This is a genomic window from Ramlibacter sp. 2FC, assembly GCF_005503345.1.
In the GTDB taxonomy this organism is placed as follows: Bacteria; Pseudomonadota; Gammaproteobacteria; order Burkholderiales; family Burkholderiaceae_C; genus SCMQ01.
In genome coordinates, this window is sequence record NZ_SCMM01000007.1 from 54,767 (window position 1) to 109,553 (window position 54,787).

Sequence of the window (54,787 nt, forward strand, 5' to 3'; positions counted from 1 at the left end):
CGCATGACTTCGCGCACGGAGCCGCCGATGGCGGCGATCAGCGCCAGCAGTTCGGTGCGGCTGGGCGGGGTCTTCAGGTACTCGACGACGCGCGGCTCGGCGCCGCTGTTGCCAATCAGCGCCAGCGTGTTGCGCGAGGTGCCGCATTGGGGGTTGTGGTAGATGGTGATGTCGCTCATGGAAGAGGTTTCGCGTAGGGTTCAGGCCTCGGGCGCCAGCCGGCGTGCCAGGGCGACGCCGGCCCAGGCGCCCAGGCTTTGCGCGAGCACGAAGCCCGGGGCGCTGGCCGGCGCGATGCCGGCGAAGCTGTCGCTGAACATGCGGCCGAACACGGCGGCTGGGTTGGCAAAGCTGGTGCTCGCGGTGAACCAGTAGGCCGCGCCTATGGTGCAGGCGACCAGGGCGCTGGCCCGGGCCTGCACGCCGGCCGCGCCGCTGCGCACGATCACGAACAGCAGGCTGGCCGTGGCCACGGCTTCGGCCAGCCAGGGGCCCCAGCCAAACGGGGCGCCGGCGCGCTGACGCGTGCTGATCTGCAGCAGGGGCAGCTCGAACATGGCGTTGGCCAGCCAGGCGCCGAGCAGGGCGCCGGCCAGCTGGGCGGCGACGAAGACCGCCACGGCGCGCCAGCGCGCGCGGCCCGGGGCCTGGCCGGGCGGTCCCAGCAGCAGCGTGACCAGGGGGTTGAAATGCGCGCCGCTGACCGGGCCCAGGGTCTCGATCAGCACATAGAGCGCGAACACCGTGGCCAGGGTGTTGGCCAGCAGGGCCAGGCCTGCGTTGCCGCCGGACAGGCGCTCGGCCATGATGCCGGAGCCGATCACGGCGCACAGCAGCGCGGCCGTGCCCAGGAACTCGGCCAGTGCCTGGCGGCCCAGGGTGCTTGCGCGGGGGACGGCGACGCCGATGGGAGAGGGCGCGGCGCTGCTCATGCGCTCTGGGCCAGAAGGCGTGCGCTGTCCTGCAGCCGCGACGCCTGCAGCTTCTCGGCCGGCAGGTTGACCAGCAGCTCCAGCCGTCTGCGCATGGCGTGCAGGGTCTGGCGGAAGGCTTCGAGCTTCACCGCGTCGGGAGCCTCGCCGGCCGAGGGGTCGGGGTAGCCCCAGTGCGCGGTCGCGGGGTGGCCGGGCCAGTAAGGACAGGCCTCGCCGGCGGCGCTGTCGCAGACCGTGATGACCAAGTCCATGGGCGGCGCATCGGGACCGGCGAACTCGTCCCAGCTCTTGCTGCGCAGGCCTTCGGTGGGAATGCCCGCGCCTTGCAGCACCTGCAGGCCCAGGGGATTGGGCTGCTGGTTGGCGCGCGGGCTGCTGCCGGCGGAATAGGCCTTGAAGCGGCCCTGGCCGAGGTGGTTGAGCAGGGCCTCGGCCAGGATGCTGCGGGCCGAGTTGTGGGTGCAAAGGAACAGCACCTGGAGGGGGCGGGTGGTCTTGTTGGTCATGGGGCGTTCAGCAGCAGGAGGCACCGGAGGCGGTGGAGGCGGTGGAGGGGGCGCAGCAGGCCGGCGCGGCTGCCGCAGCGGTCTTGGCCTGGGGCGTGCAACAGGCCGTGCCCTTGCCCTGGCCGAACACCGGAATGCTGCCCAGCGTCTGGAACTGTTCCCAGGCCAGGCCTTGAGGATCGGTCAGCCAGTGCTTGTCGCTGCGCGCATAGCAGCAGTCGGTCTCGCCTTCGTCGAGCAGGGCCAGGTCGGCCTGGCGCGCCTGGGCTTTCAGCGCGGCCAGGTCCTCGGGGCTGTCGACCTGGATGCCCAGGTGGTCCAGGCCAGGCGCGGCGCCCCGGGTCGAGATCGCGAAGTTGACCGGCGGATCGTCCAGCATCCACTTGGCATAGTCGGCCTCGGTGCGGGCCGGTGGCTGGTGGAACAGCGCCGAATAGAAGCGGATATTGGCGTCCAGGTCGGCGACATGCAGGTGGACATGAAAGCGTTTCATGGCGATCTCCAGGCAGTGAAAGAGGGCTTCAGCAACTGCGGCAGGCGGCTTCGGCGGGCCCGATCTCGCAGGCGCCGCCGGCGCAGCAGTGCTGGGTGAGGTAGGCCAGCAGGCCGTTCATGCGCGCGAAGCTGGCACGGTAGACCAGGTAGCGGCCGCGCGGCTCGCTGCTGACCAGGCCCGCGTGCGCGAGCTCCTTGAGGTGGAACGACAGGGCACTGGGCGCCACGCCCAGCTGCTCGGCCATGGCGCCGGGCGTCAGGCCGGCCGGGCCCGCCACCACCAGGGCGCGGAAGGCGCGCAGCCGCTGGGGCTGGGCCAGCGCGGCCAGCGCCTGCACGGTCTGCGGCTCGTCGAGTGCTGTCATTTCCATTTTTCAATGATAGTTGAAATATTGAATTCATGCCGGCGACCGCTGCAGCAGGGCCGCCTTGTCACGAACCCGTCATGCCTCGGACATTTCCGCGTCACGCGGCTTGCGCAACATCGCCCTGTTCATACCCGGGAGAGACAGCGCCATGAGCAAGGATTTCAGCCGGATGGAGGATTCCAACCGCTCCATCAACCCCAGCATCCACGAAGTGTCGGACCCCGCGCGCCGCCTGTTCGTCAAGGGCGGCATGGCGGCCGCCGTGGGCGGGCTGTTCGCCGGCCTCGCCGGCTGCGCCACGCCGGCCGAAGGCGGCAAGTCGCTGCTGGGCTTCAAGGGCGTGCCGGTGTCCACGGCCGACAGCATCGTGGTGCCCGAGGGCTATGTGGCCCAGGTGATCGCGCCCTGGGGCGACCCGGTCGGCCTGTCGGGCGACCTGCCCAAATTCAAGCCCGATGCCAGCAACACGGCCGCCGAGCAGGAGGCCCAGCTCGGCATGCATCACGACGGCATCCATTATTTCCCCCAGGATGGTTCGAAGAACGGTCTGCTGGTGATGAACCACGAGTACGTGGACGACGGCCTGCTGCATCCGGACGGCATGAAGACCTGGAGCGCGGCCAAGGTGCGCAAGGCCCAGGCCGCGCACGGCGTCTCGGTGCTGGAGGTCGAGCAGCAGGATGGCCAGTGGCGCGTCGTGCTGCCCTCGCCCTGGGCGCGCCGCATCACGGCCAGCACGCCCATGGCGGTGAGCGGCCCGGCGGCCGGCCATGCGCTGATGAAGACCGCGGCCGATACCAGCGGCCGGCGCGTGCTGGGCACGCTGAACAACTGCGGCAGCGGCATCACGCCCTGGGGCACCTACCTGACCTGCGAGGAAAACTTCATTTTCTACTTCAAGGGCCCGGAGCAACCGAGCGCCCATGAGGCGCGCTGGGGTCTGCGCAAGGGCGATCCGACGGGCTACCGCTGGCACGAACACGACGAGCGCTTCGACGCCGGCAAGCACCCGAACGAGCCGCACCGCTTCGGCTGGGTGGTCGAGATCGATCCGCTCAACCCGAGCTCCACGCCGGTCAAGCGCACGGCCCTGGGCCGCGCCGCGCACGAGGGCGCGACCGTGGCCGTGACCCGCGACGGCCGGGCGGTGGTGTATTCGGGCGAGGACGCGCGCTTCGAGTACATCTACAAGTTCGTCAGCCGCGACCGGATCCAGCCCGGCGGCGCACGCGCCAATGCCGAGCTGCTGGACCATGGCACGCTCTACGTGGCCCGTTTCGACGCCAACGGCCAGGGCCAGTGGCTGCCGCTGCTGCACGGCCAGGGGCCGCTGACGGCGGCCAAGGGCTTCGCCGACCAGGGCGAGGTGCTGATCAAGGCGCGCCAGGCCAGCGACCTGCTGGGCGCGACCAAGATGGACCGCCCGGAATGGATCGCGGTCGACCAAAAGCGCGGCGAGGTCTACTGCACGCTGACCAACAACAGCAACCGCGGCGGCGAGCGCCAGCCCGGCACGGACGCGCCCAACCCGCGCGCCAACAACACCATGGGCCACATCATCAAGTGGCGCGAGTCCGGCGACTTCCATGGCGAGCGCTTCGTCTGGAACCACTTCGTGCTGGCCGGCGACCCGGCGAACGCGCGGCCCGAAGCCAAGGGCAACGTGCGCGGAGACGCCTTCGCCTGCCCGGACGGCCTGTGGATGGACGCGCGCGGCGTGCTGTGGGTGCAGACCGACATGTCGACCTCGGCCATGGGCAAGGGCGACCTGGCCGGCCTGGGCAACAACGTCATGCTGGCCGCCGACCCGACCACGGGCGAGATCCGCCGCTTCCTGAGCGGCCCGCGCGGCAGCGAGATCACCGGCGTGACCACCACGCCCGACGGCCGGACCATGTTCGTCAACATCCAGCACCCGGGCGAAAGCCCGAGCGAGCGCAGCGACCCTGCCAACACCAAGGCCGTCAGCAGCTGGCCCGACGGCCCGGCAGGCGGTCGCCCGCGCTCGGCCACCGTGGTCGTACGGCGCAAGGACGGCGGCGTCGTCGGCGCCTGAGGCCGGTCCGCCCCATCCGGACGATCTTCCCCACCGAACACCCAGGAGCATGCGATGAAAGAACTGCCCAACCCGACCTTCGCCCTCTCGCCCGTGGCCTTGCCCAGGGGGTCACTTCATCCAGGCGGCCAAGGGTCTGGCCTGGGGCAGCCTGCGAAAAATGAGCGGGGTGGCATCGAAGTTTCGTGGGCGCGGCACCAGGACGAAGTCCGCCAGGCGCAGCGCCTGAGGTACGCGGTCTTCGCCGGCGAGATGGGCGCGCGCCTGGACAGCGCGGTGCCGGGCCACGACGTGGACCTGTTCGACGACTACTGCGAGCACCTGCTGGTGCGCGACGAGCTCACGCGCGAGGTGGTCGGCACCTACCGCGTGCTCACGCCTGCCCAGGCGCGCCGCATCGGCAGCACCTACAGCGACACCGAGTTCGACCTCACGCGGCTGCGTGCCCTGCGCTCGCGCATGGTCGAGCTGGGCCGCAGCTGCGTGCACCCCGAGCACCGCCACGGCGGCGTGATCCTCGCGCTGTGGGGCGCACTGGCCGAATTCATGGTGCGCAACCAGCTCGACACCATGATAGGCTGCGCCAGCATCCCCATGCTGCACAACGGCGTGGTCAGCGGCGACGCGGCGGCCAGCATCTGGCAGCAGCTCAAGCAGACGCATCTGGCGCCGATCGAGTACCACGTGCTGCCGCGCCTGCCGCTGCCCATAGAGCGGCTGGACGGCACGCTGGACATCGAGCCCCCGGCGCTGATCAAGGGCTACCTGCGCCTGGGCGCGCGGGTGCTGGGCGCCCCGGCCTGGGACCCGGACTTCAACAGCGCCGACCTGCCCATGCTGATGCGCATCGCCGACCTGCCGCCGCGCTACCGCAAGCATTTCCTGGGCGCCGCATGATGGCGGGATGGGCGCCCGGCGGCGCATTCGGCCCCGTGCGGTTCGAGGCGCTGGGGCCGCTGGTTCCGGGCTTGGCCCGGGACGACACGCCCGAGGCGCACGATCCGGAGGAGGAGGGCGGCGGCACGAGGCTGCGCGCCATCTTCATCTCGGACCTGCACCTGGGCACGCCGGGCTGCCAGGCCGAAGCCCTGCTGGACTTCCTGAAGACCCACCCGAGCGACACGCTGTACCTGGTCGGCGACATCGTCGACGGCTGGCAGCTGCGCCGCAAGTGGTACTGGCCGCAGTCGCACAACGACGTGGTGCAGAAGCTGCTGCGCCGCGCGCGCAAGGGCTGCCGCGTGGTCTTCGTGCCCGGCAACCACGACGAGTTTGCGCGCGGCTTCATCGGCCATTCCTTCGGCGGCATCGAAGTGGTGGAGGAGGCCGTGCACACCACGGCCCAGGGCCGGCGCCTGTGGGTCGTGCACGGCGACTACTTCGACGGCGTGATCCAGTGCGCCAAGTGGCTGGCCTACCTGGGCGACAACCTCTACGAGCTCACGCTCAAGCTGAACCGGCACCTCAACACCCTGCGCGCCCGCCTGGGCCTGCCCTACTGGTCGCTCTCGGCCTACCTCAAGCACAAGGTCAAGAAGGCCCTGAACTACGTGACGGACTTCGAGGTCGCCGTGGCCGCCGAGGCGCGGCGGCGCGGCCACCATGGCGTGGTCTGCGGCCACATCCACCGCGCCGAGATGCGCGAGATCCAGGGCACGCTCTACTGCAACGACGGCGACTGGGTGGAAAGCCGCAGCGCCCTGGTCGAGCACCACGACGGCCGGCTCGAACTGCTGCACTGGTCGGCGCGGCCGCGCCAGCGCGCCGTGCGAGAAGAAAAGATGGAGCACGCATGAAGCTGGCCCTGGTCACCGACGCCTGGCTGCCCCAGGTCAACGGCGTGGTCACCACGCTGCTGGAGCTGGTGCGCGAGCTCGAGCAGTCGGGCCACGAGGTCGAGGTCATTCATCCGGGCCAGTTCCGCACGCGGCCCTGCCCCGGCTACGCGGGCATCGACCTGGCCGTGCGGCCTGCGCGCGAGCTGGCCCGCCGGCTCGACGCATTCCGGCCCGATGCCATCCACCTGGCCACCGAAGGCCCGCTGGGCTGGGCCGGGCGCGGCTACTGCCTCAAGCGCGGTCTCGCGTTCACCACGGCCTTCCACACCAAGTTCCCGGAGTTCCTGAACGCCAGGCTGGGCCTGCCGGTGTCCTGGGGCTACGCGCTGTTCAGGCATTTTCACCGGCCTTCGGCCGGCGTGATGGTGCCCACCGAGGGTGTGCTGCACATGCTGGCGCAGCGCGGCTTCGACCGCCTGCGTGCCTGGACGCATGGCGTCGATACCCAGCTGTTCGCCCACGCGCCCGAGCCCCGCCCGCATCCGCCCCTGGGCGAGCTGGAGCGGCCGGTGTCGCTGTTCGTGGGCCGCCTGTCGCACGAGAAGCGCGTCGAGGAGTTCCTGGAGCTTGACCTGCCGGGCACCAAGCTGGTCTGCGGCGTGGGGCCGCTGGAGGCCAGGCTCAAGGCCCGCTACCCCGAAGTCCGCTGGCTGGGCGTGCTGGCACGCGAGGAGCTGGCCCGGGTCTACGCCGCGGCCGACGTGTTCGTCTTCCCCAGCCGCGCCGAGACTTTCGGCCTGGTCATGCTCGAAGCCATGGCCTGCGGCACGCCGGTGGCGGCCTACCCGGTCAACGGCCCGCTCGAGGTGCTGGGCGGGGCCGGGGAGCAGGCGCGCGGCGGCGTGCTGGACGAGGACCTGCGCCGGGCCTTCGATGCGGCCCTGACCCGCTCGCGCCACGAGGCCCGTGAGCGCGCGCTCGAGTTCAGCTGGCAGCACGCGGCGCAGCGCTTTGCCGACCATCTGGTGCCGGCGCGGCAGCCCACCGGCGTCAACCCCGAAAGATGACAAAACTGTCACATCACTGTCATTGCGGCCATAAATAATCCGTCATGATTTCGTCATGGACAAGGCTGAGCGATGACTTCGACCCCACCTGAGCTGCCGGGGCTGACACGCACGGGTGTGCAACTGCTGGACCGGGACCAGAGCATCCTGGCCTTCAATGAGCGCGTGCTGGACTGGGCGCGCCGGCCCGAGGTCCCGCTGCTGGAGCGGCTGCGTTTCCTGTGCATCGTCTCGTCCAACCTGGACGAGTTCTGCGAGGTGCGCGCCGCGCCGCACCTGAGCGCCTTCCAGAACGGCGAGCACAAGGGTCTCTATACCGTGGAGAGCTTCGAGGCCATCACGGTCGCGGTGCGCGACTTGGTGGCGCGGCAGTACGCGCTCTACAACGAGCAGCTGCTGCCCGCCTTCGAGCGCGAGGGCATGCGCATCGTGCCGCACGGCGAGCGCGACCCCCTGCAGCGCCGCTGGGTGCGGGCCCATTTCGAGCGCGAGGTGCGTCCCCTGCTGGTGCCGGTCGCGCTGGACCCGGCCCATCCCTTCCCGCAGGTGGCCAACAAGTCGCTCAACTTCATCGTGCGCCTGGGCGGCAAGGATGCCTTCGGGCGCGCCAACGACATCGCCATCGTCAAGGTGCCGCGCGTGCTGCCGCGCCTGATCCGCATGCCCGAGCGGGTCTCGGGCGGCCAGGCGCTGTTCGTCTCGCTGTCCAGCATGATCCGCGCCCACCTGGACGAGCTGTTCCCGGGGCGCGTGGTCGACCAGTTTTCCCAGTTCCGCGTCACGCGGCATTCCGACCTCTGGGTCGACGAGGACGACGTGGCCAACCTGCGCACTGCGCTGCGCCAGGGCCTGCAGCAGCGCCATTATGGCCAGGCCGTGCGTCTAGAGGTCTCGGCGGGTTGCTCCGAGTACCTGTCGAACTTCCTGCTCGAGCAGTTCAAGCTGCCGGCCCAGGCGCTGTTCAGGGTGCCGGGGCCGGTGAACCTGGTGCGGCTGACCCAGCTGATCGACCTGGTCGACGCGCCGCAGCTGCTGTTCGCGCCCTACAAGGCCAGCTACCCCGTCGCATTGCCGCCGGGCGCTTCGGTGTTCGCGCGCCTGAGCGAAGGCGACGTGCTGATCCACCAGCCCTTCGAGAGCTTCGATGGCGTGCTGGCTTTCCTGCGCGAGGCGGTGCTGGACCCGGACGTGCTGGCGATCAAGCAGACCATCTACCGCACCGGCAACGACTCCGAGATGCTGGCGCTGCTGCGCGAGGCCGTGAGCTGCGGCAAGGAAGTCACGGCGGTGGTGGAGCTCAAGGCGCGCTTCGACGAGGAGGCCAACATCAACTGGGCCGAGATGCTCGAGTCGATCGGCGCCCAGGTGGTCTATGGCGTGGTGGGGCTCAAGACCCATGCCAAGATGCTGCTGGTCACGCGGCGCGAGGGCCGGCGCCTCAGGCGCTACGGCCACCTGTCGACGGGCAACTACAACCCGCGCACGGCCAGGCTCTACACCGACCTGAGCTACCTCACGGCCGACCCGGAGCTGACGGCCGACATGGACCAGCTGTTCGTGCACCTGGCCAGCCAGAGCCGGCTGCCGCGCATGCACAAGCTGCTGCTGGCGCCTTTCCAGTTGCACCGGCAGACGATAGAGCGCATAGCGGCGCTGGGCCAGGCCGCGGCGCAGGGTCGGTCCACGCGCATCGTGGCCAAGATGAACGCGCTGACCGACCAGGCGCTGATCGAGGCGCTGATCCAGGCCGGCCAACAGGGCACGCGCATCGACCTGATCGTGCGCGGCGCCTGCATGCTGCCCGCCGGCCTGCCGGGCCTGACCGACAACGTCCGCGTGCGCTCGGTGATCGGCCGTTTCCTCGAGCACTCGCGCGTGTTCTACTTCCGCTGCGACGAAGAGGAAAGCCTGTACCTCTCGAGCGCCGACTGGATGAACCGCAACATGCTGCGCCGCATCGAGCTGGCCTGGCCGGTCACCGACCCGCAGCTGCGCCAGCGCATCATCGACGAATGCCTGGTGGCCTACCTGCACGACGGCTGCGACGCCTGGGACCTGAGCCCGGACGGCCTGTACCGGCGAGTCGCGCAGGCCGGCGGCCACGGCGCGCAGAACGCGCTGATGGCGCGCTACGGGGCGCGCCAGCGCCCACAGGAGTAAGCCCCATGGACCTGATCCTCTGGCGCCATGCCGAGGCCAACGACGCCGGCATGGTCGGCGACGACCTGGCGCGCAGCCTGACGCCGCGCGGCGAAAAGCAGGCCGCGCGCATGGCCGCCTGGCTGGACCGCCAGCTGCCCGAGGGCGTGCGGGTGCTGGCCAGCCCGGCACGCCGCACCGAACAGACGGCGATGGCGCTGGACCGCAGGTACAAGCTGCGCGCCGAACTGGCACCGGGCGCCGCTGCGGACGATGTGCTCGCGGCAGTGGGCTGGCCCGACGGCAAGTCGGCGGTGCTGGTGGTGGGCCACCAGCCCACGCTGGGCCAGGTGGTCGCTCGCCTGCTGGGGCTGCCGTCGGAACTGTGTTCGGTGCGCAAAGGCGCGGTCTGGTGGCTGCGCAGCCGCGAGCGCGACGGCCAGTTGCAGACCGTGCTGCTCACGGTGCAGTCGCCCGAGCTGCTCTGATCACTGCGGGCCGGCTGCGCGCTGCCCGCAACTCAGCCCTGCTTGGGGCGGCCGGTCTTGATGGCCGGCACGTTCGTCAGCGCGGCTGAGAAGGCGGCTGCGTCCATGGCGGCCAGGGCCTTGATGCCGGCGCGCAGCAACTCGCTCTTCTTGGCCGGCTGGCCGCTCTTGGCCGCTCGCTGCTTGAGCTCGTCCAGCACCACGTACTCGGCCTTGGGGATGGTGAAGCTGTCGCGCACCAGTTTCGGCTTCTTCTGCTTGGCGGCGGCCGGGGGCGTGACGGCCTTCACGACCTTGGGCGTCCTGACCGCCTTGGCGACGGCGGCCGCGAGCTTGGCGGGGCTGGCCTTGCGCGGCTTGGCCGGGGCTTTGACGGTCTTCTTGGCGGCCGCCCTGGCCGGGGCGGCGGTTTCGGTGTTGACGACCACGGGGGCTTTCTGGGCATCGGTCATGGCTATTCCTTCTTGTAAACGGTATATACAGTTTATACCGTTTATTGATGCGCTTCCAGGCCGTCACATGCCTTGCAGCTGCAGGCTCCAGGGCGTCTTTTGCCAGGCGACCACTTCCTCGCGCAGCAGGTGCGCCGACTGGGGCCAGCTCGCGCTCCACTTGCCGCGGCATTCGAGCCGGAAGCGGCGCGCGGGTCCCGCATCGCAGCCCAGGCGCAGGCCCTGGAGGTCGGGGTCGCGCCGCGCGTGGCACAGGATCACGGCCAGGCGCAGCGCCAGCAGCTGGCACACGAACAGCGCGTCCTCGAAGTCCGCATCGAGCTTGCGCAGCTTGCCGCGGTGGCCCAGCACCAGCTGGCTGAGGCGGTGCAGTTCGGCCTGGTCGAAGCCCGGCGCGTCGCTGTTGTCCAGGATGTAGGCGCCGTGCTTGTGGTAGTCGCTGTGCGAGATCTGGGTGCCGATCTCGTGCAGCCGCGCGGCCCAGGCCAGCTTGCGTTCGATGCGCTCGCGGTCCTCACCGGGCATCTCGGGCAAGGTCTGGCGGAACAGCTGCACCGCCGTGGCGCCCACGCGCTGGGCCTGCGCCGGGTCGACCTGAAAGCGGGTCACCAGGCGCTGCACGGTGGCCGAGCGCACATCCGTCTGCTCCAGCTCGCGGTCGAGCAGGTCGTACAGCACGCCGTGGCGCAGGGCGCCTTCGGCGGGGTGCATCTCGTCGATGTCCAGCAGGTCGAACACGGCCCGCAGCACGGCCAGGCCGCCGCCGATCACCGGCCGCCGGTCGTCCTTGAGGTTGTCCAGGCGCAGCTGGTCGGCGCGCTGGGCCTTGACCAGCTTGTCCTTGAGCCAGTTCAGGCCATCGCGGCTCACGCTGCCGGCCGGCCAGCCGGCGCCGGCCAGCAGGTCGCCGACGGCGCCGATGGTGCCGGAGGCGCCGTAGGCCGCGTCCCAGCGGCCGCGCGGGTAGGCGTCCAGGGCTTCGTCGAGCACCGCCTTGGCCGCGATCTCGGCCATCTGGAAGGCGCGCGAGCTGAACACGCCGTCGGGGAAGTACTTCATCGACCAGGCCACGCTGCCGACGCGGTAGGACTCGGTGATCCGGGCTTCGGTGCCCTGGCCCAGGATCAGCTCGGTGGAGCGGCCACCGATGTCCACCACCAGGCGGCGCTCGTCCGACTGCGGCAGCAGGTGGGCCACGCCCTGGTAGATCAGGCGAGCCTCTTCCCGGCCCGAGATCACGTCGATCGGGAAGCCCAGGATCTGCTGGGCGCGCTCCAGGAACACCTCGCGGTTGCGCGCTTCGCGCAGCGTCTGGGTCGCCACGGCGCGCACCTGTTCGCGGGAGAAGCCGGCCAGGCGCTCGCCGAAGCGCGCCAGGCAGTCCCAGCCACGCTGCATGGCCTCGGGGGAGAGGTTGCGCTCGCCGTCCAGGCCGTTGCCCTGGCGCACGGTTTCCTTGAGGTATTCGGTGCGGTGGATGTGTCCGTGGTCGAGCCGACCGATTTCGAGGCGAAAGCTGTTGGAGCCGAGGTCCACGGCGGCGAGGCGTATACCGTTCTGCATGGGAGATGGGGTGCTATGGCCGGCAGCATAGCACTCGGGTCCGATGCGCATGGGCAGGTTTTTCGCTTCAGCCGACCACACGGCCGTCGGTGGTCAGCATGCTCTGCGTCACGTAGCCGCTGCCACGGCCCTGGGCGTCGAAGCTGATGCGAAAGCCGCCCAGGTCCAGCGGGGCGCGACGCGAGAAGGTCGCCAGCGCGCTCTGGCGCGTCAGCGGCCCCTCGACGCTGCGCAGCACCTCGAAGGTGTAGCGCGCGGCGATGAAGCCGGCCAGGCTCAGCGGCGAGGGCGGTTCGTCGAACAGGCGCGCCAGCGTCTCGCGGTAGGCGCGCACCACCGGCAGGCTGGCGCTGACCAGCGGCACGGGCTGGGTGGCGATCACCGGTGTCTGGCGGGCCGCCCCCAGCTGCTGCAGGGTTTGCAGGTTGACGTCGGCCAGGGCCACCACGTAGCGCTGGCGCAGCTGCTTCTCCAGCCCCTGGGTGAACTGCACCAGCTCGGGCGTGCCGCCGATGTAGAGCAGAATGGCGGGGGTGCCGGGCGTCAGGCGCTGGCCCAGCGCGCGCGGGTCGGCGCCGCCGTAGCTGTGCAGCTTGAGCTTGAGCGCCGACGCCGTGCGCTCGACGTCCTCGCGGTACAGCGACTGTTCCTGGGCCGAGGCGTAGATGGCGCCCACCTCGGCCACGCCCATCGAGGACAGCGATTTGAGCGCATGGGCGATCTGCTCCTGGCGCGGCGCGAAGATGGGGAAGGTGTGCCGGTCCGCCGTGGCGCCGGCGTTCTGCAGCCAGGGCGCGGCGTGTGCGATGTCCAGCGGCTCCTGGCGCAGCAGGGCTGACAGCTGGCTCGCGGCGGCGGCGCCGGCGGTGCCGGTCAGGGCCAGGCAGGCCGGGTTCTCGCGCACGGTTTGCAGGGCCGCGCGCAGCCCGGCCGGGCTGCCGTCGGTTTCCAGGGTCTGGTGCTGCACCGGCCGCCCGCGCAGCCCACCGCGGGCGTTGATGTCCTGCCAGGCGGCGCGCGAGCCGATCAGGAGGTCCTTGGAGACGTCCTGCTGGGCGGCCGAGGTGTCGACGATCTGGGTCACCAGGGCCCCGCCCTGGCGCGTGCCGGCGGCGCTGCGGTGGGCTTGGGACCGGGCCAGGGGGGCGGCGGCCAGGCCGGCGGCCGACAACAGCGCGTGGCGGCGCGAAATACGGGGGGAGGGCATGGTGGTCGGAGGTTGGGCGCGGCAGGTGCAGGGGCGGCTGCCCTTGCCCGCCGCCGTTCGGAACAGCGCACGAAGCATATGGACAAAAGATGTCGAAAATATGACGATCGCAGCCTCGGACGGGCGCAGGACGGCGGACGAGCGCCTTTGTTTCTCGATCATGACTGTCACATGCATGTCATAAAACGGACCTAAAGTGCGCCCATCTTTTCACCAACCTCAAAGGTTCATTCCATGAAGATGACTCGCACCATCGCCTTCGGCACCCTCGCGGGCGCCGCCTTGTCGTTCTCGGCCCTGTCGTTCGCGCAGGACGTGACCGGCGCCGGTGCCAGCTTCCCGGCGCCGCTGTATGCCAAGTGGGCTTCCGAGTACCACAAGGCCACGGGCGTCAAGATCAACTACCAGTCCGTGGGTTCGGGCGCCGGCATCAAGCAGATCGATGCCAAGACGGTGGACTTTGGCGCTTCCGACGCGCCCCTGAAAGACGACGAGCTGGCCAAGAAGGGCCTGGTGCAGTTCCCCACCGTGATCGGCGGCGTGGTGCCCGTGGTCAACATCAAGGGCATCAACCCCGGCCAGCTCAAGCTGAGCGGCCAGGTGCTGGGCGACATCTACCTGGGCAAGATCACCAAGTGGACCGACCCGGCCATCAAGGCCCTGAACCCCAGCCTGGCCCTGCCGGACGCCGACATCGCCCCGGTGCGCCGCGCCGACGGCTCGGGCACCAGCTTCATCTTCACCAACTACCTGAGCAAGGTGAACGCCGAGTGGAAGGCCAAGGTCGGTGAGGGCACGGCCGTGAACTGGCCCGCCGGCGCGGGCGGCAAGGGCAACGAGGGCGTGGCCGCTTTTGTGGGCCGCCTGCCGAACTCCATCGGCTACCTGGAGTACGCCTATGTCAAGCAGAACAAGATGACCTACGCCCAGGTGCAGAACGCCGCCGGCAACTTCGTCTCGCCCGACGACAGCGCCTTCAAGGCCGCTGCCGCCGGCGCCGACTGGGCCAAGAGCTTCTACCAGATCCTGACCAACCAGCCCGGCAAGGACGCCTGGCCCATCACCGGTGCCACCTTCATCCTGATGCACAAGGTCCAGGACAAGCCCGCCCAAGCCGCCGCGACGCTCAAGTTCTTCGACTGGGCCTACAAGAACGGCGACAAGATGGCCGACGACCTCGACTACGTGCCGATGCCGGCCGTGGTGAAGACCCAGATCGAGAAGTCCTGGGCCGAGATCAAGGACGCCTCGAGCAAGAACGTGGCCTTCAAGTGATGCCGGTTCGAGTCTGATTCAGCGGGGTTCATGTCGTGTCCTCTACACTTCCGGCCAACAAGCTTGCTTTAGAAGACCTCCCGGTTCAGGGGAGGGGACGCGCCATGACCCAAGTCTCGCCCGCCCGTTCGCCGCGAACGGGCCCTTTGATCGACCGCCTCTTTGCCTGGCTGGCCAAGGGTGCGGCCGTACTGACCCTGCTGCTGCTGGTGGCCATCATCGCCTCGCTGGTGGTGGGCGCCTGGCCGGCCATCGCCAAATACGGCCTGAGCTTTCTCACGCGCAGCGTCTGGGATCCGGTCCAGGAGGACTTCGGCGGTCTGGTCATGATCTACGGCACGCTGGCGACCTCGTTCATCGCCTTGCTGATCGCGGTGCCGGTCAGCTTCGGCATCGCCCTGTTCCTGACCGAGCTCTCGCCCGCCTGGCTGAAGCGGCCTCTGGGCACCGCGATCGAGCTGCTGGCGGCCGTGCCGTCCATCGTCTACGGCATGTGGGGCCTGCTGGTGTTCGGCCCCATCCTGGCCACCTACGTGCAGCAGCCGCTGCAGGCCCTGTTCGGCAAGCTGCCCTACCTCGGCGCCCTGGTTTCCGGCCCGCCTGTCGGCATCGGCATCCTGTCGGCCGGCATCATCCTGGCCATCATGGTCATCCCCTTCATTTCCGCCGTGATGCGCGACGTTTTCGAGGTCACGCCGGCCCTGCTCAAGGAATCGGCCTACGGCCTGGGCGCGACCACCTGGGAGGTGGTGTCCACGGTGGTGCTGCCCTACACCAAGACCGGCGTGATCGGCGGCATCATGCTGGGCCTGGGCCGCGCGCTGGGCGAAACCATGGCCGTGACCTTCGTGATCGGCAACATGAACCAGCTCGACTCGCTGAGCGTGTTCGAGGCCGCCAACAGCATCACCTCCGCGCTGGCCAACGAATTCGCCGAGGCCGGCGCCGGCCTGCACCAGGCGTCCCTGATCTACCTGGGCCTGGTGCTGTTCTTCATAACCTTTGTCGTGCTCTCGCTGTCCAAGCTGCTGCTGCTGCAGCTGCGCAAGGGCGAAGGATCCAAGTCATGAGCGAGGCCATGCAAGACCCCCGCGTGGCGCGCTATCTGCGCCGCAAACTCGTCAACAAGCTCGCGGTCGCGCTGTCGCTGGCCGCCATGGCCTTTGGCCTGGTCTGGCTGTTCTGGATCCTGTGGGAGAGCATACGCCTGGGCCTGGGCGGCCTGACGGTGGCGACCTTCACCCAGATGACGCCGCCGCCCAACGAGGCCGGTGGCCTCGCCAACGCGATCTACGGCTCCTGTCTGATGGTGCTGCTGGCCACCTGCGTGGGCGCGCCGATCGGCATCATGGCCGGGATCTACCTGGCCGAGTACGACCCCAAGGGCTGGCTGGCCTCGCTGACGCGCTTCGTCAACGACATCCTGCTGTCGGCGCCTTCCATCGTGATCGGCCTGTTCGTCTACGCCGTGGTGGTGTCGCGCTTCAGGAGCTTCTCGGGCTGGGCCGGCGTGGTGGCGCTGGCGCTGATCGTGATCCCGGTGGTCATACGCACCACCGAGAACATGCTGCAGCTGGTGCCGGCCGGCCTGCGCGAGGCGGCATACGCGCTGGGCGCGCCCAAGTGGAAGGTGATTCTCAGCATCACGCTCAAGGCGGCCCGTGCCGGCGTGGTCACCGGCATCCTGCTGGCCGTGGCGCGCATCGCGGGCGAGACCGCGCCGCTGCTGTTCACCGCCCTGAGCAACCAGTTCTGGACCTCCAACCTCGGCGAGCCCATGGCCAGCCTGCCGGTCACGATCTTCAAGTTCGCGATGAGCCCCTACGAGAACTGGCAGTCCCTGGCCTGGGCCGGCGTGTTCCTGATCACCCTGGCCGTGCTGGGCCTGAACATCCTGGCGCGCGTGCTGACCCGCCAGAAGCATTGACCAAGCTTGAAATCCATGGAAACCTCCATCGCATCCGTCGACGCGTCCAAGATCTCGGTCAAGGACCTGAACTTCTACTACGGCAAGTTCCACGCGCTCAAGGGCATCAACCTCGAGATCCCCGAGAACAAGGTGACGGCCTTCATCGGCCCCTCGGGCTGCGGCAAGTCCACGCTGCTGCGCATCTTCAACCGCATGTACGAGCTCTACCCCGAGCAGCGCGCGGAAGGGCAGATACTGCTGGACGGCGAGAACCTGCTGACCAGCAAGAAGGACGTGGCGCTGCTGCGCGCCAAGGTCGGCATGGTGTTCCAGAAGCCGACGCCGTTCCCGATGTCGATCTACGACAACATCGCCTTCGGCGTGAAACTGTTCGAGCGCCTGAGCGCGAGCGACCTGGACGAGCGCGTGGAGTGGGCCCTGCGCAAGGCGGCGCTGTGGAACGAGGTCAAGGACAAGCTGAATCAGAGCGGCTCCAGCCTCTCGGGCGGCCAGCAGCAGCGCCTGTGCATCGCGCGCGGCATCGCCATCAAGCCCGAGGTGCTGCTGCTCGACGAGCCCTGCTCGGCCCTGGACCCGATCTCCACGGCCAAGATCGAGGAGCTCATCGTCGAGCTCAAGAACGACTACACCGTGGTGATCGTGACCCACAACATGCAGCAGGCCGCGCGCTGCAGCGACCACACGGCCTACATGTACCTGGGTGACTTGGTGGAGTTCGGCCCGACCGAGCAGTTGTTCTTCAAGCCCAAGCGCAAGGAGACCGAGGACTACATCACGGGCCGTTTCGGCTGAGGAGCAGCATATGGCAGACAAGCATCTTTCCAGCCAGTTCGACAGCGAACTCAACGGCGTTTCCACCCGGGTCATGGAACTCGGCGGGCTCGTGGAGTCGCAGATCAGCCAGGCCATCTTCGCCCTGTCGCAGTTCAACGCCGAGGTCGCCGACCAAGTCATCGCGACCGAGCCCAAGGTGAACGCGATGGAGGTCCAGATCGACCACGACCTGTCGTCCATCATCGCCCGGCGCCAGCCCACGGCGCGCGACCTGCGCCTGCTGATCGCCATCTCCAAGACCACGGCCAACCTGGAGCGCGTGGGCGACGAGGCGGCCAAGGTGGCGCGCATGGTCAAGGCCATCATCCAGAGCGGCGCCTCCCGCTCGCTGCCGGCCTCCGAGCTGCGCGTCGAGGCCGACCTGGCCTCGGGCCTGCTGCGCAAGGCACTCGATGCCTTTGCGCGCCTGGACGTGCCGGCCGCGGTGGCCATCCTCAAGGAGGACGACCTGATCGACCAGGAGTTCGACGGCTTCGTGCGCAAGCTCATCACCTACATGATGGAAGACCCGCGCACCATCTCCGCCAGCCTGGACCTGCTGTTCCTGGCCAAGGCCATCGAGCGCATCGGCGACCACGCCAAGAACATCGCCGAGTTCATCATCTACATCGTCAAGGGGGCCGACGTGCGTCACGCCTCCATCGAAGAAATCGAGTCTGCGGTCCGATGAGAACCCTGCCGCGAGTCCTGATCGTGGAAGATGAGTCGGGGATTGCCGAGCTCATCGCGGTCAACCTGCGCCACAACGGCTTCCAGCCGATCTGGGCCATGGACAGCACCACGGCGCAGCGCGAGCTCGACGCCGTGCTGCCCGACGTGATCCTGCTTGACTGGATGCTGCCCGGCGAGAGCGGCCTGGCGCTGGCCAGGAAGTGGCGCAGCGACCCCCGGACCAAGACCGTCCCCATCCTGATGCTGACCGCGCGCGGCGACGAGGCCGACCGCGTGGCCGGACTGGACGCGGGTGCGGACGACTACATCATCAAGCCGTTCTCGACCAAGGAGATGCTGGCGCGCATCCGCGCCGTGCTGCGGCGGCGCACGCCCGAGCAGGTGGGCGGGCCGGTCGAGATCGGCGAGCTGCGGCTCGACGCCTCGACCCACCGCGCGTCCTTCCAGGGCCAGCCGCTCAAGATGGGGCCGACCGAGTTCAAGCTGCTGCACTACCTGATGACGCATGCCGAGCGCGTGCACAGCCGCGGCCAGCTGCTGGACAAGGTCTGGGGCGACCATGTCTTCATCGAGGAACGCACGGTGGACGTGCACGTCAAGCGCCTGCGCGAGGCGCTCGGCGCGGCCGGCTGCATGATCGAGACGGTGCGCGGCGCGGGTTACCGCCTGACGGCCCAGCCCCTGGTGACCCCTGGCGCGGCGGCCTCGGCGCGCGCCTGAGGCCGGCTCCGCCACGCCAGGCCTTCGCTCGGGCCACCGCCGCGCCATGCTGACCCGCTTCCTGGTGTTCGCTCTGCTGCAGCTCGCCGCCGGCGCGCTGGGTGGCTGGCTGGCCGGCTGGCCAGGTGCCCTGGCGGGTGCGGCCGGGGGAGGCCTGGTCTGGTTCGCGCTGGACCTCACGCGCGGCCTGCGCCTGATCGCCTGGCTGCGCCAGGCCGACATGGCCGCCGCGCCCGAGATGCGGGGCCTGTGGGGCGAGGCGGCCGACCGCATGCGGCGTCTGCTGCGCGGTCATGACCAGCGGGTCAAGGAAAGCCAGCACCGGCTGCAGGAATTCCTGGCCGCCATCCAGGCCTCGCCCAATGGCGTGGTGCTGCTCGACGCCGAGGGCCGTATCGAGTGGTGCAACCAGATTGCGGCCGAGCACCTGGGCTTCGACGCTCAGCGCGACCTGCTGCAGCACATCGGCAACCTGGTGCGCGAGCCGGCCTTCGCGGCCTACTACGCTGGCAGGGATTACCAGCACGATGTCACGATCCAGGGCCGCGCGCACAGCGCGGCAAGGCCGGTCAAGCTCTCGGTGCAACTGCATCCCTATGGCGACGGCCGCAAGCTGCTGCTCACGCGCGACGTGACCGCGCTGGCCCAGGCCGAGGCCATGCGGCGCGACTTCGTCGCCAACGTCTCGCACGAGATCCGCACCCCGCTCACGGTGCTCAGCGGCTTCGTCGAAACCCTGCAGACCCTGCCGCTGGACGAGCCCGAACGCGAGCGCTACCTGCAGCTGATGGCGGCCCAGGCCGCCCGCATGCAGAACCTGGTCAACGACCTGCTGATGCTCTCGCGGCTGGAGGGCAGTCCGCCGCCCGGCGCCGCCGAGTGGTTGCCCGTGGCGCCGCTGACCGCCCAGTGCGAGGAGGAGGCGCGTGGGCTCTCCGCCGTGCTGCTGGCGCCCCAGGCGCCTGCGCAGGTCCTGAGCTTCGACGCGCCGCGCCAGCTGTCCCTGGCGGGCTCGGCGCACGAGTTGCGCAGCGCCGTGTCCAACCTGATCAACAACGCGGTGCGCTACACGCCGGCCGGCGGCCACATCGACGTGGCCTGGCGCCTGCTGCCGGACGGCCGCCTCGAGTTCTCCGTGACCGACACCGGCCCCGGCATCGCGCCCGAGCACCTGGGGCGCCTGAGCGAGCGCTTCTACCGCGTGGACCGCAGCCGCTCGCGCGAGTCCGGCGGCACCGGCCTGGGGCTGGCCATCGCCAAGCATGTGGCGCAGCGCCACGGCGGCGAGCTGCGCATCGAAAGCCAGCTGGGCAAGGGCTCGCGCTTTACGCTGCTGTTTCCGGCCAACCGCGTGCGCGTCGAGGCGCCGGAGCTCATGGTCGCTTCCGCCGGGGCAGGCTGAGCTCGCGCCAGACCATGGCCGAGAAGATCAGCGCCACCAGCGCCAGCGCGACCGTGCTCGCCAGCCAGAACGCGCGCGGCGAGGCCTGCGCCGCCGCCCAGGGGCCCAGGCCCTGGTAGGCCAGGGCATAGCCGCCGGCCAGGCCCAGCCCCCACAGCAGCAGGCTGTAGACCAGCAGGGGCGCCACGGTCACGTTGTAGCAGCGCAGGATGAAGACGCAGACCGCCTGCAGCGCGTCGGCCAGGTGGTAGAGCGCCACCCAGGCCAGCAGGGCCGAGGCCGCCGCCGCCACGGCCGGCTGGTTCGTGTACAGGGCCGCGATCCCCTCGCGCAGCAGCCACAGCGTGCCGGCCGCCAGCAGGGCCAGGGCGCCGGCTGCGCGCAGGCCGGTGCCGGCCGCGCGGCGCGCACGCCGGGGCTGGCCCGCTCCCAGCCAGTAGCTCACGCGCGCACTGCTGGCAATGGCCAGCGACAGCGGCGTCATGTAGAGCAGGGCCCCGAGGTTGGCTGCGATCTGGTGGCTGGCCGAGGCCACGGTGCCCAGCCGTGCGATGAACAGCGCCATCAGGGTGAACGAGGTCACCTCGACCATGATCGCCAGTCCGCCGGGCAGCCCCAGGCGGGCGAAGGCGCGGATCTGCGCCCAGTCCGGCCGCTCCAGGCGCTGCCAGAGGCGGTAGGGGCGGTAGAAGTCCTGGCTGCGCAGCAGCCACAGCGCCAGGCCCAGCATGGCGCAGTTGACCAGCAGCGTGGCCAGGGCACAGCCCACGGCGCCGCGCGGCGCCAGGCCCCAGCCGCCGAAGGCCAGCCAGACCGACAGCGGCAGTTTGAGCCCCAGCGAGGCTATCTGCAGCCAGGTCACCAGCTGTGGCTTGCCCAGGGCCTGGTTCAGCGTGCTGTAGAGGCGAAACAGCAGCGAGGGCGCCAGGGCCAGGGCCAGCACCGCCAGGTACTGCCGCACCTCGGCCTGCAGCGCCTCGGGCACGCGGGTCCAGCGCAGCAGGGGACCGGGGAACAGCAGGGCCGCCATGCCGACCGCGATGGTGATGACGCACAGGTAAAGGGCCTGGCGCACCGAGCGCCCCAGCGCGGCCTGGCGACCGCTGCCGTGCAGCTCGGCCCAGGCCGGCAGCAGGGCCTGCACCACGCCCATCAGGGCCACGTAGACGCTGATGTAGATGGCCGAGCCGACCGACAGCGCGGCCAGCGCCTGCTCCGAGTAGCGGCCGGCCACGATGGTGTCGGTCACGCCGAAGGCCATCACGGCCAGCTGGCCCACCAGCACCGTCCCGGCGTGGCGGGCAATCGTCCTGAGCTCGGACATGGCCGGTCAGCGCGCCGCGATGCGGCGGTACACCAGGATGTCCTCGTTCTTGTCGGTGGGGCGGCGCACCGTGGCGCGCAGCTGCCACTGGTCCGGGTCGACGACGCTGCGCAGTCTGGAGCGGGCGTCGGCGTCGACCAGCAGCCAGGGGCAGCGGGCCTGGCGGCTGCCGGCCGCCTCGAGCTTGAGGCCGGCATGGAACTCGAAGGCCGCCAGCTGGGCCCGGCTCAGGCCCAGGGTTTGCGCGCAGCCGGCCTGGCCGGTCACGCGGCTCACGTTGCGCACCAGCGGCGCGTAGCTGCGCGCATAGTCCAGCAGCGGCAGCCACAGCGTCATCAGCAGCAGCCAGCACAGGGCGGCGCCGCCGGCCGGCAGCACCAGGCTTTTCCAGATCGCGGTGCGGTGGCGCCCGGCGCGCCAGCTCACGAGCCAGCACCAGGCCAGGGTCGCGGCCAGTGCAAAGCCCAGGGCGGTTGCCGAGAACTGGGACTGGAAGCCGGGCGCCAGCTTGGCCACGTTGGCCGCGGGCTGGCGCGGCCAGCCGGTCTGCATGGCGATCCAGACCACCCAGATGATCAGCGCGCCGCCGCTGAAGAACAGCAGCGTGAACCAGTCGATCAGCGCCGCGACGCTGCGCTCCAGGGTCGGCAGGGCGAAGGCGGCCAGGGTGGCCAGGGCCGGCAGCGCCAGCAGCAGCGAGCGGTCGCTGGCGTCGGTCAGCAGCGTGGTGCCGACCGCGACCACAGCGAACCACAAGGGCAGGGCCAGGTGACGGTGGCTGCGCAGCTCGCCGAGCTGGCGGCGCCAGCGCCACAGCGTCCACAGGGCCAGCGGCCAGGCCGGCCAGGTGAACCACAGCAGGAGTCGGCCGGTGCTGCGCCAGTCGGTCTCGCCGGCCTGAGGCAGCGCCAGGCGCCAGCGCCACAGGTCCAGGCCCCAGGCCAGCGCGCCAGTCAGTGCCAGCGCGAGCGCGAACGCCAACAGGCGCCAGGCCCGGGGCTGAGCCGGCGCATCGGCGCCTGGGCGCTCCAGCCCGCACAGCAGCGCGCCGCCGGCGCCGAACACCAGGGCCATGGCCGGCGCGCCCGACAGGGCCAGGCCGAGCAGTCCGGCCAGGCCCGCGAGCAGCGGCAGCAGGGCGCGGTGGGGCAGGGCGGCGAGCGCGTAGAACAGCAGCGCGGTGAAGCACAGCTGGCTCAGCGCGGGCGTGGTTTCGTGCGAGAGCTGGGCCAGGCCCAGGCAGGCGATCAACGCCAGCAGGCCGCCGTCGGCCATGGCGCGCGCGTAGTCGGTGGGCCTGGCCTCGCCGCCGAAGGCGAAGGCCACCGGCTGGGCCCCCGGGTTGCGCGCCAGGTGGTAGACGCCCCACCAGGCGGCCGCCAGCGTCAGCACCAGCATCAGCACGAAAGGCAGGCGGGCCGCGAAGTCGGGGGCGATCCAGCCGGGCGCGACCTGCATGGCCCAGGCGCCGATCCAGTAGGGCAGCAGGGCGTCCACCTCGGGGGGCTGGCCCATCAGCGTCGGGCGCAGCCAGGCCGAGACATCGCTGCCGCCCATGCGCGTCAGCTCGACCATGTAGCCGAAGGCCGCGATGTCGGCTTTCTTCCAGGGCTCGCGGCCGATGAAGCCGGGCAGCACATAGGCCAGGCAGAACAGCAGCAGGGCCAGGCGCGGCAGTCGGCGCACGGCGTGCTGGGCCACGATGGCGGGGCTGGGCTGGTTCACGGGGTCGGGCGAGAACGGGGTGGCGGTCTAAAACAAAAGGGCAGCGCGGTCACCCGGGCTGCCCTGGCGGAAGGTCCGCGTCGACTTACTTGGCGACAGCGGTCTTGCCGAAGCGGTTGCGGAACTTCTCGACGCGGCCGCCCATGTTGTCCACCGACTTCTGGGTGCCGGTGTAGAAGGGGTGGGATTCGCTCGAGGTGTCCAGCTTGAACAGCGGCAGCTCGCGGCCGTCGTCCATCTTGATCATTTCCTTGGTGTTGGCGCAGGAGCGGGTCACGAACTTGAAGCCGTTGGACAGGTCCACGAAGCAGACGTCGCGGTAGTTCGGGTGAATGCCGTCTTTCATGATTTTTCCTTGAGTCAGGTGCAGTCAGGTGCGATAGCCGCGCCGGCCCATCCAGCGTACTTTTCGCGAAACCGCTGATTATGCCACAGGGCCCTCGGCGCCCATCCAAGGCGCGGCCGGCCCTGTGCTTCAGCCGCCGCGGCGCATCATGTCGAAGAACTCGACGTTGCTCTTGGTCGCCTTCATGCTCTTGAGCACCATTTCCATGGCCTCGATCTCGTCCATGTTGTACATGAACTGGCGCAGGATGCGGGTCTTCTGCAGCACCTCGGGAGCCAGCAGCAGCTCTTCGCGGCGCGTGCCGCTGCGATTGAGGTTGATGGCCGGGAACACGCGCTTCTCGTAGAGGCGGCGCTCGAGGTGGATCTCGCAGTTGCCGGTACCCTTGAACTCCTCGAAGATCACCTCGTCCATGCGGCTGCCGGTGTCGACCAGCGCGGTGGCGATGATGGTCAGCGAGCCGCCTTCCTCGACGTTGCGCGCCGCGCCGAAGAAGCGCTTGGGGCGCTGCAGGGCGTTGGCGTCGACGCCGCCGGTCAGCACCTTGCCCGAGGAGGGCACGACGTTGTTGTAGGCGCGGGCCAGGCGCGTGATCGAGTCCAGCAGGATCACCACGTCCTTCTTGAGCTCGACCAGGCGCTTGGCGCGCTCGATCACCATCTCGGCCACATGCACGTGGCGCGCCGCCGGCTCGTCGAAGGTCGAGGCGATCACCTCGCCCTTGACGGTGCGCTGCATCTCGGTCACTTCCTCGGGGCGCTCGTCGACCAGCAGCACCATCAGGTGGACTTCGGGGTAGTTGGCGGTGATGGCGTGCGCGATGTGCTGCATCATCACGGTCTTGCCCGACTTGGGCTGGGCCACGATCAGCGCGCGCTGGCCCCGGCCGATCGGGGCGATGATGTCGATCACGCGGCTGGTGATGTTCTCTTCGCTCTTGATGTCGCGTTCCAGGCGCATCTGTTCCTTGGGGAACAGCGGCGTCAGGTTCTCGAACATGATCTTGTGCTTGTTGTCCTCCGGCGCGCCGCCGTTGACCTTGTCGAGCTTGGTCAGCGCGAAGTAGCGCTCGCCGTCCTTGGGGGTGCGCACCTCGCCCTCGATCATGTCGCCGGTGTGCAGGTTGAAGCGGCGCACCTGGCTGGGGCTGATGTAGATGTCGTCGGTGCTGGCGGTGTAGCTGGTGTCCGGGCTGCGCAGGAAGCCGAAGCCGTCGGGCAGGATCTCGAGCACGCCGTCGGCGAACACCTGCTCGCCGGCACGTGCGCGCTTCTTGATGATGGCGAACATCAGCTCCTGCTTGCGCATGCGGCCGGTGTTCTCGATCTCCAGGGCTTCGGCCTGCTTGAGGACTTCCGACACATGCAGTGCCTTGAGTTCATTTAAATGCATGGGACTACCTGCGCTTGTGCAGCCCTTGGTCCAGGCTGTTGTGATTCTTCAGGGGAGGTTGGGGAGGAGCGGGCGGACTGCCCGGCCTCGAAGTTCTATACCGTGAACTCGAGCCGATTCGACCAGCGAATCAGCGAACTGCGCACATTATGACAGGAAAAACGAAGGGTCCGGGCGCGCTGGGCTGGGCGCCCGGACAAAGCAGGCGACTCAGGCGAGTTGCTGGTCGATGAAGGCGGTCAGCTGGGCCTTGCTCATGGCGCCGACCTTGGTCGCGGCCAGCTGGCCGTTCTTGAACAGCATCAGCGTGGGGATGCCGCGGATGCCGAAGCGCGCGGGGATGTCGCGGTTCTCGTCGACGTTCATCTTGGCGATCTGCAGCTTGCCGTCGTAACCGGTCGCCACCTCGTCGAGGATGGGGGCGATCATCTTGCAGGGGCCGCACCATTCGGCCCAGAAATCCACCACGACAGGCTTGTCGGCCTTGAGCACGTCGGCTTCGAAAGTGGCATCGGTAATGTGTTTGATCAGGTCGCTGGCCATGGCGTGTTCCTCGTGACGTATGAGATGCAGCTAAAGTTGCGGCATTGTGACAGAAACCAAGTCCCTTCGCCTGTCGCGCCCGGGGCGGCGGACGCTATGACAGTCATAGCGAAAAGCCATGTTCCGGCCGCTGTGCCAACCGATGTTCCGAGCTGCGAGGTGGCCGTGGTCGGCGGTGGTCCGGCCGGCCTGATGGCAGCCGAGCAACTCAGCGCGGCGGGCGTGTCCGTGCACCTGTTCGACGCCATGCCCTCGGTCGGCCGCAAGTTCCTGCTGGCCGGCAAGGGCGGCATGAACCTCAGTCATTCGGAAGGCGCCGAGGCCTTCGCCGGGCGCTATGGCGCGCGGCGTGCCGCGATCGCGCCGCTGCTGCAGGACTTCGGCGCGGGCGAACTGCGCGACTGGGCCAAGGGCTTGGGCATAGAGACCTTCGTCGGCAGCTCGGGCCGCGTGTTCCCCGCAGACATGAAGGCCGCGCCGCTGCTGCGCGCCTGGCTGCAGCGCCTGCGCCATCCGGTCGCCGGCGGGCCCGGCGTGCAGTTCCACATGCGCCATCGCTGCACCGGCTGGAACGAGGCCGGCGCGCTGCGCTTCGATGCCCCGCAGGGCCCTGTTGCCGTGCAGGCGCGTGCCACCGTGCTTGCCCTGGGCGGCGGCAGCTGGTCGCGCCTGGGCTCGGACGGCGCCTGGCAGAGCTGGCTGGCCGCGCGCGGCGTGCCGCTGGCGCCGCTCAAGCCGTCCAACTGCGGCTTCGACGTGGCAGGGCGCGAGGGCGAGGGCTGGACCGCGCATTTCCGCGAGCGCTTCGCCGGTCAGCCGTTCAAGTCGGTCGCGATACGCCGTCGCGATGCCCAGGGGCAGGCCTGGCAGCGCAAGGGCGAGTTCGTCGCCACCGCGACCGGGGTCGAAGGCAGCCTGGTCTATGCCTGCTCGGCCGCGCTGCGCGACGCGATCGAGTCGGGTGGCAGCGCAGGTTTCGAGCTCGACCTGCTGCCGGACCGCAGCCCCGAGCAGGTGCTGGCCGAGCTGCGCCACCCGCGCGGCGCGCGCAGCCTGTCCAGCCACCTCAAGAGCCGGCTCGGCCTCGATGGCATCAAGATGGCCATCCTGCACGAACTGCTGCCCAAGGAGGCCCTGGCCCAGCCCGAGGCGCTGGCGGCCGCGATCAAGGGGCTGCCGGTGCGCCTGCGGGCCCCGCGTCCCATCGACGAGGCCATCAGCAGTGCCGGCGGTGTGCCCTTCGAGGCCCTTGACGAGCAACTCATGCTCAAGGCCCTGCCAGGCGTGTTCTGTGCCGGCGAGATGCTGGACTGGGAGGCGCCGACCGGCGGCTACCTGCTGACCGCCTGTTTCGCCAGCGGCGTGCGGGCGGGCCGGGGCGTGCTGCAGCGCCTGCGCTGACGCGGCCTGCGCCAGCGCGCGGGATGACGTCGCGGCGGTCCTGGCCTATGCTTGGCTCAGGGTGCGACAAGCGAGGGATGCCCGATGAAGCTGCTGACCTGGAACATCCAATGGGGGCGCGGGGCCGACGGCCGGGTGGACCTGGACCGCATTGTGGACCATGCCCTGCGGCTGGCCGATGCCGACGTGCTGTGCCTGCAGGAGGTGTCTTCTGCCTACCCCGAGTTGCCGGGCTGCGACGGCAGCAACCAGTTCCGTGGCCTGGCCGACCGGCTGCCCGGCTACACCGCGTTCGACGGCGTGGCGACCGACACGCCACATCCCGGCGGCGGCCGGCGCGCCTTCGGCAACATGATCCTCTCGCGCTACCCGGTGCTGCAGGTGTTTCGCCACCTGCTGCCCTGGCCGGCCGATGCGGGCGTGCCCAGCATGCAGCGCATCGCGCTGGAGGCTACGCTGGACACGCCGGGTGGGGCGGTGCGCGTGACCACGACCCATCTGGAGTACTACTCGCCGAACCAGCGTGCGGCCCAGGTCGAGCGCCTGCGCGAACTGCACCGCGAGGCCGTGGCGCAGGCGGGCTGCCAGCGGCCCGGTGAGCTCCGCGAAGGGGCCTTTGCCTTCGTGCCGCGCGCGGCCGCCTCGGTGCTGGCCGGCGACTTCAACTGCCTGCCGGAATCGCAAGACCGGACGCGGCTGCTGGCGCCGTTCGACGACGCCACGCCCGCCTACCGCGACGCCTGGGAGCTGGTTCATCCCGGGCAGGCGCATGCGCCGACCGTGGGGCTCTACGACAAGCGGCAGTGGCCGGGCGCGCCGTTCACCTTCGACTTCGTCCTCGTCAGCTGCGACCTGGCCGATCGCGTGCGCGAGCTGCGGGTGGACACCGCCAGCGACGCCTCGGACCACCAGCCGATGCTGCTGGTGCTGGACTGAGGTGCTGTCGCCGCTGCCCGATCAGCGCTGCTGACTCAGCAACATGGCGAGCTCGTCGGCGGCCTCGGCCCAGTCGGAATCGTCGGCGATGGCCTCGCCCAGAAAGGCCGCCTGGGCGGCGTTCCAGAACGGCGCCTCGGCCAGTGCGGTACCCCCTTCCAGGCGGTGGCTGGCGAGGAACTCGTCGATGGCGCGAGGCTCGCCGGCCAGGCCCAACTGGCGAAACAGGCCGCTCAGATCGTGCTTGCTGGTATCCATGACTGGACTCCTTCGATGGGGGGAGGGCTGAAGCGATTGGTCCCCAGTTTAGCGGGCTCTGGTGCCCGCGGGAAACCGGTGTCTGCGTGCGAAGATGGGGCCATGAGCGAGGCTGTTCCCCACACTTCGGCTTCGGTACGATTGTTTCTGGCGCTGTGGCCCGACACGCAGGTGCGCCAGGCCCTGGTGCGCAGCCGCGAGGCCTGGGTCTGGCCTGCGGGCGCGGCGCTGGTGCGACCCCATAGCCTGCACCTGACCCTGCATTTCCTCGGCTCAGTCCCGGTGGCGCGACTGCCGCAGCTGCGGGCCGGCCTGGCCGTGGCCTTGCAGCCGTTCAGCCTGGGCCTGGACCGCCCTGCGCTGTGGCCACGCGGCATCGCGGTGCTGCAGGCCGAGCAGCTGCCTGCCGGGCTGCTGGAGCTGCATCAGGCGCTGGGTCAGGCACTGCAGAGGCTCGGACTGCCGACCGAGCAGCGTGCCCTCAGGCCCCATGTCACGCTGGCGCGCCGCGCCGGCCGGGCCCTGCTCCCGGCCGGGTCGCAGCGCATCGACTGGCCGGTGCAGGGCTATGCGCTGGTGGCGTCCATGCCCGACCTGCCAGGACGCTATCGGCTGCTGGAACGCTATGGCTGAGGCCTGGTGGGCCGGGCAGCTGCCTTGAAGTTGTCCAAGGACGGCGGGGACAATGCTGTGGACAATCCGTGTCCCATCCGTGAATGCAGGCGTTAAGTTATTGTTTTTAATGGAAGTTCTTTAGACTGCTGATCTTTTGTGCAGTGGTTAACTCGGCGCGGCTGGCTCACGCGTAGGTCATGCCGGCGCCTTGGTGAAGAGCCGGTTGCGGCGACGCGATCGGCATCTGCGGCAGGTCCAGTCCTTCGTCGGACGCCAACTGGCGCTGGCAGAGGTCGAGTTCCTGTCTGAGCTGTATCACCGTGGCGTCGTCCGAGCCATAGCGGGCCAGCATCTTTTGGTAAAGACGGTCGAGGTTGTTGACGGTGCGCTTCATAGGGTTTCCTCTATTGAAATTACCAAATTTGTAAATTTTACGTTTTCGGCGCGCAAAAACTTGATCGCGGATGAAACTTCGGTGATGGCTTCGGCTGTGTCTGATGGCGCGCGCCTGTACAGAGCAGCAAGCTCGATTGATAGACGATGCCTGTGCGAACGTCAATGGCCGTGCCGCAATAATTTGCGGGCGATCAAGGCGTTGGAAGGGCTGCCGGATTTGGCGAACGCGTAACCTTGGCCGGGGCCAAGTCTTTCGTCCGGGGATCGCTGCCCGAGGATGAGGGCTTGTGGAAATGGCCCATGGCGCCGTCTCTCTTGAGCGGGCCATGTCCTAGGAATGAGGTTGACGAGCCTTGACCCCGGCACTGACTCCACAGTTAGGGCTGCTTGGTTCCCCACCTGACCCGGTTGGCCGCTTCACCATGCGGGAAGGCCCGTCAGCCGCCATTGTAGGCGATGCGCAATCCCGTCGGCGCAGCCCCTTAGAATCGGCCGGATGTCCTACCTCGTGCTCGCCCGCAAGTACCGCCCCCGGAATTTCACCGAGATGGTGGGGCAGGAGCATGTGGTGCAGGCGCTCACGAACGCCTTGACGCAGCAGCGGCTGCACCATGCCTACCTGTTCACCGGCACGCGCGGCGTCGGCAAGACCACGGTGTCGCGCATCCTGGCCAAGTCGCTGAACTGCCAGGGGCCCGACGGGCAGGGCGGCATCACGGCCACGCCCTGCGGGGTCTGCCAGGCTTGCGGCGACATCGACGCCGGCCGCTTCGTCGACTACACCGAGCTCGACGCCGCCTCCAACCGCGGCGTGGACGAGGTCCAGGGCCTGCTCGAGCAGGCGGTCTACAAGCCGGTGCAGGGGCGCTTCAAGGTCTTCATGATCGACGAAGTGCATATGCTCACGAACACGGCGTTCAACGCCATGCTCAAGACGCTGGAGGAGCCGCCCGAGTACCTCAAGTTCGTGCTCGCGACCACCGACCCGCAGAAAGTGCCGGTGACCGTGCTCTCACGCTGCCTGCAGTTCAACCTGCGGCCGATGGCGCCCGAAACCGTGCTGGAGCACCTGACGCGCGTGCTGGCCACCGAGAGCGTGCCGGCCGAGGCGGGGGCGCTGCGCCTGCTGGCGCGCGCGGCGCGCGGCTCCATGCGCGATGCCCTGTCGCTGACCGACCAGGCGATCGCCTTCGGCGGCGGGCAGCTGCAGGAGGCCGCCGTGCGCCAGATGCTGGGCAGCGCCGACCGCGGCCATGTGCTTCGTCTGATCGATGCGCTGGCGCGCGGCGATGGCAAGTCCGTGGTCGAGACCTCCGAGACGCTGCGCCTGAACGGCCTGAGTGCTGCCGCGACGCTGGAGGACATGGCCATGGTGCTGCAGCGCATGGCGGTGTGCCAGGCCGTGCCCGGCATGGCGGTGGGCGAGCAGGACCCCGAAGCGGTGGAGACCGCGCGCCTGGCCGCGCTCATGCCGGCCGACGAGACCCAGCTGCTCTACAGCCTGTGCCTGCACGGCCGTGGCGAGCTGGGCCTGGCGCCCGACGAATACGCGGCGCTGACCATGGTGCTGCTGCGCCTGCTGGCCTTCAAGCCCGGCGTCTTTCCGGGCAGCGTGGCGGAAAAAAAAACTCTGAAACCGGCGCCTGAGGCACCGGCGGCTGTCCCCGAGGCTGCGCCCGTCGCGCCCGAGCCGGCGCCCGCTGCCTCGCAAGCTGCCGTGCCGGTGCGCGACCTGGAGCAGGCGCCGGCAGTGCTGCTGCCTGCGGCTGCGTCAGTGCAGGCCGTGGAGCAAGCCCCGGTGGCGGCCGAGGATCGGCCGCCACAGCATCCCCGGGCACTGGTTCCCGCTGCCGGCTGGGTGGCCATGCCGGTGCGCGACCAGGGCGAGCCCAGCGCCCGCACCGAGGCGCGCCGCGAGACCGTCGGTGGGACGCCCGCCGGTGGCAGCCTGGTGCCCACCGATGAAGGCGACTTCTGGCATGAGTTGGTGCAGCAGCTGATCGCGCAGGAGGCCATCGCGGCGCTGGTGCGCGAACTCGCGCTGCAATCGCAGCTGGTGGCGCGCGACGCGGACCATTGGCTGCTGCGCGTCGAGCGCGAGTCGCTGAACCAGGCCACGGCGCGCGAGCGGCTGCAGGGGGCGCTCACGGGCGCGGGCCACGCCGTGCGGCTGGCGGTCGAGATCGGGCCGGTGCACGACAGCCCGGCGCGCCGCAACGCGGCCGCCGCCGCCGAACGCCAGCGGCAGGCCGAGGCGCTGATCCACGGCGACCCCTTCGTGCAGGCCATGCTGCGCGACTTTGGCGCGAAAATCGTGCCTGGCAGCATCAAGCCGCTCTAAGAACAAGTTCTCACCTCCCGTTCAAGATTCCAAAGGAAACACCATGTTCAACAAAGGACAACTCGCCGGCCTGATGAAGCAGGCCCAGGCCATGCAGGACAACCTCAAGAAAGCCCAGGAAGAGCTGGCCCTGATCGAGGTCGAGGGCGAGTCCGGCGCCGGTCTGGTCAAGGTGCTGATGACCTGCAAGCACGACGTCAAGCGCGTCACCATCGACCCCAGCCTGCTGGCCGACGACAAGGACATGCTGGAGGACCTGGTGGCCGCGGCCTTCAACGCCGCCGTGCGCAAGGCCGAGGAAACCTCGCAGGAGAAGATGGGCAAGCTCACGGCCGGCATGCCAGGCCTGCCCGGCGGGATGAAATTCCCTTTCTGATCTTTCTGATTCGTGTCCGACACCCACTCGCTCGACGCGCTGGTGCAGGCGCTGCGGCGCCTGCCCGGCGTCGGCGTGAAGTCGGCCTCGCGCATGGCCTTTCACCTGCTGCAGCACGACCGCGAGGGGGCGCTCGCGCTGTCGCGCGCGCTGCAGGCAGCGGTGGACGGCGTCCGCCACTGCACCCTGTGCCACACCTTCACCGAGGCCGAAGTCTGCGACACCTGCCGCGATCCGCGGCGTGACCGCAGCAAGCTCTGCGTGGTGGAAACGCCGGCCGACCAGTCGGCCGTGGAGCGCACGGCGGCCTTCCGCGGCCTGTATTTCGTGCTGATGGGCAAGCTCAGCCCGCTGGACGGCATAGGCCCGCGCGAGATCGGCCTGCAGCGGCTGTTCGAGCGCGCCACCGACGGCGTGGTCGAGGAGGTGATCCTGGCCACCAACTTCACGGCCGAGGGCGAGGCCACGGCGCATGTGATCGGCGAGGCGCTGAAGGCGCGCGGCCTCAGGGTCACGCGGCTGGCGCGCGGCGTGCCGGCGGGCAGCGAACTCGAGTACGTGGACCTGGGCACCATCGCCCATGCCATGGTGGACCGGCGCTGAGGCCTGGGCCAAATACTGAAATACTGTTCAGGTACGAAGCACGGGCACCGGCTGATGTCCCTGATCGAGTAAAGCGCCACGATGGCGAACATTGAAGTTGCTCATCTTGCGCATGACGCTGCGTGGGTTGAGGCGGCCGCGACTGCTGACGCAGCACCCGCGCGCTATCTCGGCCAGCAGCGCGTCGCGCCGGGCAGGCAGGCGCTCTAGTCCTCCCAGAGCAGGCGGCCCGGCAGCTCCGCGCGCGTGGCCGCGCAGATGCCCAGCGCCTCCTCGCGCGCCAGCGCGAACTCCAGCCAGTGCTTCATGCCCCGCGGTCGATGGCCTGTCGTCGCGCGGACAGGGGGCGAAGTGGTCCTGTTCTTGAATTCGGCGGTACTCGGGACTAACGTCAAACAGTTCAGCCCGGACAGAAGAGGGGGTTTCCAAATGCGCAATCTTGCCGCGATCATGGGTCTGGCGCTCATCGCCTGCGCCACGGCGGCAGCGCCGCTGCCCGAATCGTCCCGCCCCGCGCCCGGCAGCCAGGCGGCCCGGCCCGCCTACCTGATGGATCGGGACGGCGACCGGGTGTCGGACGGCCTGCAGGCCGCCATCGCGGCCGCCCGCCCGGGCGAGCAGTTCCGCGTCGTCGTCACCTACAAGGACAGAGGGCCGGGCAAGGCCGACGCCGCGCGCCGGGCCGTGGGCTTCTTCACGCTGCACCGCGAGTTCAGCCTCATCCCCGGCTTTGCCGCGACCATGACCGGGGCCCAGATCCGGGCGCTGGCCCTGCAGGCCGGGGTGTTGCGCATCGAGGAGGATTTCCGCGTCTCGACCCAGCTCGACGCTGCCCGCGCCGACTTCGGCACGGATGCGGCACGCAGCAGCTACGGGGTGAGCGGCGCCGGCGTGGCGGGCTGCATCGTCGATACCGGTGTCGACCCGAACCACGAGCAGATGGGCCATGTGGCGGACCCGTTCTTCGACGCGGTCAAGGGGCTGGCGGCGGCATACGACGACCATGGCCATGGCACCCATGTCGCGTCGATCGCGTTCGGCGACGGCACGGGCGGGAACGGTGCTGCGACTTACCGGGGCGTGGCACCCGACGCAACGATCTACGCCGCCAAGGTGCTGGACCAGTCGGGTTCGGGCCCCGAGAGCGACGTGATCGCCGGCATCGAGTGGTGTGCGAACCAGCCTGCCGTGCGCATCATCTCGATGAGCCTGGGCACCGGCACGCCCTCGGACGGCAAGGACGCGCTGAGCCAGGCCGCCAATGCGGCCGTGGACAAGGGCAAGGTGGTCGTGGTGGCGGCAGGCAACTCGGGCGACGATCAGGGCACGGTGGGCTCGCCTGGTGCGGCGGCCAAGGCCATCACGGTCGGCGCCTGTGCCGAGTGGTCGGCCCCGGCGGGTGCGCCCAACCACTCGGACGGGGTGTACCTGACGCCGTTCTCCAGCCGCGGGCCGACGGTGGACAACCGCATCAAGCCCGATGTCTGCGCCCCGGGCCTGAGCATCACGGCGGCGCGGGTCGGCACGGTCAACGGTTACATCACCTACAGCGGCACCTCGATGGCCACGCCCTTCGTGGCCGGCGCCGTTGCCCTGGCCTTGCAGGCGAGCCCCGGGCTGTCGCCTGATGCCGTGCGGCTGGCCCTCGAGTCCACGGCACAGGACCGCGGCCCAGCGGGCAAGGACAACGACTGGGGCGCCGGGCTGGTCGATGTCCACGCCTTCGTGGCCAGCGCCAAGGGCGCTGCCGCGGCGTCGACGGCCTTTCCGAGCTACCGGCGCCTGTCCGGCAACGTGCCGAACCACGGCCTCTGGTCCTATCCGTTCACGCTGGGCGAGTTGGAGCTCCAGGTCCCGATCGGCGCCACGATCACGATAGACGGCAAAGCAGTGTGCATCCTGCCCTTCCTGGGCTCATGCCTGGCTGCCCAGTGGGACCCCGACCTCGACGCCAGGCTGGTGGACCCCAGGGGCGTGACCCTGGCCGACAGCCTCTGCGCAGCCGACACCGAATGCGGCGGCATCGGCCGCCAGGAAACCCTGCACGCCATGCCCACCGCGGCGGGCACCTACACCATCTACGTCAACCCCTCCGAGGACAGCGTGAACCTGGGCAAGGGCGGCAGCTTCTTTGTCGAGCTGTCGACGGGGCCGGTCGCGGGTGTTGCAGGCAATCCTTCAACGATGCACGTGGGAAGCCTGACCACCACAGTCCGAACTGTCGGCAAGACTGGCTGGACCGCAACCGTCACGATCTCGGTGCACGACACGAGCCATAGCGCTGTCCCGAACGCCGGGGTCAGTGGTGTGTGGAGCGGCAACTACAGCGGCAATTCGTCGTGTACGACCAATTCCAAAGGCCAGTGCAGCGTGAGCAGCGGCACCGTACCCAGGCGCGGAAGTGTGACCTTCACCGTGAGCAATCTCACTGGCGCTCTTGCTTATGAACCGAGCAGCAACGAAATTTCGAGCGTCACAGTGTCGAAGTAGTGAGCGCAAGCGGCGAGGTCGCCAAGCAAAAAGGCCGACTGCGAGCAGTCGGCCTTCGATGTTTGTGGTGGAGAGGAGGAGGATCGAACTCCCGACCTCCGCATTGCGAACGCGGCGCTCTCCCAGCTGAGCTACCCCCCCACAAGAAGCCGCATTGTAGCAGCCTGAAAAACCCCTAGCGCATGCCGTTGCGGCTGGCGAGCTCGACGAACAGGCCGGCGTGGTCCAGGTCGGTCAGGCCATGCTCTATGCCTTCGGCGTAGAGCTTCTCGAACAGCGCGGTGATCGGGGCCTCGAAGCCGATCTCCTCGGCCGTGTCGAGCGCGTTGCGCATGTCCTTGAGCTGAACCGACATGCGCGCGCGCGGCGCGAAGTCGCGGTCCACCATGCGCTGGCCGTGCACCTGCAGCACGCGGCTGTCGGCAAAGCCGCCCGCGATGGCCTCGCGCACCTTGGCCATGTCGGCGCCGCCCTTCTCGCACATCAGCAGGGCCTCGGCCACGGCGCCTATCGTGATGCCGACGATCATCTGGTTGGCCAGCTTGGCGAGCTGGCCCGCGCCGTGCGGTCCCACATGGGTGGGGCGTCCCAGGGCCTCGAAGGCCGGGCGGGCGCGCTCGAAGTCCGCCGCCTTGCCGCCCGCCATGATGGCCAGGGTACCGGCCTCGGCGCCCACGGTGCCGCCCGACACCGGCGCGTCCAGGTGCGCGATGCCGCGCTCGCTGAGCCGGGCCGCATGGTCGCGCGCCTCGCGCGGCTTGATCGAGGACATGTCGACCACCAGGGTGCCGGGGCGCATGGCGGCGGCGGCGCCGGTCTCGGGGTCGAACAGCACCCCGCCGACGATGGCGCCGTTCTCCAGCATGCAGATCACGAGCTCGGCCGCCGCGGCGGCCTCGCGCGCCGTGTCATGCACCTGGGCGCCGTAGCGGGCCAGGCGCTCGGCCTTCTCGCGCGTGCGGTTCCAGGCGTGCACGGCATGGCCGGCCTCGCACAGCCGGCGTGCCATGGGCTGGCCCATGAAGCCTATGCCCAGTACTGCAATGTTCATTTCTCTCTCCTGAAGGGGCTGCCGGCGCGCGCCTGGGGCGGGCTCGGCCTGGTAGGGGTTCACAAGGGCAGGGCTGCCAGGACCGGCACCCGCTTCTGCTGCAAATCATAGCCAGCGCATTCGCCCAGGCTGAACGTTTGCTGAAGGCCGGATGGACCCGAAACGCCTTGTGACAAGATGCGGGCTCACCAGCCACCACGGAGGACGACAAACCATGCCCCTGCAAGACGCCGCCTGGCACGACCGCATGTACAACAACCGCGCCCTGGTGCCCGACCACGCCGAGCATCTGGCGCGCTGGGCGCGCGAATCCGAAGCGGCGCGCCGCACGCTGCCCTGCCGCCTCGACCTGGCCTATGGCGAGGGGCCGAACGAAACGCTGGACCTGTTTCCAGCGGCGCGCGCCGACGCGCCGGTGCTGGTCTTCATCCATGGCGGCTACTGGCGCAGCCTGGACAAGGCCGACCACTCCTTCGTCGCGCCCGAGTTCACCCAGCAGGGCGCTTGCGTGGTGATTCCCAACTACGCGCTGTGCCCGGCCGTCACCGTGCCGCAGATCACGCTGCAGATGGTCAAGGCCCTGGCCTGGACCTGGCGCCATGTTGCCGAGCACGGCGGCGACCCGCACCGCATCTGCGTGGTCGGCCACTCGGCCGGCGGGCATCTGGCGGCCATGCTGCTGGCCTGTGTCTGGAAGTCCTGGGCGCCGGACCTGCCCGCGGCCCTGGTGCGCCGGGCGCTGTCGATCTCGGGCCTGCACGATCTGGCGCCGATCCGGCGCACGCCCTTCCTGCAGGCCTCGCTGCATCTCACGCCGGCCCAGGTGGCCAAGGCCAGCCCGGCCAAGCTGCCGGCGCCGCGCCAGGGCCGGCTCTACAGCGTGGCCGGTGGCGACGAAAGCGCCGAGTTCCTGCGCCAATGCGCGCTGATCCGCGAGGCCTGGGGCGCGCGCGCCGTGCCCGTCTGCGAGACCTTGCCGGGCCTCGACCACTTCAGCGTGATGCAGTCCCTGGTGACGCCAGGCAGCCGCCTGAACCAACTGGCGCTGCAGTTGCTGGTGGACTGACGCCAGGGTGGGGACGGCGATGAACCTCAAGCACCTGGAGCATTTGCTGGCGCTGGCCGAGACCGGCTCGTTCAGCCGCGCGGCCGAGCAGATGCACCTGACCCAGCCCGCGCTCAGCCGCAGCATCCAGACGCTGGAGGAGGAGCTGGGCGGCCGGCTGCTGGACCGCATAGGCAAGCGCAACGAGCTCACGCCGCTGGGCCAGACCGTGGTGGCGCGTGCGCGGCGCATCGTGCTGGACGCGGCCGAGCTGCGGCGCAGCGTGGAGCTGCTGCAGCATGGCGGGGTGGGCAGCATACGCGTGGGCCTGGGCTCGGGGCCGGGCGGGCTGCTGATGACACCCTTCCTGCAGTTCATGGGCCAGCACCATCCGGCGGTCAAGGTCAGCATCACGCGCGGCGCCACCGAGCTGCAGCTGCTGCAACTGCGCGCGCGCGAGCTCGACGCGCTGGTGATCGACCTGCGCCGCATCGTGCCCGCGCCGGACCTCGCGATCGAGGACGTGGTGGAACTGCGCGCCGGCTTCATCTGCCGCAGCGGCCACCCGTTGCTGCGCCGGCCGCGCGTCGACTTCGAGGACCTGCTGAGCTTTCCGATCGCCTCGACGCCGCTGTCCGACGAGGTGACGCGGCAACTGGTCGACCACTTCGGGCCACGCGCCAACCCCCAGCAGCTGACCACCCTGCAGTGCGAGGACGTGGGCAGCCTGATCGACACCGTGCGCGCCACCGACGCGGTGTTCCTGGGCGTGGCCGCGGCGGCGCGCCAGGGCATCGCGGCGGGCGAGCTGGCCGAGCTCAAGGTGCTGCCGGCGTTCAAGGCCAGCGCCCGCTTCGGCTATGTCACGCTGGCCGGCCGCACCGAGGCGCCGGTGATGACTTTGTTCCGCCAGTTCGTGGCTCAGCACCTGCGCGACTGAGCTTGCGTAATACATAATCGTAATGCATCATTTATATAAAAATAATGCATAAATGTACTGATTGGCATGTTTCTGGCATGCCCTGCAGGTGTTGTCTCAACCACCTTCAGGAGTTCCTGCCATGCACCACCTGCCGACTTCCCTCCCGCGCCGCCAGCTGATCCAGGCCCTAGGCGCCTGCGCCTTGGGCGCGGGCGGAGCCCTGCGCACCGCCCTGGCCAGCGCGCCATCCTTTCCCTCGGGGCCGATCTCGCTCATGGTGCCCTATCCGGCGGGCGGCCCCTCGGACGTCATCGCGCGCATCTTCAACACCCCGCTGGGCAAGACCCTGGGCACGCCGGTGCTGGTGGACAACCTGGGCGGCGTCAGCGGCGCGCTGGGGGCGCAAAAGGTGCTGGCGGCTCCGGCCAGTGGCCGGTTCCTGTACCAGGGTTCGCCGAACGAGCTGATCCTGTCGCCGCTGGCAAATGCGGCGGTCAAGTTCGACACCGAGGACTTCCAGTTGCTGCAGTTGATCAGCCACGCGCCCATGGTGGTCGTGGCACGCAAGGGGCTGCCAGCCGGCGGCATGGACGAGCTCATCTCCCTGGCGCGCTGGGCGCAGAAGCAGCGGCCGTTGGCCTATGGCAGCGTGGGCATAGGCTCGCTTTACCATGTGCTGAGCGAACACCTGGGCCAGGTGGTGGGCGCCGGCTTCACGCATGTGCCCTACAAGGGGGTGGCGCCCCTGCTGCAGGACATGGCCGGCGGCAACCTGGACTTCGCCATCCTGCCGCACTTTGCCGCGATCGACGGCCTGGCCGCACAAGATCGGGTCAAGGTGCTGGGCCAGATCGGTGCGAGCCGCGCCGAAACGCTCAAGCACCTGCCCACGGTCAACGAAGGTCGGCTGCTCAAGGGCTTTCACTTCGGCATCTGGAGCGGCTACCTGGTCAAGCGCGGCACGCCCGAGCCCGTGATGCGCACGCTGCAGCAAGCCCTGCACGCCGCACTCGGTGATCCCCAGGTGCGGGCCTCGCTGGCCGCACAAAGCCAGATCGCTGCCGCGCCCATGTCGCTGGCCGAGGCTGCAAGTTTCTACGCCAGCGAAACCGCCGGCTACCGCAAGCTGGCCAAGGCTGTGGGCATCGCCCGGCAATGAGGCGCCGGCGGCACGGTCGGTGGGAACCGCCTCACGGGCCGGTGCCGCTCAGATGGCGCGCCGCCTCGGCCAGCGCGCCCACCAGCAGCAGCGCGCCCAGCGGCGCGCTCAGGCGCCGGCCCCAGGGCAGGTTCTTCTCGGCCGCCATGGCCGCGCCTATGGCCAGCATCCAGCCCGGATTGCCGGAGCCGACCACGAACATCAGCAGCATCAGCGCCCAGCAGCAGCCCACGCAGAACAGGCCGTGCATGGCGCCCAGGCGCAGGGCCTCGCGCCCCGGCGCCCGGCCGCGCCAGTGCTGGGTGATGAAGCCGAAGGGCGAGCGGCAGCGGTCCAGGCAGCGGTACTTGAGCGCGCTGAACTGGAACAGGCCCGCCGCGCCCAGCACCAGCGGACCGATGGTCCAGCCATGCCTGAACATCCAGTTGCTGGCCTCGGCCAGCCGGTGCAGCAGGCTGTCCACGCCATGCGCCGCCAGGCCGAAGCCGAACCAGGCCAGCAGGTAGCCCAGCACCACGCGCGCCAGCAAGGCCGAGGCATCGGCCCGATCCGCCGTCATGCGGCCGAACATGCGCAGCAGCGGGTAGATGGTGGGCAGCATCATGGCCGCCACCATCAGCAGCCAGGCCGCCGCGTGCAGCGCCGCCGGCAACAGCCAATCGCCCTGCGGCAGGCTGCGGCACCACTGGGCCAGCACGCCCAGCTCGCTCCAGCGGTCATGTGCGAGGTAGCGCTCCCAGGGGCTGGTGCTCCACAGCCACAGCGCGCTCCAGGCCAGCGCCACCAAGCCGCCGAGCAGCCAGATGAACAGCCGGTCGCGCACCTGCGCCCCGCCCGCGGCGGGGGCGCTACGCTCCGGCGAGCCGGCAGGCATGGGCAGTCTCCGGCGGGTGCCCGGTCAGGCGACGAACTTGAACACGCTCTGAATCGAGTTGTAGCCCTTGATGTCGACGTCGATGTTGAGCTTGTCGTTCTTGGCGCGGTAGCGCGTGGCCTTGCCCACGAAGGCCGGTGCGCCCGGTACCGTGGAAAAGACGGTGTCATTCAACGTGGTGGTGGCACCGGTGGCGCCGCTGAACGACTCCATCTCGGCAAAGCTGACCTCGCCGACCTTGAGCGTGCCCTTGCCGCCCTGCACGTCGAAGTCGATCGGCACGCGCTCGACCGAGACCACGGTGCCGATCAGCTTGGCCATGTCGGCCACCGGCCCGCCCAGCTTGCCGGTGAAGACGTCCAGCATGGCCTGCTCCTGCTGCGGCGAGGACTTTTCGTCCACGTAGATCGCCGCACTCCAGTTGCCCTGCAGCACGTTGCCCGGGATGTAGGCCATGGCCGCCAGCGTGCGCCCCGATACGTCCACGCCGTTGACCGTGCCCTTGTCGAAATGCCAGGCCATCAGGCCCTTGCAATGGCCCAGGTCCGGGTCTTCGCCGACCCAGCAGGGGCAGATGGCCTTGCAGGTGCAGACCTCGAGCAAGCGCCCTTCGAGCTGATACGCCATGGTGTCCTCCGATGCGTTGGATGTGTTGCTTCCACCTGCGCACCGGCCTTCAGGGCCGTCGACGGTGGCAGCAAGTCTAGGACGCACTTGTGGGATTTACAAATCCGCTGCCGCTGCCGCTGCGCTGCGGCGGCTGCTCAGGCGCTGAACTGCAGCGCCGCCAGCCTGGCGTAGACGCCGCCGGCCGCGACCAGGGCCTCATGCCGCCCTTGCTCGACCATGCGGCCATGCTCCAGCACCACGATGCGGTCCGCCTTTTGCACCGTGGCCAGGCGGTGGGCGATGACCAGGGTGGTGCGCCGGCCGGCCTGGCTGTGCATGGCGGACTCCAGCGCCGCCTGTACCATGCGCTCGCTCTCGGCGTCCAGCGCGCTGGTGGCCTCGTCCAGCAGCAGCAGCGGCGCGTTCTTGAGGATGGCGCGCGCGATCGCGATGCGCTGGCGCTGGCCGCCCGACAGACGCACGCCGCGCTCGCCCAGGAAGCTGTCGTAGCCCTGCGGCAGGGCACGCAGAAAGTCGTCGGCGAAGGCGGCGCGCGCGGCGGCCTCGACCTCGGTGTCGCTGGCGCCGGGCCGCCCGTAGCGTATGTTCTCGCGCGCGCTGGCCGAGAAGATCACGGGGTCCTGCGGTACCGTCGCCACGCGCCCGCGCAGCCGGTCCAGGTCCAGCTCGGGCAACGGCCGGCCGTCCAGCAGCACCTGGCCCGACTGAGGGTCGTAAAAGCGCAGCAGCAACTGGAACACCGTGCTCTTGCCGGCGCCGCTGGCGCCGACCAGGGCCACGGTCTCGCCCGGCGCGACGCGCAGCGTGAAGTCGCGCAGCGCCGGCGTGGCCGGTCGCGAGGGGTAGTGGAAGCTGATGCCTTCGAAGGCGACGGCGCAGCCCGCGGCCGGCGCCGGCAGCGGCGTCGCACGCGCGGGCGAGGCGATGGGCGAGCGCGCCTGCAGCAGTTCCATCAGCCGCTCGGTCGCGCCGGCGGCGCGCAGCAGGTCGCCGTAGACCTCGCCCAGCACCGCCACCGCGCCGGCCAGGATGATCACGTAGACCACGGTCTGGCCCAGGTGGCCGGCCGTGATCTGCCCGGCCAGCACCGCCTCGGTGCCGCGGTACAGGCCCCACAGCAGCAGGGCGGCGTTGGCGATGATGATGAAGGCGACCAGCGCCGAGCGCGCGCGCGTGCGGCGCACGGCGGTGCGGAAGGCCTCGTCGGTGGCGGCGTCGAAGCGCGCCGACTCGCGCGCCTGGGCCGTGTAGCTCTGCACCACGGGCATGGCGTTCAGCACCTCGGCGGCGATCGCGCTGGCGTCGGCCACCCGGTCCTGGCTGGCGCGCGAGAGCCGCCGCACGCGCCGGCCGAACCACATGCTGGGCAACACCACGGCCACCAGGATCAGCAGCACCTGGGTCATCACGTAGGGGTTGGTCCAGACCAGCATGAGCAGGGCGCCGGCCCCCATCACCGCGTTGCGCAGGCCCATGGACAGCGAGGAGCCCACCACGGTCTGCACCAGGGTGGTGTCGGCGGTCAGGCGCGAGAGCACCTCGCCGGTCTGCGTGGTCTCGAAGAACTCGGGGCTCTGGTCCAGCACATGGGCGTAGACCGCGTTGCGCAGGTCGGCGGTGACGCGCTCGCCCAGCCAGCTGACCAGATAGTAGCGCGCCGCCGAGAACAGGCCGAGTGCAAAGGCCACGGCGAACAGCGCGAGGAACTGCCCGCGCAGGGCCAGCACCTGGGTGCCGCGGTCGCGCGCCGCCAGGCTGCCGTCGATCAGCTCGCGCAGCGCCAGCGGAAACAGCAGCGTGGCGCCGGCCGCGAGCAGCAGGAACAGCCCGGCCAGCACAATGCGTGCGCGGTAGGGGCGCAGGAAGGGCGCCAGGCCGCCGAGCGAGCGCGGCGCGCCTTGGCCGCGCGCGGTGGCGGAGGAGGGAATGGCCATGCGCCAGTGTAAGCCTGTCATTGCCCTGACAAAAGTAGCCTTGACAATAATTGCCTAAGCAATTAATATCGAACCATGACTGAGAAAAAGGCATACGGCTCCGGCGGTCGCGGCGAGGCCGTCGAGTTCTACCGCCCCGAGGACTATGCGCCCGAAGAGAGCATGGGCTACCTCATGCGCATGATCCTCTCCGAGGTCAAGCAGCAGGTCGAGCAGGAACTCGAGGCCTGCGGCCTGACTCACGCGCAGTGGGTGCCGCTGCTCAAGCTCTACCTGGGCCAGGCCTCGACCGTGGCCGAGGTGGCGCGCGGCTGCCAGCTCGACGCCGGCGCCACCACGCGCCTGCTGGACCGCATGGAGGCCAAGGGCCTGCTGCGCCGCGTGCGCTCCGAGGAGGACCGGCGCGTGGTGCACATCGAACTCACCGAGGAAGGGCGCCGCGCCGCGAGCCGCATCCCCGAAGTGCTCAGCCGCGTGCAGAACGCGCACCTGGCCGGCTTCTCGGCCGAGGAATGGAACACCCTCAAGAGCTACCTGCGCCGCATCCTGGCCAATGCCCAGGCATTGGCGGCCCAAGGAGAGAAGAACCCATGAGTTTCCGTATCCAGACGGCCGCGGCGCGACTCGCGCGGCCGGCCGCGGCCTTGCTGCTGCTCTCGCTGGCCGCTTGCGCCGACCTGTCCGGCATCGAATCGCAGGCCAGGCTGCGCGAGCCCGCCAGCCTGGGCCTTGCGGCCGGCGAGCGCAGCGCATCGCCGCTGGCCGCTGACTGGTGGCGCGAGTTCGGCGACGCGCAGCTCGACGCCCTGGTGGCGCAGGCACTCGAGGGCAACCCCGGCCTGCGGCTGGCCCAGGCCCGCCTGGCGCGCGCCCGGGCCGTCACCGAGGTCGCGGACGCGGCCCTGCTGCCCCAGCTCAACGCCTCGCTGGACCTCACGCGCCAGAAATACACGGCCCATGGGGCCGTGCCCGCGCCGCTGGCCGGCGCCATCCGCGACAGCGGTACGGCCCAGCTGAGCCTGGGCTGGGAGCTCGACTTCTTCGGCAAGTACCGCGCCGCGCTGGACGCGGCCCTGGGCCAGGCGCGCGCCGCCGAGGCCGAGGTCCAGGCCGCGCGCCTGCTGCTGGCCAGCAACGTGGCGCGGCAGTACATCCAGCTGGCCCGCCTGCAGGCGCAGCTGGGCGTGGCCGAGCGCACCCTGGCCCAGCGCGAGCAGACCCTGGGCCTGGTGCGCGAGCGCGTCGAGGCCGGGCTGGACACGCAACTCGAGCTCAGGCAAAGCGAGGGCAGCCTGCCCGAAGCGCGCCAGCAGCTCGAGGCGCTGCGCGAGCAGGTGGCGCTCACGCGCCATGGGCTGGCGGCCCTGGTCGGCGAGCCGGCCGTGGCGCAGAAGTTGCAGCCGGCGGCGCTGGCATCGCTCAAGGGCGGCTTGCCGGCGGGCCAGATCCCGGCCGACCTGCTGGGGCGCCGCGCCGACGTGGCCGCGGCCCGCTGGCGCGTGGAAGCGGCCGGCCACGAGGTCGCGAACGCGAAGGCGCAGTTCTATCCCAACATCAACCTGGTGGCCTTCGCCGGCCTGTCCAGCATAGGCCTGGGCCGCCTGCTCGAGGCGGGCAGCCAGCAGTGGGGCGTGGGCCCGGCGCTGCGCCTGCCGATCTTCGAGGCCGGCCGGCTGCGCGCCAAGCTGCGCGGCAAGGCGGCCGACCACGACGCGGCCGTGGAAAGCTACAACGCCGCCGTGCTGGAGGCCGTGCGCGAGACGGCCGACCAGCTGGCCTCGGCCCAGTCCATCGCGCGCCAGCAGGCCGAGCAGGCCGCCGCGCAGGCGGCCGCCGAAAGCGCCTACGAGATCGCCGTGCAGCGCTACCGCGCGGGCCTGGGCAACTACCTGCAGGTGCTCAGTGCAGAGACCGGCGTGCTGCAGCAGCGCCGCCAGGCGGTGGATCTCGCGGCGCGCGCGCTCGACACGCGCGTGGGCCTGATCCGGGCCCTCGGCGGCGGCTGGCAGGCCGACGCCGATGCGCAGGCCCGCGGCGGCTGGCAGGCCGACGCCGATGCGCAGGCCCGTCTTTAAGTCAACGAATCCAGAGAAGAACCGACCATGAACCCGACCCAAGACGCGGCCCCGGCCGCTTTGCCCCCCGGCAACCCCAGGCGCAAGAAGGCCCTGACCGCCCTGGCCGGCCTGGTCGTCGTCGCCGGCCTGGGCTGGACGGCCTACCAGTGGCTGGTCGCCAGCCGCTACGAGCACACCGACAACGCCTATGTGCAAGGCAACGTGATCCAGATCACGCCGCAGGTCGGCGGCACGGTGATGGCCATCCTGGCCGACGAGACCGACTTCGTCAAAGCCGGCCAGCCGCTGGTCAAGCTCGACCCGGCCGACGCGCGCCTGGCGCTCGAGCAGGCCGAAGCCAACCTGGCCCAGACCGTGCGCCAGGTGCGCCAGCTGTACACGCACAACGGCACGCTGGCGGCGCAGATCGCCTTGCGCGAGGCCGACGCGGCCAAGGCGCGCAGCGAGCTCGAGCGCGCCAGCCAGGACCTCAGCCGCCGCCAGTCCCTGGTCGGCAATGGTGCGGTGTCCAAGGAAGAGCTCGGCCATGCCCAGACCCAGCAGGCCAATGCCAGGAGCGCGCTGGCGGCCGCGCAGGCCGCCGTCACGGCGGCGCGGGAGCAGCTCGCCAGCAACCAGGCCATGACCGAGGGCACGCGCCTGGAGCAGCACCCCGGCGTGCTGGCCGCGGCGGCCAGGCTGCGCGAGGCCTGGCTGGCCTCGCAGCGCGCCGCGTTGCCGGCGCCGGTGGACGGCCATGTGGCCAAGCGCAGCGTGCAGCTGGGCCAGCGCGTGGCGGCGGGCACGCCACTGATGTCCATCGTGCCGCTCAATCAGGTCTGGGTGGACGCCAACTTCAAGGAATCCCAGCTGCGCCAGATCCGCCTCGGCCAGCCGGTGCGGCTCACGGCCGACCTGTACGGCAAGAAGGTCGGCTACAGCGGCCGGGTCGCCGGCCTGGGCGTGGGCACCGGCGCGGCCTTCGCGCTGCTGCCGGCGCAGAACGCCACCGGCAACTGGATCAAGGTGGTGCAGCGCGTGCCGGTGCGCATCGCGCTCGACGCCGGACAGCTCGCCGAGCACCCGCTGCGCGTGGGACTGTCCATGGACGTCGAGGTCGACATACGCGAGCAGGGGGGCAAGACCCTGGCCGAGGCGCCGCGCGCGAGCGCCGTGGCCCAGACCCCGGTGTTCGAGGCCCTGGACGACGGCGCCGAGGCCCGGGTGCGCCGCGTGATCGCGGCCCATGCCGGACAGGGCGGCGCCGCGCCGCGCCCTGCCGGCAACCAGCAGCCCGAGCCGGCGGCGCCCTCGGCGCTGCCGGTGCCCGAGGCCCTGGCCGCATCGGCCGTGCTGCGCTTGTCGCAGGCCGCGAGCGCCGCGCGCTGAGCCGGGGCCCGCGCATGGCTTCGACCACGAGCTTGCTGCCCCCGCCACCGCTGACCGGCGCGGCCCGCACCTGGGGCACGCTGGCCCTGTCGGCCGCGACCTTCATGAACGTGCTGGACACCTCGATCGCCAACGTGTCCCTGCCCGCCATCGCCGGCGACCTGGGCGTGAGCCCCAACCAGGGCACCTGGGTCATCACCAGCTTCGCGGTGGCCAACGCGATCGCCGTGCCGCTGACCGGCTGGCTGTCGCAGCGTTTTGGCCAGGTGCGGCTGTTCGTGGCCAGCGTGCTGCTGTTCGTGCTGGCCTCCTGGCTGTGTGGGCTGGCGCCCGACATGGCCTCCCTGATAGCGTTCCGCGCGCTGCAGGGCTTCGTCGCCGGCCCCATGATTCCGCTGTCGCAGTCGCTGCTGCTGGCCAGCTACCCGCGCGCGCTGGCCGGCCTGGCCATGGCCATGTGGTCCATGACCACCCTGGTCGCGCCGGTGATGGGGCCGCTGCTGGGCGGCTGGATCACCGACAACATCGCCTGGCCCTGGATCTTCTACATCAATGTGCCGGTAGGCCTGGTGGCGGCCTTCGCGTCCTGGCAGATCTACCGCCACCGCGAGAGCCCCACCCGCCAGCTGCCGATCGACGCCTGGGGCCTGGCCCTGCTGGTGCTGTGGGTCGGCGCCATGCAGCTGATGCTGGACCTGGGCAAGGAGCACGACTGGTTCCACTCCTCGGTGGTGGTGGCTCTGGCGCTGGTGGCCCTGATGGGCCTGGCCTTCTTCCTGGTCTGGGAGCTGACCGACAAGCACCCGGTGGTCGACCTCTCGCTGTTCGCGCGGCGCAACTTCTGGGCCGGCGCGCTCGCGACCGCGGTGGGCTATGGCCTGTTCTTCGGCAACGTGGTGCTGCTGCCGCTGTGGCTGCAGCAGTACATGGGCTACACGGCCACCCAGGCCGGCATGGCCATGGCGCCGGTGGGCCTGCTGGCCATCGTGCTGGCGCCGGTGGTCGGCAAGACCATGGGCCGCGTGGACCCGCGCGCCTACGCCAGCTTCGCCTTCCTGGTGTTCGGCCTGGTGCTGTGGATGCGCTCGCTGTTCAACACCCAGGTCGACCTGGCCACCATCATGGTGCCGACCCTGCTGCAGGGCGTGGCGACGGCCTTCTTCTTCATCCCCATGGTCAGCATCACCTTGTCGGGCCTCCCGCCCGAGCGCATCCCGGCGGCCTCGGGGCTGTCCAACTTCGTGCGCATCATGGCCGGCGCGATCGGCACCTCGGTCGCCACCACGGTCTGGGAGGACCGCGCGAGCCTGCACCATGCCCAATTGGTCGAGGCGCTGAGCCAGGGCAATGCGGTGGCGGGCAGCACCCTGGCCGGGTTGCGGGCCGCGGGCCTGAGCGCCGAGCAGGCCCTGGCGCAGCTCAACCGCCTGGTCGACCAGCAGGCCTTCATGCTGGCCGCCAACGACGTGTTCCATGCCTCGGCGCTGATCTTCCTGGCGCTGATCCCGCTGGTCTGGCTGTCGCGGCCGCAGCGCCTGGGCGCGGCCGGCAGCGCCGACGCCGCGGCCGGTGCGCACTGAACCAGGCATTCACAGCTTCAGCGGCTGCGCGTAGCCCGTCATCTCGAGGTAGCCGCGCCCCAGGGGCCGGCTCTGGCCGTCGAGCAGCTCCGACAGGCCTTCCCAGTAGATGGCGCCGGTGGAGCCGCGGCTGTCGAGCTCCTGGTCGTCGAGCACCGCGCGCACGCCGTACTCGCCGGCCGGCGTCTGCAGCTGCCAGGCCACCGGATAGGCGGCCCGGCTCAAGGGGCTGGTCCACCGCCGCTGCGGGACGAAGCGCGTCTCGCCAGGGCGGAACACCTGGAGCCGGCCCTCGGCCGTGCGGAACGAGCCGCCGTCCCACAGCGCGCTGCCGTCGGCGCGGCGCAGCCGGAAGGAGGTGAGGGCGCTGCCGTCGAACAGGTTCATGCCTATCCAGTCCCAGCCCCTGGCCTCGGGGTGCATCAGGGCCTCGCTCCATTCGTGGTCCAGCCAGGCGCGGCCGGGCTCGGTCAGGCTGAAGCGCTGGCCCTTCAGGCGCAGCTCGCCGCGCACCGCGAGCTGGGGCCGGCTGTAGTAGTAGCTGGCCTGCCCGGGCTCGGGCCCCTTGCGCGACAGGCCCTGCTCGCCCTGCAGCAGCAGCGGCTGGGTGGCCTCGGCCTCGAGCTGCAGGGCGAACTCGCCGGCCTCCACGCGCGCCAGGTAGACCCCGCCCTGGCGCCTCAGCGACCAGTCGTTCAGGCGCAGCCCGGTGTCGGCCTCGCTCGCGATCACGCGGTCCAGGCCGGGCAGGGACAGGCTGCGCGCGATGCGCTGGTCGTGCCAGAGGCGGCGGCCCTGCACGTCGGTGATGGCCGCATGGGCGAACAGCAGCTGGCGCGCGGCGAAGCGCGAACGCATGGCCTGCGTGGCGTCCACGCGCGAGCGGAAGAAGGTGATCTGGAAGCCGAACTCGCGGCCCGCGGCACGGGCGTGGCCCGTGAGGTACCACCACTCGGTGCGGAACTCGGGGTGGGCGCCATGGTCGCGGGGGAATTGCAGCCTGCGCGGCGGCAGGGCCAGCGCGCCCAGGGGAGCGAGCCCGGCGGCGATCAGCAGCGGCCGGCGCGCCAGCATCACCAGTCCTCCTTCACGGCCAGCACCGCGTCCCGGCCAGCGGCCGCGCGGCCCGCCAGCCAGGCGGTCGCCGTGCCGGCCAGCACCACGGCCGCGCAGAGCAGCAGCAGGCGGGCCCAGGGCACCAGCAGGTCCATGGTCCAGTGGAAGCTCTGCGGGTTGACCACATGCACCAGCACCACCGACACCGCCAGGCCCAGCGCCAGCCCCGCAGCCGCGCCGACCAAGGTCCAGGCCGCGCCCTCGCCGGCGACCACGGCGAGGATCTGGCGCCGCGTCAGGCCCAGGTGGGCCAGCAGGCCGAACTCCTTGCGCCGGGCCAGCACCTGGGCGCTGAAGCTGGCCGCCACGCCGAACAGGCCTATGCCTATGGCCACCGCCTGCAGCCAGTAGGTGACGGCGAAGCTGCGGTCGAAAATGCGCAGCGAGGTGGCGCGCAGCTGGGCCGCGGACGCGAACTCGACCAGGGCGCCCTGGCCGCCGGGCAGGCGCTCGGCCAGGGCGCGCACCGCCTGCTGCACCTCGGCTGGCGCTGCCCCGGGCGCCAGCCACAGCGCCAGGTCGGTCGCGCGGCTGTCGCCGGTCAGGCGCGTGAAATCGCGCCGGTCCATGGCGATGGCGCCGAACTGCCGCACGTAGTCGCGCCACACCCCGGCCACGAAGAAGCGGGTCGGCGAGTCGGCCAGGCCCAGCGCCGCCGCCAGCGGCTCGAACACCTGGCCGGGCCGCGCGCCGTGCAGCGCGAGCATGGCTTCGCTCACGTAGATGCCGACCTGGCCCGGCGGCACCGGCAGGGCCGCCCCGACCAGGGGCAGGGTGTGCGCCGGCTCGTCCATCCAGCGTGCGAGCAGGGTGACGGGCGGCAGGGCCGGGTCCAGCAGCAGGGAGCGGGCGCGCACTGCGCCCAGGCGCGCCACGCCCGGCAGCTGTGCGACCGCCTGGGCGAACTCGGGCGTGAAGAACACCGTGTCGCCGGCGGCGGCCGCGCTCGCCGTGCGCAGGTAGAGGTCGGCCGGCAGCACCTGGTCCAGCCAGTGCGTGACCGAGTCGCGGAAGCTCGCCACCATGACCGTGAGCGCCACCGCCAGGCTCAGCGAGGCGACCACGCCGCTCACCGCCACGGCCGCGCTCTCGCGCATGCGGCGCGCGCGCTCCACGGCCAGCAGCGGCAGCAGCCGGTTGGCGCTGAGCCCGGCCAGCCTGTCGTACAGCAGGGCCACGCCCCAGGGCAGGGCCGTGATGCCGCCCAGCAGCAGCAGGCCGACCGAGGCATAGGCGGCCAGCGGCACGCCCGCCACCGGCGGGGCCAGGGCCAGCAGCAGGCCCAGGGCCATCAGGGCCAGGCCGACGCCGTGGCTGCGCCCGCCCGCCGCCGCGTCGCCCAGGCCCTTGAGCGCCTGCGCCGGTGCCAGGCGCTGCGCGGCCTGCGCGGGCCACCAGCCGCCGGCCAGCGCGGCCAGCGTGCCCAGGGCGCCGTAGCCCAGCGCCGCGCCCGGGCTCCACTGCAGGGCCGGCGCCACGCCGGCGAAATAGCCGCCGCCCAGGTCGCCGCCGAGCAGGTGCAGCCCCAGGGCCGCGAGCGCCGTGCCCAGGGCCAGGCCGGCCAGGCTGCCCACCCCGCCCAGCGCCAGCGATTCCCACAGCACCAGGCGCAACCGACCGCGCGCCGACAGGCCCAGCACGCCCAGCAGCGCGAACTGCTGCTGGCGCCGCGCCACGCTGAGCGAGAGCACCGAGAACACCAGGAAGGCGCCGGTGAACAGCGCCACCAAGGCCAGCACCGTGAGGTTGACCCGATAGGCGCGCGAGAGGCTGCTCACGCGCGCGGCGGCGTCGCCGGGCTCGACCGCCAGCATGCCGGCCGGCAGCTGCAGCGCACGCAGCAGGGCCGCGCGGTCGGCGCCGGGGCGCAGGCGCAGGTCGATGCGCGACAGCCGGCCCAGCCGCTCGAACAGTTCCTGCGCGGCCGCGATGTCCATCACGGCCAGCGGCGGCCCGCCCGCGGCCACGCTGCCGGCGACCCGCACTTCGTGCAATTGCAGGCCGCTTTGCAGGCGCAGCGGCGCGTCGGCGGCGGCGCCGGCCTGCAGGGCCTGGCGCGCGGCCGGGTTGAGGAAGACCGTCGCCGGCGCAAACAGCGCCAGCCTGTCCTCGGCCCGCGCGGGCACCGGCACCAGCGCCGGGCTGATCGTGGTCGCGGCCAGCGCGTCGAGGCCGACCACGCGCAGCGGCTGGCGCTGCCCCGCCGCGTCGAGCGCGTAGGTGGACAGCTCCAGCACCGGGCTGGCCAGCGCCACGTCGGGATGCTGGGCCACATGCACGAACAGGGTTTCGTCGAAGCTGCCCTGCGCGGGCCGCAGCTCCAGGTCGGGCTGGCCGCCGACGGCGCGCACGGCGCTGGAGAACTCGCTGAGCGCCGAGGCGTTGATCAGCTGCACCGAGAACGCCAGCGCCACGCCCAGCATCACGGCCGCCACGGCCGCCAGGCTGCGCCAGGGGTGGTGGCGCAGCTCCTGCCAGGAGAACGTGGAAAGAAGGGCGCGCATGCACTCATTGTGCCGAGCCGGCGCGCCCTCCGCGGGCGAGGATCAATCCTTGCGCAGCTTGGCGAACCAGTGCTCCATCAGCTTGCCGGCGGCCTCGCGCCCGCCCAGGCCGAACGACAGGGCGACCGCCACCGCGACGGCGCCCAGGGTGAGCCCGAACGCCAGCTGCACGATCTCGTTGGCAATGCCCATGGCGCGCAGGCCCATGGCGATGACCAGGCCGAGGATGGCGAAGCGCGCCAGGTTGGCGACCAGGCTGCCTTCGGGACTGGCCTGGCGGATGGTGCGGTAGGCCAGGTTGGACAGCCAGTAGCCGATCACCAGGATGGCGCTGCCCAGGAGGATGTCGGCGCCGAAGCGCACGAAGGTGGTGACCACCTCGCTGACCTGATGAAAGCCCAGCTGCGCGGCGGCTTCCACCGTGGCGAACAGCATCGCGAAGAACATCACCAGCAAGCCGACCAGGTGGGACGGGCGGGTCGCGCCGGACAGGGCGTGGGCGATGCCCATCTTCGCCGGCAGGCCGTCGAAGCCCGCGCTTTCCAGCAGCCTGGCCAGCAGGCTCGAGGCGAAGCGCGCCACATACCAGGTCAGCAGCAGGATGACGGCGGCGGCGACGATGTGCGGCACCGCCTCCAGGATTTGCGCCAGCATCTGCGAGGCAGGACGCGAGATGGCTTCGACCTTGAGGGCCTCGAGGGCGGCGATCAGCGAGGGCACGAACACCAGGATGAACACCAGCGTGCCCAGCAGGCGCGACAGCCCGACCGCCTTGTCCAGCCCCACCCGCTCGTTCAGCGTGTCCGCGCCCGCGGCCGCCGCCAGGTTGCTGACCAGGCCGCGCAGCACGCGCGCCACCAGCCAGCCGACGACGACGATCAGGGTCGCGCCGAACAGATTGGGCACCATGTCGAGCAGCTTGGCGAGCATGGCGCGCACCGGCTCGAGCACGCCGGTCAGCTGGAACGCCGACAGCACCGCCGGCAGGAAAAACAGGATCACCAGCCAGAACAGCACGTTGCCGGCGTAGTCGCTCATCGGCTTCATGCCGGCCTCGGCCGACAGCCTTTCGTCGATCGAGGTGGCGGCCAGCCCGCGCGTCACCGCGGCCCGCAGCACCGTGGCCAGCACCCACGCGACCAGCGCCAGCAGCATGCCCGCCAGCAGGTTGGGCACGTAGCCGAGGATGCCCTGCATCAGGTCGGCGAACGGCGCCGACAGATTGGACAGGTCCAGCGTGTTGAGCGTGGCCACCAGCGTGGCCAGCAGGATCAGCCAGAACACGCCGGTGGCCAGCGGCGTTTCGGCATCGACGGCGGCGTGGGTGCTCTGTGCGAGGTGCACGTTGAGCTTGATCATGGCCAGCAGGCGCCGCACTCCGGCACGCGCGATCACCGCCAGCAGCCAGCCCAGCATCAGGATGGCCAGCGCCCCGACGATCTGTGGCAGTTGGGCGCCTAGCGTGTTCTGCAGCGAGGCCGAAAAAACGTTGAGATCCATAAACCCTCCGGACGTTGTAGGAATTTCTGCGCAGGGATGCGCGGATTCATTGTGAACGCCCCGCTTGCGGCCGGGCAAGTCGCTACGGGCCCCCACCATGGACGCGGCGCCCGTCCGGGTCTATTCTGAAAACAAAGGGATGCATGGTCGCGTCCCGCCAGCCAGCGAGGAGAGCATCATGGGCGAGCGTTTAACCACCGGTGAGATCTGCACCCGCGACGTGAGCTTCGCCTTGCGCGCCATGCCGCTGAACGAGGCGGCCCGCCTCATGCGCGAAAACCACGTGGGCAGTCTGGTCGTGGTCGACGAGCTCGCGGGCCAGCGCATCGTGGTGGGCCTGCTCACCGATCGCGACATCGTCACCGCGGTGGTGGCCGCAGGGGTCGATCCAGGCATGCTCAACGTGGGCGAGGTGATGAGCACCGACCTGGTGACCGCGCGCGAGGACGATTCGCTGATCGACCTGATGCGTGTGATGCGCCGCCAGGGTGTGCGCCGCGTCCCCGTCGTGGGCGGGCAGGGCGAGCTGATCGGCCTGGCCACGCTGGACGACGTGCTGGCCGTCCTGTCGGAGGAGCTGGCTCTGCTGGTGGCCGCCATTGGCACCGAAGGCCAGCGCGAGCGCAGGATGCGGCCCGGCGCCTGAGGGCCTTGCGCCGCCGGGTGTTGACCGGCATCAAATCCTGTGCGCGAAAGCCTTGAGATTGCCACTGGCGGCACGCATATTCAGGTACGTGGCGCCAAGCCATGCCAACCAGCCAGTTTGAAGGAGAGACGCATGAGTTCACTGATCCCTCGTGGCAGCAGCCTGTTCGACGAATTCTTCAAGGACTTCGCACCGGGCTTCTACATCCGGCCCCTGCACGGCGACCCCCTGCCTTCGCCCGCGCAGATCAAGGTCGATGTCTCCGAGTCCGACCAGGCGTACACGGTGTCCGCCGAGGTGCCCGGCGTGCGCAAGGAGGACATCCAGGTTTCGATCGAAGGCAATGTGGTGACCCTGCGCGCCGAGGTCAAGCAGGGCGATCAGAGCGGCGACGAGAAATCGCTGCGCAGCGAGCGCTATTACGGCGCGGTCTCGCGCAGCTTCCAGCTGCCGGCCGAGATCGACCAGGGCCAGTCCAAGGCCAAGTACGACAACGGCGTGCTCACGCTGACCCTGCCCAAGAAGCAGGGCCAGGGCTCGCAGCGCCTGATGATCGAGTAAGCCGGGGCGCCGGCAGCGCCCTCAGGGCGCGATGCCGGCGGCGGTGAGCTGCAGCACGCGGTCCGCGCGCGCCGCAGCGGCTTGCGAGTGCGTCACCAGCACCAGCGAGGCGCGGTGGGCGCGGCATTGCGCCGTCAGCAAGTCCATGACGCGGGCGGCCGTGGCCGGATCCAGGTTGCCGGTCGGCTCGTCGGCCAGCAGCAATTTCGGCTGATGCACCAGGGCGCGTGCGATCGCGACGCGCTGCAGCTGGCCGCCGCTCAGTTGCTGAGGCAGACGCGCGCCCAAGCCGGCCAAGCCCACGGCCTCGAGCATGGCGGCCACGCGCGCCTGGTCGGGCTGGCCCAGCAGCAGCAGGGGCAGGGCCACGTTCTGCGCCACGTCCAGGTGCGGCAGCACGTGGAAGGCCTGGAACACGAAGCCCAGGTGGCGGCGTCGCCAGAGCGCGCGCTGCTCCTCGTCCTGGGCGCCGATGTCCACGCCGTCGTGCACCACGCTACCGCTGTCCCAGCGGTCCAGGCCGGCCAGGCAGTTGAGCAGGGTGGACTTGCCCACGCCCGACTCGCCGACGATGGCGACGAACTCGCCGCTGTCCACTTGCAGCGAGACATGGGCGAACACCGGCGTGTCGCCGTAGCGCTTGCACAAGTCGGTGACGACCAGGCTCATGGCGGACTCAGGAGGCCGGGGGCGCAGCGAGCAGCCGGTCGACCAGGTCCAGCAGCTGCGGCAGCGCGTCGGGCGCGTCGCAGGCCAGCACATGGCGCTGCGGCATCGCGCGCAGCCAGGTCAGCTGGCGCTTGGCGAGCTGGCGCGTGGCGTAGATGCCGCGCTCGCGCAGCTCGGCCAGCGGCAGGCGGCCCTCCAGCGCCTCCCAGGCCTGGCGGTAGCCCACGCAGCGCATGGCCGGCAGCTCGGCATGCAGGTCGCCGCGCGCGCGCAGCCGCATCACCTCCTCGAGGAAGCCCGCCGCCAGCATGGCGTCGAAGCGCTGGGCGATGCGCTCGTGTAGCCAGGCGCGCGACTGCGGCTCCAGCGAGATCAGCGGCGCCTGCAGCGCGTCGCGCGGCGCGCCCTGGTCGGCGGCGCGGTGGAAGGCCGACAGCGGCTGGCCGCTCACGCGCCAGACCTCGAGCGCGCGCTGTATGCGCTGCGCGTCCAGCGGCGCCAGGCGCGCGGCCGTGGC

53 protein-coding genes, 1 tRNA gene and 1 other RNA gene (2 of these 55 cut by a window edge) are annotated in these 54,787 nt (G+C 70.4%); 29 read left to right on the plus strand and 26 right to left on the minus strand.

All coding sequences use genetic code 11. The annotated features are described in order from the left end of the window. The 5 genes in view from arsC to FFS10_RS05035 are tightly spaced (at most 28 nt apart) and all read right to left on the minus strand, a layout consistent with a single transcriptional unit that may run on beyond the window. Positions 1-179: the 5' portion of an arsenate reductase (glutaredoxin) gene (gene arsC / locus FFS10_RS05015; protein ID WP_137892171.1), read on the minus strand. 259 nt of this gene lie to the left of the window's left edge; the window shows 179 of its 438 coding nt (coding positions 1-179); its start codon is at positions 177-179; its stop codon lies off the left edge, out of view. Between the two features lie 21 nt (positions 180-200). Then, on the minus strand, positions 201-932 hold the full coding sequence (locus FFS10_RS05020) for an aquaporin (protein WP_137892173.1): 732 nt from the start codon (positions 930-932) through the stop codon (positions 201-203). Next, the gene (locus FFS10_RS05025) at positions 929-1,441 is read right to left on the minus strand and encodes an arsenate reductase ArsC (RefSeq protein ID WP_137892175.1); all 513 of its coding nucleotides are present in this window, start codon (positions 1,439-1,441) and stop codon (positions 929-931) included. Before FFS10_RS05025 ends, FFS10_RS05020 begins: the two co-directional genes overlap by 4 nt. A 7-nt stretch (positions 1,442-1,448) precedes the next feature. Next, positions 1,449-1,934 (minus strand): ArsI/CadI family heavy metal resistance metalloenzyme, encoded by a 486-nt coding sequence (locus FFS10_RS05030; RefSeq protein ID WP_137892177.1) that lies wholly within the window; start codon positions 1,932-1,934, stop codon positions 1,449-1,451. A gap of 28 nt (positions 1,935-1,962) precedes the next feature. Further along, positions 1,963-2,301: an ArsR/SmtB family transcription factor gene (locus tag FFS10_RS05035; protein ID WP_137892179.1), complete on the minus strand. Its 339-nt coding sequence runs from the start codon at positions 2,299-2,301 to the stop codon at positions 1,963-1,965. A gap of 151 nt (positions 2,302-2,452) precedes the next feature. Between FFS10_RS05035 and FFS10_RS05040 the strand changes: the two genes are divergently transcribed. From FFS10_RS05040 to FFS10_RS05065, 6 genes are all read left to right on the plus strand, one after another. Continuing rightward, the gene (locus FFS10_RS05040) at positions 2,453-4,360 is read left to right on the plus strand and encodes a PhoX family protein (protein WP_137892182.1); all 1,908 of its coding nucleotides are present in this window, start codon (positions 2,453-2,455) and stop codon (positions 4,358-4,360) included. A 54-nt stretch (positions 4,361-4,414) separates the two neighbouring features. Continuing rightward, positions 4,415-5,257 (plus strand): GNAT family N-acetyltransferase, encoded by an 843-nt coding sequence (locus FFS10_RS05045; protein ID WP_137892184.1) that lies wholly within the window; start codon positions 4,415-4,417, stop codon positions 5,255-5,257. Next, positions 5,254-6,156 carry a UDP-2,3-diacylglucosamine diphosphatase gene (locus FFS10_RS05050; RefSeq protein ID WP_249931173.1) on the plus strand — a complete coding sequence of 301 codons (903 nt, stop codon included), beginning with the start codon at positions 5,254-5,256 and terminating at the stop codon, positions 6,154-6,156. Before FFS10_RS05045 ends, FFS10_RS05050 begins: the two co-directional genes overlap by 4 nt. After that, positions 6,153-7,205 carry a glycosyltransferase family 4 protein gene (locus tag FFS10_RS05055; RefSeq protein ID WP_137892186.1) on the plus strand — a complete coding sequence of 351 codons (1,053 nt, stop codon included), beginning with the start codon at positions 6,153-6,155 and terminating at the stop codon, positions 7,203-7,205. Before FFS10_RS05050 ends, FFS10_RS05055 begins: the two co-directional genes overlap by 4 nt. A gap of 72 nt (positions 7,206-7,277) precedes the next feature. Further along, positions 7,278-9,365, plus strand: coding sequence for a polyphosphate kinase 1 (gene ppk1 / locus FFS10_RS05060; protein WP_137892189.1), 2,088 nt, complete (start codon positions 7,278-7,280; stop codon positions 9,363-9,365). Between the two features lie 5 nt (positions 9,366-9,370). After that, a complete protein-coding gene (locus tag FFS10_RS05065; RefSeq protein WP_137892191.1) occupies positions 9,371-9,832 on the plus strand; it encodes a SixA phosphatase family protein in 462 nt (153 codons plus the stop codon). A gap of 32 nt (positions 9,833-9,864) precedes the next feature. On the opposite strand, the gene FFS10_RS23375 is transcribed toward FFS10_RS05065, so the two are convergent. The 3 genes from FFS10_RS23375 to FFS10_RS05080 form a co-directional block, all read right to left on the minus strand. Further along, positions 9,865-10,284 (minus strand): hypothetical protein, encoded by a 420-nt coding sequence (locus FFS10_RS23375; protein WP_249931174.1) that lies wholly within the window; start codon positions 10,282-10,284, stop codon positions 9,865-9,867. A 63-nt stretch (positions 10,285-10,347) separates the two neighbouring features. After that, the gene (gene ppx, locus FFS10_RS05075; RefSeq protein WP_137892194.1) at positions 10,348-11,847 is read right to left on the minus strand and encodes an exopolyphosphatase; all 1,500 of its coding nucleotides are present in this window, start codon (positions 11,845-11,847) and stop codon (positions 10,348-10,350) included. A 67-nt stretch (positions 11,848-11,914) separates the two neighbouring features. Next, on the minus strand, positions 11,915-13,054 hold the full coding sequence (locus FFS10_RS05080; protein ID WP_137892197.1) for an ABC transporter substrate-binding protein: 1,140 nt from the start codon (positions 13,052-13,054) through the stop codon (positions 11,915-11,917). Between the two features lie 240 nt (positions 13,055-13,294). Here FFS10_RS05080 and pstS point away from each other — a divergent pair, with 240 nt between their 5' ends. The 7 genes from pstS (at position 13,295) to phoR (ending at position 19,887) form a co-directional block, all read left to right on the plus strand. Then, the gene (pstS, locus tag FFS10_RS05085) at positions 13,295-14,329 is read left to right on the plus strand and encodes a phosphate ABC transporter substrate-binding protein PstS (protein ID WP_249931175.1); all 1,035 of its coding nucleotides are present in this window, start codon (positions 13,295-13,297) and stop codon (positions 14,327-14,329) included. 104 nt (positions 14,330-14,433) lie between these two features. After that, positions 14,434-15,399 carry a phosphate ABC transporter permease subunit PstC gene (pstC, locus tag FFS10_RS05090; RefSeq protein ID WP_137892201.1) on the plus strand — a complete coding sequence of 322 codons (966 nt, stop codon included), beginning with the start codon at positions 14,434-14,436 and terminating at the stop codon, positions 15,397-15,399. Further along, complete coding sequence (gene pstA / locus FFS10_RS05095) at positions 15,396-16,256, plus strand: phosphate ABC transporter permease PstA (protein ID WP_137892203.1); 861 nt, start codon at positions 15,396-15,398, stop codon at positions 16,254-16,256. Before pstC ends, pstA begins: the two co-directional genes overlap by 4 nt. Positions 16,257-16,271: 15 nt before the next feature. Beyond that, positions 16,272-17,051 carry a phosphate ABC transporter ATP-binding protein PstB gene (gene pstB / locus FFS10_RS05100; RefSeq protein WP_137892205.1) on the plus strand — a complete coding sequence of 260 codons (780 nt, stop codon included), beginning with the start codon at positions 16,272-16,274 and terminating at the stop codon, positions 17,049-17,051. A gap of 10 nt (positions 17,052-17,061) precedes the next feature. Then, complete coding sequence (gene phoU, locus FFS10_RS05105) at positions 17,062-17,763, plus strand: phosphate signaling complex protein PhoU (RefSeq protein WP_137892207.1); 702 nt, start codon at positions 17,062-17,064, stop codon at positions 17,761-17,763. Further along, positions 17,760-18,485 (plus strand): phosphate regulon transcriptional regulator PhoB, encoded by a 726-nt coding sequence (gene phoB / locus FFS10_RS05110; protein WP_137892210.1) that lies wholly within the window; start codon positions 17,760-17,762, stop codon positions 18,483-18,485. Before phoU ends, phoB begins: the two co-directional genes overlap by 4 nt. Before the next feature lie 46 nt (positions 18,486-18,531). After that, positions 18,532-19,887 carry a phosphate regulon sensor histidine kinase PhoR gene (phoR, locus tag FFS10_RS05115; protein WP_137892213.1) on the plus strand — a complete coding sequence of 452 codons (1,356 nt, stop codon included), beginning with the start codon at positions 18,532-18,534 and terminating at the stop codon, positions 19,885-19,887. Here the strand turns inward: phoR and FFS10_RS05120 are convergent. From FFS10_RS05120 to trxA, 5 genes are all read right to left on the minus strand, one after another. Beyond that, positions 19,859-21,211: an MATE family efflux transporter gene (locus FFS10_RS05120; RefSeq protein WP_137892215.1), complete on the minus strand. Its 1,353-nt coding sequence runs from the start codon at positions 21,209-21,211 to the stop codon at positions 19,859-19,861. The genes phoR and FFS10_RS05120 overlap by 29 nt on opposite strands. A 6-nt stretch (positions 21,212-21,217) precedes the next feature. Further along, positions 21,218-22,936, minus strand: coding sequence for a hypothetical protein (locus tag FFS10_RS05125; RefSeq protein WP_137892217.1), 1,719 nt, complete (start codon positions 22,934-22,936; stop codon positions 21,218-21,220). An 85-nt stretch (positions 22,937-23,021) separates the two neighbouring features. After that, entirely contained in the window at positions 23,022-23,282 is a 261-nt protein-coding gene (locus FFS10_RS05130) for a type B 50S ribosomal protein L31 (RefSeq protein ID WP_137892219.1), read from the minus strand. 129 nt (positions 23,283-23,411) lie between these two features. After that, complete coding sequence (gene rho / locus FFS10_RS05135) at positions 23,412-24,674, minus strand: transcription termination factor Rho (protein WP_137892222.1); 1,263 nt, start codon at positions 24,672-24,674, stop codon at positions 23,412-23,414. A 210-nt stretch (positions 24,675-24,884) separates the two neighbouring features. Beyond that, on the minus strand, positions 24,885-25,217 hold the full coding sequence (gene trxA / locus FFS10_RS05140; protein ID WP_137892225.1) for a thioredoxin TrxA: 333 nt from the start codon (positions 25,215-25,217) through the stop codon (positions 24,885-24,887). A gap of 96 nt (positions 25,218-25,313) precedes the next feature. On the opposite strand from trxA, the gene FFS10_RS05145 reads away from it, so the two are divergent. Continuing rightward, the gene (locus tag FFS10_RS05145; RefSeq protein ID WP_137892227.1) at positions 25,314-26,618 is read left to right on the plus strand and encodes a TIGR03862 family flavoprotein; all 1,305 of its coding nucleotides are present in this window, start codon (positions 25,314-25,316) and stop codon (positions 26,616-26,618) included. A gap of 84 nt (positions 26,619-26,702) precedes the next feature. Then, complete coding sequence (locus tag FFS10_RS05150) at positions 26,703-27,554, plus strand: endonuclease/exonuclease/phosphatase family protein (RefSeq protein WP_137892229.1); 852 nt, start codon at positions 26,703-26,705, stop codon at positions 27,552-27,554. Between the two features lie 21 nt (positions 27,555-27,575). Here the strand turns inward: FFS10_RS05150 and FFS10_RS05155 are convergent, their stop codons facing one another. Continuing rightward, positions 27,576-27,812, minus strand: a complete 237-nt coding sequence (locus tag FFS10_RS05155) for a DUF2789 domain-containing protein (RefSeq protein WP_137892231.1) — start codon at positions 27,810-27,812, stop codon at positions 27,576-27,578. A 102-nt stretch (positions 27,813-27,914) separates the two neighbouring features. Here FFS10_RS05155 and thpR point away from each other — a divergent pair, with 102 nt between their 5' ends. Further along, positions 27,915-28,445, plus strand: a complete 531-nt coding sequence (gene thpR, locus FFS10_RS05160) for an RNA 2',3'-cyclic phosphodiesterase (RefSeq protein WP_137892233.1) — start codon at positions 27,915-27,917, stop codon at positions 28,443-28,445. A gap of 166 nt (positions 28,446-28,611) precedes the next feature. Here thpR and FFS10_RS05165 read toward each other — a convergent pair whose 3' ends face one another. After that, positions 28,612-28,821 (minus strand): hypothetical protein, encoded by a 210-nt coding sequence (locus tag FFS10_RS05165; RefSeq protein WP_137892236.1) that lies wholly within the window; start codon positions 28,819-28,821, stop codon positions 28,612-28,614. Positions 28,822-29,165: 344 nt separating this feature from the next. After that, an RNA gene (gene ffs / locus FFS10_RS05170) (signal recognition particle sRNA small type) lies at positions 29,166-29,262 on the minus strand. 57 nt (positions 29,263-29,319) lie between these two features. Here ffs and dnaX point away from each other — a divergent pair. From dnaX to FFS10_RS05195, 4 genes are all read left to right on the plus strand, one after another. After that, the gene (gene dnaX / locus FFS10_RS05175; RefSeq protein ID WP_137892238.1) at positions 29,320-31,164 is read left to right on the plus strand and encodes a DNA polymerase III subunit gamma/tau; all 1,845 of its coding nucleotides are present in this window, start codon (positions 29,320-29,322) and stop codon (positions 31,162-31,164) included. A gap of 43 nt (positions 31,165-31,207) precedes the next feature. Further along, on the plus strand, positions 31,208-31,540 hold the full coding sequence (locus FFS10_RS05180; protein WP_137892240.1) for a YbaB/EbfC family nucleoid-associated protein: 333 nt from the start codon (positions 31,208-31,210) through the stop codon (positions 31,538-31,540). A gap of 12 nt (positions 31,541-31,552) precedes the next feature. After that, entirely contained in the window at positions 31,553-32,143 is a 591-nt protein-coding gene (recR, locus tag FFS10_RS05185; RefSeq protein ID WP_137892242.1) for a recombination mediator RecR, read from the plus strand. A 429-nt stretch (positions 32,144-32,572) separates the two neighbouring features. Further along, positions 32,573-34,633 carry a S8 family serine peptidase gene (locus tag FFS10_RS05195; RefSeq protein WP_137892246.1) on the plus strand — a complete coding sequence of 687 codons (2,061 nt, stop codon included), beginning with the start codon at positions 32,573-32,575 and terminating at the stop codon, positions 34,631-34,633. A 65-nt stretch (positions 34,634-34,698) separates the two neighbouring features. On the opposite strand, the gene FFS10_RS05200 is transcribed toward FFS10_RS05195, so the two are convergent. After that, a tRNA-Ala gene (locus tag FFS10_RS05200) sits at positions 34,699-34,774 on the minus strand. Between the two features lie 34 nt (positions 34,775-34,808). After that, positions 34,809-35,684, minus strand: coding sequence for an NAD(P)-dependent oxidoreductase (locus FFS10_RS05205; protein WP_137892248.1), 876 nt, complete (start codon positions 35,682-35,684; stop codon positions 34,809-34,811). A 214-nt stretch (positions 35,685-35,898) separates the two neighbouring features. Between FFS10_RS05205 and FFS10_RS05210 the strand changes: the two genes are divergently transcribed. The 3 genes from FFS10_RS05210 to FFS10_RS05220 all read left to right on the plus strand — a co-directional run bounded on the left by FFS10_RS05210 (position 35,899) and on the right by FFS10_RS05220 (position 38,810). After that, on the plus strand, positions 35,899-36,750 hold the full coding sequence (locus FFS10_RS05210; RefSeq protein WP_137892251.1) for an alpha/beta hydrolase: 852 nt from the start codon (positions 35,899-35,901) through the stop codon (positions 36,748-36,750). Positions 36,751-36,769: 19 nt separating this feature from the next. Then, on the plus strand, positions 36,770-37,669 hold the full coding sequence (locus FFS10_RS05215) for a LysR family transcriptional regulator (protein WP_137892254.1): 900 nt from the start codon (positions 36,770-36,772) through the stop codon (positions 37,667-37,669). Positions 37,670-37,790: 121 nt separating this feature from the next. Further along, positions 37,791-38,810, plus strand: coding sequence for a tripartite tricarboxylate transporter substrate binding protein (locus FFS10_RS05220; protein ID WP_137892256.1), 1,020 nt, complete (start codon positions 37,791-37,793; stop codon positions 38,808-38,810). A 31-nt stretch (positions 38,811-38,841) separates the two neighbouring features. On the opposite strand, the gene FFS10_RS05225 is transcribed toward FFS10_RS05220, so the two are convergent. The 3 genes from FFS10_RS05225 to FFS10_RS05235 all read right to left on the minus strand — a co-directional run bounded on the left by FFS10_RS05225 (position 38,842) and on the right by FFS10_RS05235 (position 42,248). Next, complete coding sequence (locus FFS10_RS05225) at positions 38,842-39,684, minus strand: DUF2182 domain-containing protein (RefSeq protein WP_137892259.1); 843 nt, start codon at positions 39,682-39,684, stop codon at positions 38,842-38,844. A gap of 24 nt (positions 39,685-39,708) precedes the next feature. Continuing rightward, positions 39,709-40,311 carry a DUF1326 domain-containing protein gene (locus tag FFS10_RS05230; protein ID WP_137892261.1) on the minus strand — a complete coding sequence of 201 codons (603 nt, stop codon included), beginning with the start codon at positions 40,309-40,311 and terminating at the stop codon, positions 39,709-39,711. 137 nt (positions 40,312-40,448) lie between these two features. Further along, a complete protein-coding gene (locus tag FFS10_RS05235; RefSeq protein ID WP_137892264.1) occupies positions 40,449-42,248 on the minus strand; it encodes an ABC transporter transmembrane domain-containing protein in 1,800 nt (599 codons plus the stop codon). A gap of 75 nt (positions 42,249-42,323) precedes the next feature. Here FFS10_RS05235 and FFS10_RS05240 point away from each other — a divergent pair, with 75 nt between their 5' ends. Genes FFS10_RS05240 through FFS10_RS05255 form a run of 4 tightly spaced genes read left to right on the plus strand, consistent with a single transcriptional unit; the run spans position 42,324 to position 47,274 of the window. Further along, positions 42,324-42,842, plus strand: a complete 519-nt coding sequence (locus FFS10_RS05240; RefSeq protein ID WP_137892266.1) for a MarR family winged helix-turn-helix transcriptional regulator — start codon at positions 42,324-42,326, stop codon at positions 42,840-42,842. After that, a complete protein-coding gene (locus FFS10_RS05245) occupies positions 42,839-44,323 on the plus strand; it encodes an efflux transporter outer membrane subunit (protein WP_137892269.1) in 1,485 nt (494 codons plus the stop codon). The genes FFS10_RS05240 and FFS10_RS05245 overlap by 4 nt, the downstream gene beginning before the upstream one ends. A gap of 27 nt (positions 44,324-44,350) precedes the next feature. Then, positions 44,351-45,694: an HlyD family secretion protein gene (locus FFS10_RS05250; RefSeq protein ID WP_137892271.1), complete on the plus strand. Its 1,344-nt coding sequence runs from the start codon at positions 44,351-44,353 to the stop codon at positions 45,692-45,694. A gap of 14 nt (positions 45,695-45,708) precedes the next feature. Next, positions 45,709-47,274: a DHA2 family efflux MFS transporter permease subunit gene (locus tag FFS10_RS05255; protein ID WP_137892273.1), complete on the plus strand. Its 1,566-nt coding sequence runs from the start codon at positions 45,709-45,711 to the stop codon at positions 47,272-47,274. A 9-nt stretch (positions 47,275-47,283) separates the two neighbouring features. Here the strand turns inward: FFS10_RS05255 and FFS10_RS05260 are convergent, their stop codons facing one another. Genes FFS10_RS05260 through FFS10_RS05270 form a run of 3 tightly spaced genes read right to left on the minus strand, consistent with a single transcriptional unit; the run spans position 47,284 to position 52,394 of the window. After that, positions 47,284-48,348: a lipocalin-like domain-containing protein gene (locus FFS10_RS05260; RefSeq protein ID WP_137892306.1), complete on the minus strand. Its 1,065-nt coding sequence runs from the start codon at positions 48,346-48,348 to the stop codon at positions 47,284-47,286. Then, positions 48,348-50,894, minus strand: a complete 2,547-nt coding sequence (locus FFS10_RS05265; protein WP_137892275.1) for an ABC transporter permease — start codon at positions 50,892-50,894, stop codon at positions 48,348-48,350. The genes FFS10_RS05260 and FFS10_RS05265 overlap by 1 nt, the downstream gene beginning before the upstream one ends. Positions 50,895-50,936: 42 nt before the next feature. Beyond that, positions 50,937-52,394: a mechanosensitive ion channel gene (locus FFS10_RS05270; RefSeq protein WP_137892278.1), complete on the minus strand. Its 1,458-nt coding sequence runs from the start codon at positions 52,392-52,394 to the stop codon at positions 50,937-50,939. Between the two features lie 178 nt (positions 52,395-52,572). Here FFS10_RS05270 and FFS10_RS05275 point away from each other — a divergent pair, with 178 nt between their 5' ends. Both FFS10_RS05275 and FFS10_RS05280 read left to right on the plus strand, forming a co-directional pair. Next, complete coding sequence (locus FFS10_RS05275) at positions 52,573-53,040, plus strand: CBS domain-containing protein (RefSeq protein ID WP_137892280.1); 468 nt, start codon at positions 52,573-52,575, stop codon at positions 53,038-53,040. Positions 53,041-53,172: 132 nt separating this feature from the next. Next, positions 53,173-53,601: an Hsp20/alpha crystallin family protein gene (locus tag FFS10_RS05280; protein ID WP_137892282.1), complete on the plus strand. Its 429-nt coding sequence runs from the start codon at positions 53,173-53,175 to the stop codon at positions 53,599-53,601. Between the two features lie 21 nt (positions 53,602-53,622). Here FFS10_RS05280 and FFS10_RS05285 read toward each other — a convergent pair whose 3' ends face one another. Together FFS10_RS05285 and miaA are read right to left on the minus strand one after the other, a co-directional pair. Further along, positions 53,623-54,270, minus strand: coding sequence for an ABC transporter ATP-binding protein (locus tag FFS10_RS05285; RefSeq protein WP_137892284.1), 648 nt, complete (start codon positions 54,268-54,270; stop codon positions 53,623-53,625). 7 nt (positions 54,271-54,277) lie between these two features. After that, a protein-coding gene (gene miaA, locus FFS10_RS05290) for a tRNA (adenosine(37)-N6)-dimethylallyltransferase MiaA (protein ID WP_137892286.1) crosses the window boundary here: on the minus strand, positions 54,278-54,787 show its 3' portion. 471 nt of this gene lie beyond the right edge of the window; the window shows 510 of its 981 coding nt (coding positions 472-981); the start codon falls outside the window, past its right edge; its stop codon occupies positions 54,278-54,280.

Coding starts and splice junctions, on each gene's coding strand:
- FFS10_RS05020 (WP_137892173.1), bottom strand. CDS start 932: ATGAGCAGCGCCGCGCCCTCTCCCATCGGCGTCGCCGTCCCCCGCGCA.
- FFS10_RS05025 (WP_137892175.1), bottom strand. CDS start 1,441: ATGACCAACAAGACCACCCGCCCCCTCCAGGTGCTGTTCCTTTGCACC.
- FFS10_RS05030 (WP_137892177.1), bottom strand. CDS start 1,934: ATGAAACGCTTTCATGTCCACCTGCATGTCGCCGACCTGGACGCCAAT.
- FFS10_RS05035 (WP_137892179.1), bottom strand. CDS start 2,301: ATGACAGCACTCGACGAGCCGCAGACCGTGCAGGCGCTGGCCGCGCTG.
- FFS10_RS05040 (WP_137892182.1), top strand. CDS start 2,453: ATGAGCAAGGATTTCAGCCGGATGGAGGATTCCAACCGCTCCATCAAC.
- FFS10_RS05045 (WP_137892184.1), top strand. CDS start 4,415: ATGAAAGAACTGCCCAACCCGACCTTCGCCCTCTCGCCCGTGGCCTTG.
- FFS10_RS05050 (WP_249931173.1), top strand. CDS start 5,254: ATGATGGCGGGATGGGCGCCCGGCGGCGCATTCGGCCCCGTGCGGTTC.
- FFS10_RS05055 (WP_137892186.1), top strand. CDS start 6,153: ATGAAGCTGGCCCTGGTCACCGACGCCTGGCTGCCCCAGGTCAACGGC.
- ppk1 (WP_137892189.1), top strand. CDS start 7,278: ATGACTTCGACCCCACCTGAGCTGCCGGGGCTGACACGCACGGGTGTG.
- FFS10_RS05065 (WP_137892191.1), top strand. CDS start 9,371: ATGGACCTGATCCTCTGGCGCCATGCCGAGGCCAACGACGCCGGCATG.
- FFS10_RS23375 (WP_249931174.1), bottom strand. CDS start 10,284: ATGACCGATGCCCAGAAAGCCCCCGTGGTCGTCAACACCGAAACCGCC.
- ppx (WP_137892194.1), bottom strand. CDS start 11,847: ATGCAGAACGGTATACGCCTCGCCGCCGTGGACCTCGGCTCCAACAGC.
- FFS10_RS05080 (WP_137892197.1), bottom strand. CDS start 13,054: ATGCCCTCCCCCCGTATTTCGCGCCGCCACGCGCTGTTGTCGGCCGCC.
- pstS (WP_249931175.1), top strand. CDS start 13,295: ATGACTCGCACCATCGCCTTCGGCACCCTCGCGGGCGCCGCCTTGTCG.
- pstC (WP_137892201.1), top strand. CDS start 14,434: ATGACCCAAGTCTCGCCCGCCCGTTCGCCGCGAACGGGCCCTTTGATC.
- pstA (WP_137892203.1), top strand. CDS start 15,396: ATGAGCGAGGCCATGCAAGACCCCCGCGTGGCGCGCTATCTGCGCCGC.
- pstB (WP_137892205.1), top strand. CDS start 16,272: ATGGAAACCTCCATCGCATCCGTCGACGCGTCCAAGATCTCGGTCAAG.
- phoU (WP_137892207.1), top strand. CDS start 17,062: ATGGCAGACAAGCATCTTTCCAGCCAGTTCGACAGCGAACTCAACGGC.
- phoB (WP_137892210.1), top strand. CDS start 17,760: ATGAGAACCCTGCCGCGAGTCCTGATCGTGGAAGATGAGTCGGGGATT.
- phoR (WP_137892213.1), top strand. CDS start 18,532: ATGCTGACCCGCTTCCTGGTGTTCGCTCTGCTGCAGCTCGCCGCCGGC.
- FFS10_RS05120 (WP_137892215.1), bottom strand. CDS start 21,211: ATGTCCGAGCTCAGGACGATTGCCCGCCACGCCGGGACGGTGCTGGTG.
- FFS10_RS05130 (WP_137892219.1), bottom strand. CDS start 23,282: ATGAAAGACGGCATTCACCCGAACTACCGCGACGTCTGCTTCGTGGAC.
- rho (WP_137892222.1), bottom strand. CDS start 24,674: ATGCATTTAAATGAACTCAAGGCACTGCATGTGTCGGAAGTCCTCAAG.
- trxA (WP_137892225.1), bottom strand. CDS start 25,217: ATGGCCAGCGACCTGATCAAACACATTACCGATGCCACTTTCGAAGCC.
- FFS10_RS05145 (WP_137892227.1), top strand. CDS start 25,314: ATGACAGTCATAGCGAAAAGCCATGTTCCGGCCGCTGTGCCAACCGAT.
- FFS10_RS05150 (WP_137892229.1), top strand. CDS start 26,703: ATGAAGCTGCTGACCTGGAACATCCAATGGGGGCGCGGGGCCGACGGC.
- FFS10_RS05155 (WP_137892231.1), bottom strand. CDS start 27,812: ATGGATACCAGCAAGCACGATCTGAGCGGCCTGTTTCGCCAGTTGGGC.
- thpR (WP_137892233.1), top strand. CDS start 27,915: ATGAGCGAGGCTGTTCCCCACACTTCGGCTTCGGTACGATTGTTTCTG.
- FFS10_RS05165 (WP_137892236.1), bottom strand. CDS start 28,821: ATGAAGCGCACCGTCAACAACCTCGACCGTCTTTACCAAAAGATGCTG.
- dnaX (WP_137892238.1), top strand. CDS start 29,320: ATGTCCTACCTCGTGCTCGCCCGCAAGTACCGCCCCCGGAATTTCACC.
- FFS10_RS05180 (WP_137892240.1), top strand. CDS start 31,208: ATGTTCAACAAAGGACAACTCGCCGGCCTGATGAAGCAGGCCCAGGCC.
- FFS10_RS05195 (WP_137892246.1), top strand. CDS start 32,573: ATGCGCAATCTTGCCGCGATCATGGGTCTGGCGCTCATCGCCTGCGCC.
- FFS10_RS05205 (WP_137892248.1), bottom strand. CDS start 35,684: ATGAACATTGCAGTACTGGGCATAGGCTTCATGGGCCAGCCCATGGCA.
- FFS10_RS05210 (WP_137892251.1), top strand. CDS start 35,899: ATGCCCCTGCAAGACGCCGCCTGGCACGACCGCATGTACAACAACCGC.
- FFS10_RS05215 (WP_137892254.1), top strand. CDS start 36,770: ATGAACCTCAAGCACCTGGAGCATTTGCTGGCGCTGGCCGAGACCGGC.
- FFS10_RS05220 (WP_137892256.1), top strand. CDS start 37,791: ATGCACCACCTGCCGACTTCCCTCCCGCGCCGCCAGCTGATCCAGGCC.
- FFS10_RS05225 (WP_137892259.1), bottom strand. CDS start 39,684: ATGCCTGCCGGCTCGCCGGAGCGTAGCGCCCCCGCCGCGGGCGGGGCG.
- FFS10_RS05230 (WP_137892261.1), bottom strand. CDS start 40,311: ATGGCGTATCAGCTCGAAGGGCGCTTGCTCGAGGTCTGCACCTGCAAG.
- FFS10_RS05235 (WP_137892264.1), bottom strand. CDS start 42,248: ATGGCCATTCCCTCCTCCGCCACCGCGCGCGGCCAAGGCGCGCCGCGC.
- FFS10_RS05240 (WP_137892266.1), top strand. CDS start 42,324: ATGACTGAGAAAAAGGCATACGGCTCCGGCGGTCGCGGCGAGGCCGTC.
- FFS10_RS05245 (WP_137892269.1), top strand. CDS start 42,839: ATGAGTTTCCGTATCCAGACGGCCGCGGCGCGACTCGCGCGGCCGGCC.
- FFS10_RS05250 (WP_137892271.1), top strand. CDS start 44,351: ATGAACCCGACCCAAGACGCGGCCCCGGCCGCTTTGCCCCCCGGCAAC.
- FFS10_RS05255 (WP_137892273.1), top strand. CDS start 45,709: ATGGCTTCGACCACGAGCTTGCTGCCCCCGCCACCGCTGACCGGCGCG.
- FFS10_RS05260 (WP_137892306.1), bottom strand. CDS start 48,348: ATGCTGGCGCGCCGGCCGCTGCTGATCGCCGCCGGGCTCGCTCCCCTG.
- FFS10_RS05265 (WP_137892275.1), bottom strand. CDS start 50,894: ATGCGCGCCCTTCTTTCCACGTTCTCCTGGCAGGAGCTGCGCCACCAC.
- FFS10_RS05270 (WP_137892278.1), bottom strand. CDS start 52,394: ATGGATCTCAACGTTTTTTCGGCCTCGCTGCAGAACACGCTAGGCGCC.
- FFS10_RS05275 (WP_137892280.1), top strand. CDS start 52,573: ATGGGCGAGCGTTTAACCACCGGTGAGATCTGCACCCGCGACGTGAGC.
- FFS10_RS05280 (WP_137892282.1), top strand. CDS start 53,173: ATGAGTTCACTGATCCCTCGTGGCAGCAGCCTGTTCGACGAATTCTTC.
- FFS10_RS05285 (WP_137892284.1), bottom strand. CDS start 54,270: ATGAGCCTGGTCGTCACCGACTTGTGCAAGCGCTACGGCGACACGCCG.